Origin of the sequence: Streptomyces sp. STR69 (genome assembly GCF_024519455.1) — a bacterium.
Taxonomy (GTDB): domain Bacteria; phylum Actinomycetota; class Actinomycetes; order Streptomycetales; family Streptomycetaceae; genus Streptomyces.
The window spans coordinates 1-56,115 of sequence record NZ_JALJRY010000011.1 but is presented as its reverse complement, the minus strand read 5'-3'; the positions used below and the strand labels follow the sequence as shown (position 1 = coordinate 56,115).

Here is a 56,115-nt window from a genome sequence, read left to right as displayed (position 1 = left end):
GACTTGCTTGAGTTAGGCAACCATAAATGCGTTACTTAAGTCAAGCAACCGTCTCGACCTTGCTTAACTCAGGCAAGTACCTGTTACGGTGGATGCATGTCCACACCGCCACCCGCAACGGCGTCCGTCCCGGCGGACGTAGTCGAGATCGAGCGGGTCCTGACCCGGATCGCCTATCTGGCCGGGCGGGCCCGGCAGCACGAGCGTCTGATGTCGCTGGTCGGACTGCCGCTGGACCGGGCCGCCGTGGCGATCCTGCGCTACATCGCCGAGAGCGAGCCGCTGCGCCCCGGGGTCCTGGCCGTCCGGATGTCGGTGGAGGCCTCCCATGTCACGCGCCAGCTACGGCAGTTGGAACAACTCGGCCATGTCGTCCGGATCCCGGACCCCGACGACGGCCGCGCCCAGCGCATCCAGCTCACCGACAGCGGACTGGCCGCCGTCAACCGGATCCGGGACGTGAGCCGCAGGGGCATGGAGATGGCGCTGGCGGACTGGTCCTCCGAGGACCTGCGGCAACTCGCGGCGCTCTTCCACCGGTTGGTCGACGACTTCGTCACGCACGCGGAAGCAGCCGTGGACGTGTCCGTGGACGCCTCCGCCTGACCGCTCAGGGGCCCGGCCGCACCTGACCGTGCTGCCAGGCCCAGGCCGCGATCTCGACGCGGTTCCGCGCGGCCAGTTTCAGCTGGACGCTGGAGAGGTGTGTCTTCACCGTCGACAGGGAGACGTACAGTTCGGCGGCGATCTCGGCGTTCGTCCGGCCGAGGGCGACCAGGCGGACGACCTCGGCCTCACGGTCGGTGAGGGGCTCGCGCAGTGCCGGCGCGGGCGGGGCCGGCCGGGGTGTCGCCGTCGTCGTGTCGGTGAGATGCCTGAGCAGCCGCACGGTGACCGAGGGCGAGACCAGCGAGTCGCCGGCCGCCGCCGCCCGGACCGCCTCCGCGAGCAGCGTCGGCCCCGAGTCCTTCAGCAGGAACCCGCAGGCGCCGCCGCGCAGCGCGCCGTACACGTACTCGTCCAGGTCGAAGGTCGTCACCACGACCACCCGCAGCGGATCGGCCACCTCCGGCCCCGCCAGCAACCGCGTCGCCGCCAGACCGTCCAGCTTCGGCATCCGGATGTCCAGCAGACACACATCGGGCCGCTCGCGCCGGGCCAGCGCCACGGCCTCCTCGCCGTCGACGGCCTCGGCGACCACGGTGATGTCGGGCTGCGCGTCCAGGAAGAACCGGAACCCGGTACGGACCATCTCCTGGTCGTCGGCGATCAGCACACGGATGGGCGGGGTGGGGACGGTCATGGGTCGATCATGCCTCAGGGGGGAAGGGGGTGGCCGGTGTCAGTCCGTCGCCCGGGCCGGGTCCGCCGTGACCACGCGCAGCAGCGGGCGGCTCGCGCCGATCGCGGCGAGCATGGCGAGGGCGCCGAGGGTCACGCAGACGGCCAGCTGTACGGCACCGGAGCTGCTGATCGTGCTGCCCGCCGCCTTGTTGACCTGGACGGCGGCGTACAGACCGGTCGCGGTGGTGCCGCCGGCCAGAACGAGCAGCGGGAGCACCGTCTCGCGGACCCTGGCCCGGTCCAGCACCTTCAGCGGGGTACCGGACAGACGCAGCAGACCGTACGTACGGCGCCGGTCGAGAACGTTCGCGGCGGCGGTCAGGCCCGCCGAGGCCGTCGCGACGAGGAAGCTCACGGCCAGGGTGGCGGTGCCGAGTTGGGCGAGGCGGTCGTTGACGGCGGCGTCCTGCGCCTCCGCGTAGGCCCCGGTGTACGGCAGCCGGCCCGCGCCGAGCGGCTGGAGGGCGGTGACGGCCGTGTCGAGGGCGGCCGGACCGCCGGAGACATGGGCGATCACGCCGTCGCTGCCGCCGAGCAGGAAGCCGTCGTCGTTCGTGCCGACGGTCGCTTCGACGCCCGCCGCGCGCAGCAGCCGACGGGCCTCGCCGACCGCGTGCCGGGCGGCGGTGGCGTTCGCGGTCGGCACGGCGATCTGGCCGCGGTGGTCGAGGCCGACGATGCCGAACACGCCGACGGTGAAGAACCCGGCGACGAACCCGGCCAGCACCAGACCACTGACCGTCCGCCAGGCACCGCGCGGATCGTCACTGAGCCGGCGGGCCGCCAGCAGGGTCGCCGGACGGCGGGCGAACCGCCCCACGACCCGGCCCAGCCGGTCCACGACCCACGGCCCGAACATCCAGAACGCGCCGTAGAACAGCACCATCAGCGCGACCAGCGTCCCCGGCTTCAGGGTGCCGCCGTCCGTGCTCATCCGGATGTAGACCAGTACCGCCACGAACAGCACGAGCCGGATCAGCCGGGTACGGCGCGGGTTCGACTGCTGGGCGACACCGAGCGGCGAGGACGCGACCTGACGCAGCGTCGACATCGCGCTCACCGCGATCAGTCCGGTCACGCCCGCCACGACCGCCGCCACCCACGGCAGCCCCACCCACAACTGCCCGGTGTACCAGGTGCCGATGCCGTACGGCACCTCGGCGAACGCCGGCAGCAGCGCCCCGTAGGCCACCGCGCCCGCCAGGGCACCGGCCGCACCCACCGCCGCGGCCTCCACGCCGGTCATGGCGAGGATCTGCCGGGGAGTGGCCCCGGCGAGCCGCAGCGCCGCGAGGCGTTGTTCCCGGCGGGCCGCACCGAGCCGCCCGGCCGCCGCGGCCAGCACGATCACCGGGACGACCAGGAGACCCACGCCGAGGAGTACGGCGGCCTGGTCGTCGACGGTGAACACACTGCGCCGCGTCCCGGCGAACCCCGAGACGACGGAGCGCGCGGTCAGCCCCACGTCGTAAATCCCTTGCCTGTCCGCCGACTTGGCGACCGCCGGGTCCGTGGGGGCCCGACCGATCACCGCCACGAGCTCGTCGGGCGAGGCGAGCCCGGCGGCGCCGATGGTGCCGTAGGGCGTCGACTTCGGGAAACGGTCGGCGAGTTGGGTCGAGGGGAGGGTGCGGAGGAGCTCGGCGAGGGCCGGGGAGACGTACCACTCGCCCTGCTTCGGGAAGGAGTTGAGGCCGGGTGGGGCGGGTGTCGGTGCGCGGTGGGGGAGTTGGGCCAGGGAGACGACGGTGATCGGTTCGTCGCGGACGTAGGTCGTGGTGAGGGCCTGGACCGCGGTGCCGTGGCGGTCCGGGTCGGGGGTGCGCCAGGCGGTGCGGTCGGCACGGGCGCCCGCGCCCGAGTAGGCGGCGAGCAGCGTCAGCAGGACGAGCGAGCCCACGGCGGCGGCAGCGGCCGCGAGGAGGTGGCTCTGCCGGCCGCGACGGCCGGATGCCTTGGCGAGGTGCCAGGTCAGGGACAGGACGGGGGAACGCATCGGGGACTCCGGAGGCTCAACTGACGGTGAAATGGCTGTAGTTGCTGATCCGGCCGTCCCGGACCCGGAGGACCCGGTCGCAGTGCGCGGCCACCTCGGCGTCGTGCGTGACCATCACCAGCGCGGCACCCTGCTCACGGGTCACCGACGTCAGCAGCCGTACGACCTCCGTGCCGGTCGCCTGGTCCAGGGCGCCGGTCGGTTCGTCGGCGAAGACCACGTCCGGCGCCACGGCCAACGCCCGTGCGATGGCGACCCGTTGGGCCTGACCACCGGACAACTGCCCCGGGCGGCGCCGCTCCAGACCGTCCAGACCGAGCGGTGCGAACCAGCGCCGGGCGCGCTCCACCGCCTGCGCCCGGGGCAGCCCCTCCAGCATCAGCGGGAGGGCGACGTTCTCCTCGGCGGGCAGCTCCGGCAGCAACTGGCCGGACTGGAAGACGAACCCGAACCTCTTGCGGCGCAGGGCGCTGAGCCGGTTCTCGCCCAGGTCGTCGATACGGTCCCCGCGCAGCAGCACCTGCCCGCCGTCCGGGCGGACGATCCCGGCAAGCGTGTGCAGCAGCGTGGACTTGCCGGAGCCCGACGGACCCATGATCGCGACGGAGTCGCGGGCACCGACCTCCACGTCCACGCCCGCCAGGGCCGTGGTGGAGCCGTACTTCTTGATGAGGCCGACACCGGCCAGCACGGCGCTCATGAGCGGTCGAACTTCCACGTGACGGAGTCGGCCGAGGCCTTGACCACGGTGACCGGGATGTCGACGGTCGTGCCGTCGCTCTTCCTGCCGGTGCAGGTGACGGTCGCCCCGGCGACGGCCTTCAGGCCGGTGGGGCAGGTGACACCCGAGACCTTGTCGCCGACCCAGGGGAGCGGGTGGTACCTGCTCTGCGCCCGGCCGGCCACGATGTCCGCCGACAGCGCCCTGTGGCCGTCCACCGTGACCGTGCTGTGCGCGTCGAGTTCGGTGGTGGACTGCGTGCCGGACAGCAGATGGGTGCCGAGCGCACCGAGTGCGACCGCGGCCGTCGCGCCGCCGATCACCCCGATGACGAACCTGGTGGACTGCATCACGTACTCCTGAAGCCTGGGAGAGGAGGAAGCAGTCCTACTCTCGTCGCCCAGGACCCGGGCCCGCCTCGGCCGAACGGCCAGGGTTCGCGGCACCCCGCTCGACCGTTCGGCCGATCCCACCCCACCACGCCTCGCATACCGTGACCAGCATGAGATCCGTCACCGGCCGGGGCTGCGCGCGGGGGCTCGCCGTGGGCGCCCTGCTCGGACTCGCGGCCTACGACCTGAGTTTCACCGCCTCCACCGGCCGCTCGGCCTGGCCCGGGGTCGTGGTGCTCGGCACCGGCCTGGCCGCCGTCCTGTGGCCCGTCGCCCGGCGTCCGCGATGGCTCACCCCGCAGCTGCGCACCGCCGCGCCCGCCGTCCTCTCACTGCTGTACAGCGCGGGCGCGATCCTGGCCGGGCACTCGGAGCTGTTCGGCCCCGGCGAGATCGTGATCCTGCTGACCCTGTCCTTCATCGCCGTACGGCACTGTCCGCAGCCCTGGGCCGCGGTGTGCGGCGTCCTGGACGGCCTGGCGCTGCTCGCCCTGCCGGCCCGCTACTTCCACTCGCTCACCGACGACAACCTGCTGCTGGTCACGACACTCGGACTGGTCCTCGTCGGCTCCACCGCCGGGTTCGCCGGCTATCTCCGCTCGCTCGACTACCGCCGCACCGTCGCGGTCACCGAGACCCGGCGCGCCGAACGCCTCGCCATCGCCGCCGACCTGCACGACTTCGTCGCCCACCACGTCACCGGCATCCTCGTGCAGACCCAGGTGGCCCGCATGATGGCGACCAGCAGGCCCGCGGACCTCGACCCCGTGCTCTCGGGCATCGAACGCGCCGCGACCGAGGCCCTGGCGTCCATGCGGCGCACGGTCGGTGTGCTGCGCGACGCCGGACCGGACGCGGCCGACCGCCGCCCGGCCGGCGACCTGGCGGCCGTCGCCGAACTCGTCGACGGCTTCGCGAGCCCGGTCCAGAAGGTCACCCTGCGCCGCGACCCCGCCCTGCCCGACGACCTCCCGCACGAGGTGCAGGCCGCGGCCTTCCGGGTCGTACAGGAGGCACTGACGAACGTACGACGCCACGCGGCCGACGCCGCCGAGGTCACCGTGGGGCTGCGCCGGGCGGGCCGCCGGCTGGAGGTCACCGTGACCGACGACGGCCGCGGCGGCACCCAGCTCCCGGCCGCCGCGCACGGCGGCGGCTTCGGCCTCGTCGGCCTCACGGAACGGGTGACGGCGCTGGGCGGTGAACTCCGGGCCGGTCCGCGCGAAGCGGGCGGGTGGGAGGTGCGGGCGGTGTTTCCGGCGGGGCGGTTCTGAGGGAGGGGGTTGGTTCGTGGGCCCCCGGCTTCACGGCTCCTCAGGCCTTGAAGCCGATCCCTCCGTACAGCGAGATCGGTCCCTCGCCGAGCGGTGTCTCGCCCTCCGCGAGTTCCGGGTGCCAGTCGGCCACGGACACGATTCCCGGTTCGACCGGCTCAAGTCCCTTGAAGAAACTGCTCACTTCGGCGTGCGAGCGGGCCACCAGGGTCACCCCGCCCGCCGCGTAGGCGGCGATGCCGCGCTCGACCTTCTCCCGCTCGAAGTCGGCGGTCATCGCGGACAGCACCAGACAACTCCCCGGCGCCAGCGCGCCGATCAAGGTGTCGACCAGCTCGTGGGCGCCGTCCCCGTCCGCGATGAAGTGCAGCAGGGCGATGAGCGAGAGCGCGATGGGCCGGTCGAAGTCCAGGACGCGGGCGGCCTGTTCGAGGATCGTGAGCGGTTCGCGGGCGTCGGCCTGGAGGTACTCCGTCGCACCCTCGGGCGTGCCGTGCAGCAGCGCCGCCGCGTGCGCGAGGACGATCGGGTCGTTGTCGACGTACACGATCCGCGCGTCCGGCGCGGTGGACTGGGCGATCTGATGGAGGTTGGGCGCGGTCGGTATGCCGGTGCCGACGTCCAGGAACTGCCGGATGCCCGACTGCCGGACCAGCAGCCGCGTCGCGCGCTGCATGAACCAGCGGTTGGCCCGTGCGGTGCGCGGGGCGCCCGGGTCAAGTGCCGTGATGTGACGGCCCAGTTGCTCGTCGACCGGGTAGTTGTCCTTGCCGCCGAGGAACCAGTCGTACACCCGGGCCGGATGCGGCTTCGAGGTGTCGATCCGCCGGACGTCCGGCTCTGTCCCGGTCACGCGATGCTCCTCTGCTCGACTCTGTTCCACGACGACCCCGACGGGTGTGCGAGCAGTTTGGCACGGTCATGTCGACCGGGTGCCGCCGAACAGCACGACGTCCAGGAAACGGATCAGATCCGCGAAGACCTCCGCCCGGTTCGTCTCGTGGAACACCTCGTGCCGGGCACCCGGATACACGCGCTCGGCCCACTCACCGCCGCTCAGCCGCTCGACGCCCACGCGACTGCCGGGGAGCGGGACCAGCCGGTCGTCGCCCCCGTGCAGCCAGAGCAGCGGCAGCCGGCCGATGTCGCCCGCGTCGGCGACCGTCGTCAGGGTGCGGGCGAAGGCCTCCAGCGTCGGCCGCTTCATCGGACCGTGCCAGACCAGCGGATCCGCCGCGTACACCGCACCGACGTCCGGGTCACGGGAGAGTGCGGCCGGGCTGATCGGGACGTCCGGGATCTCGTCGAGGGCGAGCAGCCGGCCCGGCAGCGCCCAGTCCCCGATCACCGGCCCGGACAGCACCAGCGCGGTGAGCTCGTCGCCGTGGCGCTGTGCGAAACGGGACGCGATCAGGCCGCCCATGGAGTGGCCGATCAGGACGAGGGGGACGCCCGGATAGGTGGCGCGGGCCAGGTCGGCGACGGAGTGCAGGTCCGTGACCACGTCCTCGAAGTCGCGGATCAGCACGCGCTCACCGGCCGACTCGCCGTGACCCTGGTGGTCGGGCCCGAGGACGGCGGCGCCGTGCGTCACCAGTACGGAGGCCAACTCGGCGTACCGGCCGATGTGTTCGCCGTATCCGTGCGAGACGAGGGCGACGTACCGAGGGCGCTCGTGCGGCCACTCGCGTGCGGTGATCGTGTTCCGGGTACCGGGGAGGACATGCTCGCGGGTGTCGGCCACGGTCAGAAACTAGCACCGCCCGTCCGATGCCATGATCCACCGAGGCGCGGCAGGGGCCACCTGGCGAGACACTCCTTACGCGGGCAGATGTAAGGACATACGATCGGTCCTCGCATGAACACGATGACGCTCTGGCACATATCCGGCTGGGAATTCGCCGCGCTCGCCGCCGCGGCCCTGCTCGTCGGCTTCTCCAAGACCGCCGTGAGCGGGGCCAACACGGTCAGTCTGGCGATCTTCGCGGCCGTCCTGCCCGCCCGCGCCTCCACCGGCGTACTGCTCCCCATCCTGATCGTCGGGGACGTGCTCGCCGTCCTCACCTACCGGCGGCACGCCCACTGGCCCACGCTGTGGCGGTTGTTCCCGGCGGTCGCGGCGGGAGTCGTGATCGGGACCCTGTTCCTGGTGTGGGCCGACGACGCGGTCGTACGGACGTCGATCGGCGCGATCCTGCTGCTCATGGCCGGGGTCACCCTCTGGCGTCGCCGCAAGGCCGAGGCCGACGAGGAGCCGGACTCGGTGGCCACCAGGTCCGGGCGGGTGAAGGCCCGCTCCTACGGAGTGCTCGGCGGTTTCACCACCATGGTCGCCAACGCCGGCGGCCCGGTCATGTCCATGTACCTGCTCTCTGCGGGCTTCCGGAAGCTCGGCTTCCTCGGCACATCGGCCTTCTTCTTCCTGATCGTCAACGTGACCAAGGTGCCCTTCAGCGTCGGGCTCGGCCTGATCGACGGCCACTCGCTGCTCCTCGACGCGGCACTTGCGGCGTTCGTCGTGCCCGGTGCGCTGATCGGCAAATGGGCCGTGAACCGCATCAACCAGCGACTGTTCGAGCAACTCGTGATCGCGGCGACGATCATCGGCGGCCTGCAACTGCTCCTGCGCTGACCTCCCGGCCTCGTGACCTCGTACGCTCGCCCCATGTCCCCGCACATCCTGATCCTCGGCGGCACCACCGAGGCACGAGAGCTGGCCGCCGAGCTGGCGGCACGGCATCCCGAAGTCCGGGTGACGACCTCTCTCGCCGGTCGGGTGTCACGGCCGGGGGCACTGGCCGGGGACGTACGGATCGGCGGGTTCGGCGGCGCCGAGGGGCTGGCCGAGTGGCTGCGGGAGCAGCACGTGGACGCGGTCGTCGACGCCACGCACCCCTTCGCCGAGTCGATCACCGCGAACGCGGCGCGCGCCGCGACGGACACCGGGCTGCCCGTCGTGGTGCTGCGCAGACCCGGCTGGCGGCCGGTCCCCGGAGACCGCTGGCACCCGGTTGCGTCGCTGCCCGAGGCCGCCGACCTGCTGCCCGGACTCGGGCGCCGCATCCTCCTCACCACCGGCCGCCTCGGCCTCGCCGCCTTCGCCCACCTGCCCCAACTGCACTTCGTCGTACGGTCGGTGGAGCCCCCCGAGCCCCCGATGCCACCGGACGCCGAGGTGCTGCTCGCACGCGGACCCTTCACGGTGGCCGACGAGGCGGCACTGCTGCGCGAGCACCGGATCGACGTGCTCGTCACGAAGGACAGCGGGGGAGTGGCGACGTCGGCCAAACTCACGGCCGCGCGGGAGGCGGGCGTCCCGGTGGTGGTCGTACGACGGCCGCCGCTGCCGGACGGGGTGAGCGCGGTGCCCGATGTGGTCGCGGTGCTGGAGCGGCTGGGGCGACTGGGGTTCAGCCCGGGGTGATGACCGTGGCCCGGAGCCGGTCCACCGCGCGCAGCACCTCGTCCCGGTTCTTGGCGCTTTTCATCCAGGCCGGGAGCCGGGCGACCAGCGTCATCTTCCGGCCGTGGTCGTACCAGGGCGCGCGTTCGCGCAGGTCGGCGGCGACGAACCGCCGGATCAGGTCCAGGTGTTGGAGGTTGTACGCCCACAACTCTCCGTGTCTCGTCCCGGTGCTCAGCCACAGGGGCGGCCGGGAACACGGAGAGGGGCCCGTGTTGATCCGGCACAGGCCGCAGGACCGGCAGACCAGGCGGGTGTGCGGATGCCTCCTGCCGTCGGCGTCCGGCGGGGTGCACGGGCGCCGCTCGAAGTGGGCGATCCGGTCGCAGCGCGGGCAGCGCACCAGCATCGACGACGAGAAGTCGGCGCGGGTGGCACGCGGGTCGTGGAAGCGCACGGGAGCCGGGGACATGCCGCGAGTATGACCACCGTCCCGCTCGCCCGGCACCCGGTTTTCAGGAGGTGGAGCTCTCCGCCAACTCCGCCGGGCGCTGCGGGAGTCCGGAGCTCAGGTCCTCGACCAGCAGGCGCTTGGCGATGCTGTCGACCGCGGCGCGGAGGTCGGCGCCCGAGGGGCGGCCGATGTCCTGCTGGACCCGTGCCTCCAGCCAGTTGCCCCACGCCCTGCCGATGATCTCGGCCTCGCGTTCGCCCGCAGCGGTGTGGGACAGGAGCGAACCGGTGCGGGTCAGATAGCCCTCCTCGACCATGCGGTCGAAGACCGGAAGGAGTACCTCCGGGGGCATGTGCCGGCGGGCGGCGATGAGGCCGAGGCTGGCGTGGCCGACCATCCTGCTGAACAGTTCGACCTGCATCACGGCCCAGGCGCCCGCGATGTCCAGCCGGGTGTCGGAGTCCGTGATGATCCGCCGGGCGGTGTCCAGGTCCGTGCTGCCGATGACCTTGCCCACGGCCGCTTCGAGGAGCCGTTGCGAGTCTGCGCCGCGCGGTGACGCGAAGCCCTCGCCCATGTCGGTGGAGCCCATCCGCGCGCTGTCGCGCAGCTCGACCTGCTTGAGGAACAGGGCGACGACGAAGCCGATCACAGCGACCGGGACGGTCCACCGGAACACCGTCTGGATGGTGTCGGCGTACGCGTTGATGATCGGCGCCGCGGCGGCGTGCGGCAGCTTGTGGAGGCCCTCGGGGCTGGTCGCCGCCTTGGTGATGACGGCGGGGTTCAGCGCACTCGTCCTCGCGGCGGACGCGATCCCGTCCTTGAGGTTGGGGCCCAGGGTATTGGCGTAGATCGTGCCGAAGACGGCGGTGCCGAAGGAACTGCCCAGCGTACGGAAGAAGGTGACGCCGGAGGTCGCGGTGCCCAGGTCGGTGTACTCGACGGTGTTCTGCACGGCGATCGTCAGCACCTGCATGCACAGCCCGATGCCGGTGCCGAGCACGAACATGTACACCGATTCCAGGAACGCGCCGGTGCCCGGACCCATGAGGGACATCAGATACAGCCCGACGCCCATCACCGCGGAGCCGATGATCGGGAAGAGGCGGTACTGGCCGGTCTTGCTGACCACGTTGCCGCTGAAGACGGACGCGATCAGCAGCCCCATCACCATGGGCAGCGTCCGCACACCGGAGACCGTGGCCGAGTCGCCGTCGACGTACTGCAGATAGGTCGGCAGATACGTCAGCGCGCCGAGCATCGCGAAGCCGACGATGAAGCTGAGGATCGAGCAGACCGCGAACACCGGGTTGCTGAACAGCCGCATGGGCAGCATGGGTTGAGCGGCCCGCGTCTCGATCCAGCAGAACATGCCGAGCGCGACCGTGCCGCCCACGAACAAACCGATGATGGTCGCCGAACCCCACGCGTACTCGTTGCCGCCCCAACTCGTCGCCAGGATCAGGGAGCTCGCGCCGACCGCGACCAGCGCGATGCCGAGATAGTCGATGACCGGCCGCACCGCAGACTTGACCACCGGGATGGTGCGGGCCGCCGCGATGACGACCACGATCGCGATGGGGACGTTGACGTAGAACGCCCAGCGCCAGGTCAGATGGTCGGTGAACAGGCCGCCCAGCAGGGGTCCGATGACCGTGGCGACGCCGAACACCGCGCCGATCGCGCCCTGGTACTTGCCGCGCTCCCGCAGTGGGATGACATCGGCGATCAGCGCCATCGCCGTCACCATCAGCCCGCCGGCGCCGATGCCCTGCACCGCACGCCAGGCGATCAACAGCGTCATGTTGGTGGCGAGACCACACAGGAACGAGCCCGTGATGAACACGATCGCCGAGACCTGGAAGACCACCTTGCGGCCGAACAGATCACCGAACTTGCCGACCAGCACGGTCGCCACGGTCTCCGCCAGCAGGTAGGCGGTGACCACCCACGACATGTGCGCGGCACCGCCCAGGTCCGAGACGATCGTCGGCAGGGCGGTGCCCACGATGGTCTGGTCGAGGGCCGCCAGCAGCATGCCGAGCATGATCGTCACGAAGACGACGTTGCGACGGCGGTGGTCCAGCACGGGGGGCTGCTGCGCGGAGGGCAGCGAGGTTTCCTCGGCGACTGTCACGAGGTCACCTTCACACCGGTGGACCCTCCCTGCACAGTGGGCGGGTCCGCTCGGGTGCTCGCTCCTGGGCTATTCCACTGCCGGGTGCCGGCGCAGCAGATACGTGTCCATGATCCAGCCCTTGCGCTCACGGGCCTCCGCGCGCAGCCGCTCGATGCGCGGGGCGGCCTCGGCTATCGGACCCGAGGCGAGGATCTCGTCCGGGGTGCCGATGTAGGCGCCCCAGTAGATGTCGATGTCCTGGTCGGCGTACTGCCGGAAGGTCTGCTGCGCGTCCAGCATCACGACCACGTCGTCCACCCCCTCCGGGAACCCCTCGGACAGCCGCCGGCCCGTGGTGATCTGCACCGGTCTGGCCACCCGGTTCAGCCCCGTGCGGTGCCGGGCGACGAGCGCCGAGACACTGCTGATGCCGGGCACGACCTCGTACTCGAAGGCCACCGCACCCCGCTCCAGGATCTCCTCCAGGATCCCGAGCGTGCTGTCGTACAGCGAAGGGTCCCCCCACACCAGGAACGCGCCGCTCTCCTCCTCGCCCAGCTCCTCGGTGATCAGCCGCTCGTAGATGTCCGCGCGAGCGCTGCGCCAGTCCCCGACCGCCGGGGAGTACGCGGCGCCCCCCGCCTTCCGGTCCCGCTCCGGGTCGCGCGCCTCGACCAGGCGGTACGTCCCCTCCGGTATGTGCGCGTCGAGCATGTCCCGGCGGAGCCCGGTGAGGTCGGACTTCACCTCGCCCTTGTCGAGAATGAAGAACACGTCGACGCTCCGCAGCACCCTGACCGCCTGGAGGGTGAGCTGCTCGGGGTCGCCCGCGCCGATACCGATGACATGAATCTTTCGCACACCCCCGAGTCTGCCCCACGCCACTGACAGTCCGTACCCCGCACCGACACCGACCGGCTACGACGTCCCGCGCAGCCGGGGTGCCCGAGCTCGCGCATCCACGTTCCCGCCGCCCCGCTCCACGTCGTCGCCGAGCCCGCGCGCCCAGGCTGCGACCCCCGCGAGATCCATCCCGTACGGCCGCTCCCGCCCGGTCAGCGACGCCCACTCCTCTACGCCCCCGGCCCCGCGCCGCAGCAGCCGGGCGCCGCCGGTGACGTTCCCCCGGGCCGCATGGGTGAGCCCCACCGCGAGCTGGGCGAGCCCGCGCCACAGGGCACGCTCCTCGTCCGGCCCCGACTTCCAGGCGTCCTCGAAGACCTCGTGCGCGTGGAACGGTTTCCCCTCGTCGAGCAGCGCCTGCGCCTCGACGACGGTCTCCTCCGGCGCCCGCACGACGCCCTCGGGCTGCCGTGCCACACCGTCCGTGCCGTACGGCAGTGGCCGCCCGAGCCCGTCCCGGGGCCGGGCGTTGCGCGCCCGCCCTTCACCGTCCCGGTCCCGTACCCCGTTCGTACCGTCCGCACCGTCCGCACCGTCCGAGGATGTGTCGCTCATACGACGATTGTCCCGCGCCCGGCACCGGCTTCGGCGCACCCCCGGTCGTGGGGTAGGCTGCTGTTCGCGCGATCAAGCGGTTCACCGCAGGAAAGCGCAACGGGACGTGGCGCAGCTTGGTAGCGCACTTGACTGGGGGTCAAGGGGTCGCAGGTTCAAATCCTGTCGTCCCGACAGAGCGAAGGGTCTTCGCAGGCGAGAGCTTGCGGGGGCCTTTTTCGTATGGGTCGTTTCCGGTCTTCGAGGTTGAGCATGCCGCTCATCCGCACCTTTACTCGGAGGCCGGCGAAAATGCCGTTGCTTGACCTGGATGCGGCTGCGGCCAGAGCTCGTCGAGACCACTTACCAACTCCGTCAGGAGCACACGGGCGTCATCGACGATGACGACTTTCCCCAGGTTCTGGCAGAGGTGCGCACACGGGTCCCCGAGGGGGACCTCCCCACCGTTCTAGAGGCCGCCTTTGGGCGGAACCCTGACGGTTAGTGGTACACCGCACGTATGGCGTTGACCTGAGCGAATGCGGGGTTTGCAGAGCGTTGGCGGGAGCTGGTCCGTGTATGGTCCGGATCTTGGCGCAGAGAGGGCGAAGGTGTGCCAACGCCTGTCGGTGACGGCTGGTGGCCGTCTCGTCCGCCGGGTCGAGCCTGGATCGCGGCCTTCCCGGCGCGCAGCAAAGGGGCCTGTCTCGGACTGAACCCGGCGTATAGCCTGACCCCGGATCCACCGGCTTGATGCCCGTGGATGGTTCACCCAGAAACGAAGAAGTGCCTTGCGACCTGCGATGATGGGGTTTTTCTAGGACCACATCAGGCACGATCGACAAGGCACTTCCGAGATGCAATTTTCCCATGCCGCGGCTGGCCGAGCGGTGCGGTCTGCCCGCGCTGGTCGGGGAGACGGCCCCTGGTACGGCTGAAGGGGTTGGACTATCCGTTGTGTGCTTCGAGCTCGGTCGCCAGCGTCTGTTGGGTGGCCGCCCACGACGCCAAGAGCGCCAAATTGTCAGCGGTCGGTGTGCCCCCGGGTGCGGTGTAGATGTTGAGGTGCAGGCCGGGTTCGGCGGGCAGTTCCAGGGATTCGACGTCCAAGTCGAGCTGGCCCACGATCGGATGGTGCATTCGCTTGCGGCCGGACCGGTGCAGCCGCACGTCCTGAGACGCCCACCGCTGCCGAAACAGCTCACTGCGCGTTGACAGTTCGCCGACCAGGGCGATCAGCTCCTCGTCGTGCGGATTGCGGCCGGCTTCCATGCGCAGCTTCGCGGCCACGCCACCGGCAACCTGGTCGTAGTCGACAAAGAAATCTCTGGCCGCCTCGGGGTTCAGATAGACGAACCGCGCTGTGTTCGCGGGCCGTCGCGGGTCAGCCAGCACTGGTGAATACAGCGCGCGAGCGAGTTGATTCATGGCGAGCACGTCATAACGGCCGTTACCGATCCAGGCCGGCGCATCGGAGATCGCGTCGAGCACCTGCTGCAGCGTCGAGCGCACCGCCACGGCAGGCTTGCGCCGACGTGGGCTGCGGGGCGCCCTGGATTGGCGCGCGAGGTGGAACAGGTGGTCGCGCTCGGCTTCGTCGAGCTGCAAGGCAGAGGCCAACGCCTCGAGCACGCCGTCGGAGGCACCGGCGAGGCTGCCGCGCTCCATGCGCACGTAGTAGTCGACCGATACCCCCGCCAGTAGCGCGACCTCCTCGCGGCGCAGACCTTTGACCCGGCGGTTGCCGCCGTAAGCGGGCAGGCCCGCCTGCTCGGGTGCGATGCGGGCGCGACGTGAGCTGAGAAACTCCCGGATCTCGGTGCGTGGATCCATCGCGGTTATCTCCTCACCGTAAGCCCGTCCCGCACCTTAATGGATATTTGTTGCGGTCGTTGCGGTGCCGCCGTCCACCGGGATGATGGCGCCCGTGAGGTAGGACCCAGCCCGGCTGGCGAGAAACACGGCGACACCCGCCATGTCGTCGTCGCGGCCGACCCGGCGCAGCGGGGCCGCCGCCGCGATCGTGTCGCCGATGGCATCGAGAGTGGTCGCCATCATCTGCGACGGGAACACTCCCGGTGCTACCGCGTTCACCGTGATGTGCTGTGGGCCCAGCTCTCTGGCAAGCACCCTGGTGAGCTGATGGAGTGCCGCTTTGCTGCTGGCGTACGAGTAGTTGGGCGACGGGGCGACGTGGATGGCGGCGATGCTGCCGATGTTGATGATCCGTGCGGGATCATCGGCGGTGCCCGCCTTACGAAGTGCCGGGAGCAGTGCCTGCACCAGCCAGAACGGCGACTTGAGGTTGAGGTCGAGCACTGTATCCCAGGCCTCGTCCGGGAACGTCTCCAACGGCTCGCGCCACATCGCTCCCGCGTTGTTGACAAGGATGTCCAGGCGTTCCGAGTCGGCCTGGACAAGATCAGCGAGGCGCTGACACTCGTCGTGCCTGGACAGGTCGGCGGGGATTGCTCGCACGTCGCCGAATTCGGACAGTAGACGCTGTGCCTCCGCGCACGTGTCTGCGTTGCGTGAGCTGATGACGACGCGGGCGCCCGCCTGGAGAAGGCCGCGCGCTATCATCATCCCAATGCCTCTGGTGCCGCCAGTGACAAGGGCGTACTTTCCCCTCAGGTCGAAAAGTTCTGTGTGAGTGGTGAACTGGTTCTCCGTCATTGGTATCCGTTCCTTCTGTCGTAAAAGAATGCGCCGACACGGTCGCGTATTCGGGGCAGCTGAATTGAATGATGACGGTAAAGCTGCAGTGCGTTTCCGTGGAGTGTTGTCGGCGCTTTCGGCTCAACCAGGTTGACAGGCTTTTTGGGCGTCGGGGAGACCCTGGTGATACAGGTACTGTCAGAACCCCCCTTCCCTGGTGCGCTGAGTCCGGATCACCCCGGCTTGATACCTGTGGATGGTTTACTCAGAAACGAAGAAGTGCCTTGCGACTTGCGATGATGGGGCTTTTCCAGGACCACATCAGGCACGATCGACAAGGCACTTCCGAGATGCATTCTTCCCATGCCGCGCGGCGGTCTCATCCGCGTTCGACGACCCGAACCTGATCGCGTACGGCGGCCTTCTTCCGTCACGAGGGCAGGGGCGGGACGGGACGCCGATATACGCAGGTGGGACAGGTGGATGTACATGAGGGCATCCTTCTCGGACGGTACGGGTGGGGCAGGTGATCAGCACGCGCAGTCAGGATGCGTTCAGGTGACCGATGGCAGGGTCCTGCCTCATGACCTACGAACTGTCCGAAACACCGGAAGCCGCACGGGACGCCAACGGTCCCACCCGGCACGCACACCGCCTCCGCCTGAACAAGGTTCCCGAGATCACCCTGTACTTCTGGGTGATCAAGGTGCAGTGCACGACGGTCGGCGAGACCGCGGCCGACCTGCTCAACGAGAAGGCCGGGCTCGGCCTGACCGGAGTGTCCGTGCTGATGAGCGCCCTGCTGGCGGTGGTGCTGGTGGTCCAGTTCCGTAGCCGCGCCTACCGTGCGGGCGTGTACTGGCTCGCCGTGGCGCTGATCAGCGTGGTCGGCACCCTGATCAGCGACAACCTGACCGACAACATGGGCGTCCCGCTGGAGACGACCACCACGGTGTTCGGGATCATCCTGGCCGTCGTGTTCGTCGTCTGGTACCGGCGTGAGCGGACCCTGTCGATCCACAGCATCGACACCACCAGCCGCGAGTCCTTCTACTGGCTGGCCGTGCTGTTCACCTTCGCTCTGGGTACCGCGGCCGGTGACCTGGTCTCCGAGCGCATGAACCTCGGCTACTGGCTGTCCGCGGTCCTTTTCGCCCTGGCCATCGCCGCCGTGGGCATCGCCCACTTCGCCCTCGGTCTGGACGCCGTATGGAGCTTCTGGATCGCCTACATCCTCACCCGTCCGCTGGGTGCCTCGATCGGCGACTACCTCTCCCAGCCGACCGGCGACGGCGGCCTCGGCCTCGGCACCGTCGTCACGAGCGTCCTCTTCCTGGCGGTCATCCTCGGCCTGGTGGTGTTCCTGACAGTGACCCGCAAGGACGTCATCGACCGCGAGCCCGTCGCGGGACAGGCGGCCTGAGAAGCGGGGGAGGCGTTCAGGAAGCGTTCAGGAATTGATCGACAGAGTCGGACAACACGGCCGTCCTCCGCGGCCGGACCATGCGTCACAGGGCGCCTGTTTCCCCCACGGGAACGGGCGCCCTTCCACACCTCCACCCCCCACCGAACAGGAGTGTCCGGCACCTTGGAGATTCCGGAAGCCCTCACCGACACCGACGTCGCGGGTACGCACCGGCGGACCGTGGCCACTGCCACGTCGGTGACGAAGAAACTGCCCGAGGTCACCCTCGCCTTCTGGATCATGAAGATCGCGGCGACGACCTTGGGCGAGACGGCCGGCGACCTCTTCGCCCAGACCCTGAAGCTCGGCTACTTCCTCACCACGATCGCACTGTTCCTGATCTTCGTGGTCACCCTGGTTGTGCAGCTCCGCTCCCGGCGCTACAACCCGTTCTTCTACTGGACGGTCATCCTGTCGACCAGCATGGCCGGCACCACGATGTCCGACTTCATGAACCGCGACGCCAGCACCAAGTACCTTGCCGACGGCGCGACTTCACTGGGCTGGGGCCCGCAGGGTCTCGGCCTCGGCTACCCGACCGGAGCGGCGATCCTGATCTCGATCCTGGTCGTCATCTTCGCCGTGTGGAAACTGACCGGGATGACCTTCGTCATCCGGGACATCGTCAGTTTCCGCGGGGAGGCACTGTTCTGGTCGGCGATCCTCGTGTCCAACACACTGGGCACCTCGATGGGCGACTTCCTCTCCGACAGCTCAGGTTTCGGCTACGCCGGCGGGGCGGCGCTCGTGACCGGTGTGCTGCTGGTGCTCGTCGCCCTGATGAAGGCGCCTGCGGTGCCGAACGTGCTGCTGTTCTGGATCGCGTTCGTGCTGACCCGTCCGCTCGGCGCCACCGCCGGCGACTTCCTCACCAAGCCGACCGCCAAGGGCGGCCTCGACCTGGGTACGCCGGGTTCGTCGGCCGTGCTCCTGACTGTCCTGATCGGCCTGACGGGGTACGCCCATCTCCAGGAGCGTCGGCGCCGTGCCCTGTCTCCGTCGTAGCCTCCGGCGGCCTGGCGCGCCGCGGTTGAGGCACTCGGCGGACAGACCGACCGGCTCAGGTGTGCGGGGCCGGTGCGCCTGGCCGTCACGCGAAAGGACGTCACCCGGCCGGAGAGCGCCATCGGCCAGTCGCCGTGAGCGGTGCGGAGGGCGTCCTGCCCGGCGGGTCGACTTTGGCATCGTGCCCAGTAGTGGTGGCCGATCTTTTGGGCCCGGTCCGCCCGAGACCGGAACCCCGGTGAGCCGGTTACTCGACCACGACTGCGGCGGACGGGACGGGGCCCGGCGATCGTGCGCGCTGTCACCGCCCACGGCAGCCGGATGTGAATTGCCGCGTCCCCGGCCGGGGACGCGTTGCTCGTTCGGCTGCCCCTCACCGGCTCACGCCTACGCGATGACCTCGATGCGTGCGGTGCTGATCGTCATGGGTGTTCCGGTCACGGCGATGAGGTACATACGCCGCTGCCCGCCGCGCAGTGCGCGGTGGCCGCCGGCCGGTCGTACGACGTACACGGTTGTGCTGTGCGGGGTGAGGGTGGCGGGGCCCGAGGCGATGGTCCACCAGTCGGAGGCGCCCTGGCCGAGGCGGCTGGCGAAGTGCGGGGTGAGGGCGGTGCCGGTGGCGTTGGCCGCGCGTACCGTGACGGAGGTGACGGAGTGGTGGGACCGGCCGGTGAGGTGAGGGGTGAGTGCTATGCGCAGGGGCGGCGGGCTGGCGGCGGCGACGCAGGCGCACAGCAGGGCCGGGGTCACCAGCGCCATCGCCACGACGGCCTTCGCGGGGCAGCCGGTGAGGCGGGGGATATGGCGCTGCCACGCATGGGCCAGGGCCGAGGAGGGGACCGTCGCGGCGGCGGCCAGCCACAGCGGGTCATCATCAGGAAGTAGCCGTCCTGGGAGCGGGTGGCGAGGTAGAAGGACAGCCAGGGCAGCACGGTCAGCGCCGTTCCCAGACGGCGGGCGAACAGCAGGGTCGCGGCGAGCAGGCCGACGAGGAGCAGTTCGCTGGCGTAGGAGTAGTAGTCGAGGCGGCTGCTGCCGTCGGTGAAGTATTAGGAGATGCCCATCAGGCCCTTGCCGTGCAGGATCGCCTTCTGGGCGAGGGGCAGCAGCAGTCCGTGCAGCCAGGCGGAGAAACCCTGGGCGGCGAAGTAGGCGTTGATGCCTGCCCACGTCAGCGCCGCGACTCCGGCGAAGCGGGCCGGCACGGCAGCCGCAGGACGGGCTCCGAGTTCGCCGCGCCGTACCGCGTAGAGGCTGATCAGGAGGAACGGGGCGAAGAACCAGGCCAGTTGCTGGGCGGCGCAGGCGGCACCCAGGCACACGGCCCTCAGTACCCCGCTCCGTCCCAGGCGTCCGCCAGCTCCCGTGGTCGGCCAGTAGACCGTCACCGGGATCAGCAGGGCCAGGGCGACGATCGCCGGGTAGCCGGAGCTGGCGTAGCCGGGGAGGATGCCGAAGCCGAGGCACACGGCGGTGGCCGCCGACCACCAGGGGGCGGGCAGCAGCAGCCACAGCGTGACCGTTCCGGCGAGCAGCGCCCCCGTGGTGACCAGGGTGGTGGCTGCCGAAGTGTGCAGCAGGGCGTGGACCGATGCGGCGAGCAGGGCGGTCAGCGGCGGGTAGCCGCACGTGTAGTCCGCCGAGCCGGACATCGTCTAGGTCAGGCCGGAATGGGACGTGTCGAACAGCACGGCCAGGGCTGTCCGTAGACGGGGCGGCCGTGCGCGATCTCGGTCGCGGCCTGCGCGGTCAGTACGCCCTCGTCGGCACCGGCGTGGTTCAGCCAGTAACCGCAGACCACCAGGGCCACCGCGAGGACGAGAACTCCGGCATCCACCCGGACCAGGGCACGCCGGCCTCGTACGGCGAGTGCGAGTACCCCGCACACGAGGATCCCGGCGTAACAGACGGAGATGGCCGTGGCCGGCCGGCCGCGGGTGGGCGTGCGTAGCGCTGCCCGCCTCTGGTCTCGACGGTCTGTGCGGCCATGTCCACCTTCAGGGTCACAAGAAACTGGTCCGGTGTTCAGGGGTGCCGGCCCGCCCACGGACTTGATCTTCAGGGACCTCGGTGCGCCACCCGGTGTGCTCTCCCGGTCCGCGAGCGGTTCTCCGTCTTGGGGAAACCCATGCCTGCTTGGTGAAGACCCGACCGCTCATTCCGGGTGTGTTCACACATGTGCCGTTTCCGGTACACAAGGCGCGACTCTGATGAGCCCGGCACCCGCAGCCCGCCCCGAACACCCGGGAGAAACCAGATGTCCAGACGCCACGTCAGGCCCGCAGCCCTCCTCGCCGCGACCGGAGTTCTCACCGGGGTGACCGCCGCCCAGCCCGCCGCGTTCGCCGCCTCACATCCCCCGGCCGCCGCCCGGCACGTCCTGCTGGTCTCCGTCGACGGGCTGCACCAGTCGGATCTGGCCTGGTACGTCGCCAGGCACCCGAAGTCCGCGCTGGCCCGGTTGGTCGGCGGTGGCGTGGAGTACACCCACGCCAGCACCACCACGCCGTCGGACTCCTTCCCGGGCATGGTCGCCCAGGCGACCGGCGGCAGCCCCGGCACCACGGGCATCTACTACGACGACACCTACAACGCTGCGCTTCTCCCGGCGGGAACCACCAGCTGCAAGGGCGTCAAGCCCGGGGTCGAGGTGGACCTCACCGAGGACCTGGACACGAACCAGACCTCCATCGACGCCGGCCAGGGTCTCGGCGGCCTGCCCGACAGCATCCTGTCGATGACCGGCCACCCGCAGAGCCTGATCAACGCGTCGAAGCTGCCCGTCGACCCGAAGACCTGCAAGCCGGTCTACCCGCACTCCTACCTCAAGGTGAACACGATCTTCGAGGTGGCCCGCCAGGCAGGTCTGCGCACCGCGTGGTCGGACAAGCACGCCGCCTACGAGATCCTCAACGGCCCATCGGGCACCGGCGTCCAGGACCTGTTCACCCCGGAGATCAACAGCGACGCCCTCGGCTACGCCGCCGGCAACGACTGGACCACGGACAACAAGGCCACCGAGCAGTACGACGGCTACAAGGTGAAGGCCGTCCTCAACGAGATCGACGGCTACGACCACAGCGGAACCCACAAGGTCGGCACCCCGGCGATCTTCGGCCTCAACTTCCAGTCGGTCTCCACCGCGCAGAAGCTGCCCGCCTCCGACGGCCTCATCGGCGGCTACACCGCCAAGAACGTCCCGGGCCCGCTGCTGGTGAAGAACCTCGACTTCGTCAACACGGAGATCGGCGCCCTGACCGCCGAGATCGCCAAGCGGCACCTCTCCGGCAGTACCACGGTGATCCTCTCCGCCAAGCACGGCCAGTCGCCCACCGACCCCGCCGCGCTCACCCGCGTGGACGACGGCCCCCTCCTTGACGGCCTCAACGGCGCCTGGAAGAAGCTCCACCCCGGATCAGCCGACCTCGTGACGCACGCCGTGGACGACGACGCCATGCTGCTCTGGCTCTCCGACCGCTCCGCGACCGCCACCGCCTTCGCCAAGAAGTACCTGCTCGCACAGAACGGCACCGGCACCGACATCAACAAGGCGCCCAAGGACTACACCCACAGCGGGCTCAGCAAGGTCTACGCCGGCAAGGCCGCGGCCGACTACTTCCATGTCAAGGCCGGCGACGCCCGGGTCCCGGACCTCTTCGGTGTCGCGCAGTACGGCGTCGTCTACACCGGCGGCACCAAGAAGATCGCTGAGCACGGCGGCGGCCACTCCGACGACCTGGACGTACCCCTCGTGGTGTCCGGCGCCTCCGTCCCGGACGGCGTGCGCGACTCCGCGAGCGTGCAGACGAAGCAGATCGCACCGACGATCCTGAGCCTGCTCGGTCTCGACCCCCGCGCCCTGCAGGCCGTGCGCGAGGAACACACCACCGTGCTGCCGGTCCACTGACCCGTTCGGTCGGGAAAGCCGGATGGCCGCCCAACTGGCAATCAGCTGGGCGGCCTTGGGCATGGCACACGGGCTCAGCCGTTCGGGCCGGCCGGGGTCGTGGTCGTCTTGAAGCCTTCGGTCTTGTTGGCCTGGACGGCGAAGTCGTTGGTGAACGTCTTGCTGAGGTCCACTGCCCCCTTCACGTTGCCGACAAGCTTCTCCGTCGCCAGAGAGGTCTTCGGGCCGCCGGCCGGCATGATGCCGTCCGGGAGGAACTGGCCCTTGTCCTCGTTCAGGGCCGAGATGTAGTCGGCCTTGGTCACCAGCTGGTTGGACACGAACGACGCCGGCAGCTTGTTCGCGATGTCGGCCGCGCTGTGCGTGTTGATCCAGTGCATGGTGGCGACGAGCGCATCGACGACCTTCTGCACCGTGGCCTTGTGCGAGTTCACCCAGTCGGTGCGGGCGAGCACACTGGCGGCGGGATAGGCACCGCCCATCGCCGCCGTCGCGCCGTCCGTGGTGGCGAGATCGATCGCGGACGTACCGACGCCCTTCTTCTGGATCGCGGCCACCGTCGGCTGGGTCGTCATCACGCAGTCGACCTTGCCGTTCTGCAGCGCGGCGATGGCGGTGGAGCCCGCGCCGACCCCGATCCGGTGGAACTGGCTGGTCTTTATGCCCTTCTTGGCGGCCAGGAACTGGGTGAGGGTGTCGGTGCCCGACCCCAGGTCCGTGACGCCGAGGGTCTTTCCCTTGAAGTCGGCGGCCGAGTGGACCCCCGACTTCGTGGTGCACATCTCCCGCTCGCCCGGCGCGCCCGAGAGCTGCACGACGTCCTCGACGGCCTTGCCCTTCGCCTGGAACTCGATCGTGTGGTTGTACCAGGCGCCAGCCATGTCCACCTGCCCCGAGGCCATGGCCTCCTCGGCGCCCACGCCGCCGTCCTGCTCGGTGCTCAACTGCACGTTGACGCCGTACTTCTTGTAGAAACCGAGCTGCTGGGCGAGCTGGTACGGCAGATAGATCTGCTTGTCGAGGCCGCCGGCCATGAGCTTGACGGTCGGCGTGGAGCCCGAACCGCCGGTCGAGGCCGAGGAGTTGCCGGAACAGGCGCTGGTGGCGCCGAGGGCGAGAACGGTCAGGACGGACGCGGCGACGGCGACGGGTCGTCTGGACATGGCTGATCACATTCCTTTGCTGAGGGTGCTGGGACGAAGAGGGGGGTAAGTGCGGCGGTGTCAGAGGGAGTTCGCCTCGGACGGGGCCGGCGGGCGCCAGGACAGCAGCCGGTGTTCGAGCTTGCCGATCAGCCACTCGGCGCCGAGCACGATGACCGAGATGACGAGCATCGTGGCGAACACGCCGTTGGGGTCGAAGTTGTTCTGCGCGGTCTTGATGACCAGGCCGAGGCCGCTCTGTGCGCCGAGCACCTCGCCGACCAGCGCGCCGACGATGGCGAAGCCGAAGGCGCTGTGCAGGCTGGCGATGATCCAGGTGAGTGCGGAGGGCACGGTCACGTGCCGGATGATCTGCAGCTGCGAGGCGCCGAGGACCCTGGTGTTGGCGAGGATGTTGCGGTCGACCTCGCGGACGCCCTGGAATGCGTTGAAGAAGACGATGAAGAACACCAGGACCGCGGCGAGCAGGATCTTCGGCAGCACGCCGATGCCGAACGCGACGATGAATATCGAGCCTAGGACGATCCGCGGGATCGCGTTGACCATCTTGATGTAGGGGCCGAGCACATCGGCGAGGAAGCGGCTCTGGCCGAGCGCGACGCCGAAGACCACTCCGGTGACGGCCCCGAGGGCGAAGCCGACGAGCGCCTCCTGGATCGTTGTCCAGATGTTCGAGTAGAAGGACCCGAACTCGGTGCCGTGCCGGAAGAGGTCGACCAGCCGCTTGGCGATGCCGGACGGCTGCCCGAAGAAGAACGGGTCGACGATCCCCCAGGCGGTGAAAGCCTGCCAGCCACCGAGGACGAAGACCGCGAGCCCGACGCGTCCCGCCCACACCAGCGCGGTGCGCCGCCGGACGGCGCTCCTGGCGGCGGCCGCGGCCGAGACCCGGGAGCCGTTCGCGGCCGGGGCGGTGGAAACAGCGGACGTCGTACTCATGCCGTACCTCCTGCGGTGCGTGCGTAGGCGCGCTCCACCTCTTCACGCAGGCAGTCCCAGATCTGGTGCTGGAGTTCGATGAAGCGGGGCTGGAAGCGGATCTCCTGGACCGCGCCGCGCGGGCGCGGCAGGTCGATGTCGAAGACCGCCTTGACCGAGCCGGGGCTCGACGTCATGACGACGACCCGGTCGGCGAGCGCCACGGCCTCGTCGAGGTCGTGGGTGATGAAGATGACCGACGGACGGATCTGCTCCCACAGACCGAGCAGTTCGGTCGACATGATCGCCTTGGTCTGCACGTCCAGGGCACCGAACGGCTCGTCCATGATCAGGATCTTGGGTTCGTTGATCAGCGCCGCGGCCATCGCCACCCGCTTGCGCATGCCGCCGGAGAGCTGGTGCGGGTAGCGGTCCTCGAACCCCGTCAGGCCCACCCGGCGCAGCCAGTCGCGTGCCGAGGCGTGGGCCTGCTGCTTGGGCACCCGGCGGAAGACGGGGCCCATCAGGACGTTGCCGAGGACCGTCTTCCAGGGCAGCAGCGCATCGGTCTGGAACATGAAGCTGACGCCGTCGGTGACGCCGTCCACCTCACGGCCGCCGACCTTGACCGAGCCCTCGCTGGGCCGGTCGAGCCCGGACACCATGCTCAGCGTCGTCGACTTGCCGCAGCCGGTCGGGCCGACCACCGCGCAGAACTGGCCCGGCTCCACGGTGAACGAGACGTCCTGGAGTGCCGTGAACACCTCACCCGCGGGAGTCAGAAAGCGTTTGGTGAGCCCTGAGATCTCGACTCGCGCGCTGTCCTGGCCGGCCGTCCCGGCGACGGGGCCCGTCGCGACGTCGTTTCGCGAAGCCATCTGAGGCTGTCTCCTTCCCCTCTCGGAGGTCCTCGGAGGTCGAGGAAGGCAGACGCTAGAGGCCACGCGGTGTTACGTCGCTGTTTCAGACGTATCCCGCGTTAGTCGTGTTAACAGGGGTTCTGCGCATTCTGCTCAGCGGTTCGGGGGTGGGCAGAATGTCCGCGGTGGGACACAATCACGCCACCACGGGTACGGCGAAGGGGCCGGGCCCGGCAGCACGACAAGGGCGAAGGCACCTGTGATGCCCATCCGAATCCGGATCGGCCGCGGCGGGAAGGGGAGGCTCTCCGCGCGGATCCTGGCCAACCAGCTCGCCATCCTGGCCCTCACCGGAGCCATCGGCTTCGTCCTGTTCGCGTTCGCCCAGCGGGCCGAGATCGACCGTGCCTACGAGCAGCGGGCGCTGGACATCGCGCAGACCACGGCCGCCGACCCGCAGATCCGGCACACCATGGAGTACGGCGGTGGCGGCGACGTCGTGCAGACGGTTGCCGAACGCATACGCAAGGCGTCGGGGGCGTCGTACGTGGTCGTGATCGACCTGCGCGGCGTCCGCCACTCGCACCCCAACCCGGCGCTGATCGGCGAGCCGGTGGGCGATCCGATCGTGGTCCTCGACGGCCGTCCCCACGTCGGCTCCGACCAAGGCGCGACGGGGCGGTCCGCCAACGGCAAGGCGCCGCTGTACGGACCCACGGGCAAGCTGGTCGGCGAGGTCTCGGCCGGCATCCCGGAACGCGATGTGCTCGGCGAGCTGTGGCGAGAACTGCCCACCTTCGGCCTGTACAGCGCGCTCGCCGTCGCACTCGGCTCGGCTGCCGCGTTCCTGCTGGCCAGACGGCTGAAGCGGTCGACCTTCGGGCTGGAACTGGAGGAGATCGCCGGACTGTTCCAGGACCGCGAGGCCATGCTCCACGGCATCCGGGAGGGCGTGCTCGCCTTCGCTCCCGACGGCCGGATCACCGTGGTCAACGACGAGGCCCGCACTCTGCTCGGCCTCGGCACGGCACTCGGCAGCCGGCTCGACGAGGTGCTGCCCGACGGGCGGCTGCGCCGCGCCCTGGACGGCACCCTGACCGGCACCGACATCAACGTGCTGACCGACGACCACTGCCTGGTCGTCAACCGGATGCCGGTGACGCTGCACGGCCGCGAACTGGGCGCGGTGGTCACCGTGCGCGACCGCACCGAGCTGATCGGGCTGCTGCGCGAACTGGACTCGGTGCGCGGGTTGACCGATGCCCTGCGCGCCCAGCAGCACGAGTTCACCAACCGCATGCACACCGTGGCCGGGCTGCTGGACATCGGCGACCACGACGCCGCCTTCGAGTACGCCGTCGAGTCGGCAGGCGCCGACCAGGCGCTGACCGAGTCCGTACGCGAACGGATCGGCAACGCGCTGCTCGTCGGACTGATCGTCGCCAAGACCACGGTGGCCGCAGAACGCGGGGTACGGATGGTGCTCAGTGAGGACTCCGCGCTCGGCGAGGACCCGCCGCATCTGCGCCGGCTGCTGACCATCGTCGGCAACCTGCTGGACAACGCGATCGACGCGGCATCCGGCGGACCGCCCCCGGCGGGAGGCCGCGAGATCGAGATCTCGCTGATCGAGGCTGTCGACCTGGTGATGGTGCGGGTCGCCGACAGCGGCCCGGGGATTCCGCCGGGCGCCAGCGAGTCGATCTTCGAGGACGGATGGTCGACCCGTCCCGACCGGGGCACCGCCCGGCGCGGGCTGGGCCTGGCCCTCGTCCACCGGCTGACCCAGCGGCACGGCGGGACAATCACGGTCAGCGAGGGGCAGGGCGCGGTCTTCACCGTCGTACTGCCCCTGCCGGACGCCACTCCCGTGCCACGCGACGCACAGTTCACGACGGCCTCGACGACCGGAGGTGACCGCGGATGATCCGGACCCTGGTGGTGGACGACGACTTCAGGGTCAGTCACATCCACTGTGACTACGCGTCCCGCATCGAGGACTTCGAGGTGGTCGGCCGGGCGGCGACCGTGGTCGAGACGCTGGACGCGGTGCGCACCCTCCACCCCGACCTGCTGCTGCTCGACGTCTTCCTGCCCGACGGCAGCGGACTCGACGTGCTGCGGAGGCTCAGCTCGGACGAGGGCGGCGCCCGCCCCGACGTCATCATGATCACCGCCGACCGGGACATCACCTCGGTACGGACCGCCATGAAGCTCGGCGCCGTCGGCTACCTGGTCAAACCGTTCGGCTCCGCCGACCTGGCCGAACGGCTCACCGCCTACCGCGAACTCCACCACCGCGTAGCCGCGTTGGGCCTCGCCCCACGCACCGACCAGGCCGACGTGGACGCCCTCTTCAGCGCCGCCCGGCCACCGGCCGTCCCCCGGGTCCCTGCCAAGGGGCACTCCGCACCCACCCTCGCCCTCCTGCACCAGGTCCTGCGCACTGCCCACGACCCCCTGTCCGCGGCCCAGGCCGCCGAACTCACCGGAGTCTCCCGCGCCACGGCCCAGCGGTACCTCTCCTACCTGGTGCGGGAGGGCATGGTCCGGCTGGAACTCCGCTATGGAGCCACCGGCCGCCCCGAACACCTCTATCGGATCGCCCGATGAGCCGAGGGCCCGATGGGCCTCGTACTGGCGCCCTTTGGCTATGACGGTACTCGTTGGAGTGGCCGATTGTGATCACTGCTCGGTGGCCCTGACCAGCTTCTTTAGTCGCGATCTGGGTGTGGGTTAAGTAGATCGTCATCGGTATGGCCTAGGCGATGGCCGCGGTGATACTGCGCCGGCTGACCGGGGCCACCGCTGCGGCCTGGCGCGCATGACCGGCGGAGAGCTGACCCTCGGGGCGGTGCTGGTGCGGTTGGAGGAGCGGGAACGGGAGATCACTGCGCAAGCCGACGCGAGGCGGGAGCAGATCGCGCAGCTGACCGCACGGCTGGACGAGCTCGGCCGGGCCGCCGAGGAGGTCCGGATCACCCGCAAGACGCTGCTGGAGCTGCCCGATCCGCAGCCGCCCGCGGCGCCGGCCCCGGAACTGCGGACCATCCGGCCTACCAGCAGATCCTGGCGGTGTTCGCCGCGGCCGACGGGCCGCTACGGGCGCGGCAGGTGTGCGAGGCGATGGACATGGAGATCGCGCCCAACAACATCAACAACACCCGCCTGAAACTCAAGCGGCTCGCCGAGCGCGGAATCCTGGTCGAGACCGAGCAAGGCTTGTTCACCTAACCGCGGCCATAACCGCCCGGCGACGTCGCAGTCAGCGCACTTGCCCCTCACCGCTGACCGGCCGGCTCGGCGACCGGTACGGCCGTACGCCGATAGCCGCAGCCTCCGGCCTCACCCTCCTCGTCGCCGGAATCACCGCCGTCGCGGCGCCTGCCGCGGCTGGGCTGGAACCTGGGCCTCGTCTCCGGCACCCGCGATGATTTCTATGGGGTTCAGAGTCCGGCGACGACGCGTCGTAGTGTGCCCGGCGCGATGCGCAGCATGGCGGGCATGGCTTTCGTCTGACCGGGGAATGCCATGTTCCGCCCCCGCCGAAGAGCTTTCATCGTGACCGCCGCCACCTGTGCGGGAGTCAGTTTCTTCCCCGTGGCTTCGGCGTTCATGGGCGTGTCCGTGGACGGTGGGAGGACCTCGAGGACATGGGTGCCCTTCGGGGCGAGTTGACGGCGCAAGCCGTCCGCAAAGCCGTGCAGGCCGGCCTTCACCGCGCCGTGGGTGGGCGCGCGAGTGGGCGAGACCAGAGCGAACCCCGAGGTGATGAAGACGATCGCGTCGGGCGACGGCCAGCGCTCGAGCACTTCACCCGTCAAGTGGATGGGGGCGGTGAGGTTCAACGCCACCTCGTCATCGAGCGTCGCATTGGGGTTCTTGCCGGCGGCATAGTCTCGTCCCTCGAACGTACCGGCGTTGTTGACCAACACGTCCAGACGCCCGAAGCGATCAGCGACTGCCTGCAACAACGCTGCCCGATCAGCTGCGTTCGTCACATCGGCCTGCACGGCCAGCGCCTGCGGGTGCGCCTGCGCGAATCGGTCAAGCGCAGCCTGCGAACGCCCGCAAACGACGACGGACGCCCCGAGCTCCACGAAGGATTGCGCGAGGCTCAAGCCGATGCCTGAGGTTCCGCCGGTGATGAGTACCGTCTGTGACATGACGTCACCTCTCGTTATGCCGTACTGATTGGTACGAAACACGTTAGCACATCCGTACCGATCGGTATCGAAGGGGTAGGATGAAGAAATGTTCCCGACGACACCGGTCCGGCCTGGCAGGCCTCGCGCGTTCGACATCGACGAGGCACTCGATCGTGCAGTCCTGGTGTTTTGGTCAAAGGGTTTCGAGGGCGCCAGCCTTGACGACCTCACCGAAGCGATGGGTATCAGCCGCCCCAGCCTGTACAGGGCGTTCGGCAGCAAAGAAGACCTCTTCTACAAGGCGCTGGAGCGGTACACCGAGGGCTTGACCTCCTACTTCGCTCGAGCTCTGGCAGAGCCCACAAGTGGAGCGGTGGCTACTGCTGTGCTCCACGGGACGGTCGAGGCGGCAACCACGCCGGGACTCCCCACGGGCTGTCTTGGCGTGCACGGTGCGTTGGCTACCGGGGACGAGAGCCGCCAAGTCCGAGACGCACTCATCGCATGGCGCGAGGAGGGGATAGCCCACTTGACGCGCCGGTTTCAACAGGCGGTGGACGCCGGTGACCTTCCGCCTTCCACAGATCCTCATCTGCTTGCGCTCTACCTGAGAACAGTCGCCAATGGGATTGCCGTCCAGGCCGCGAGTGGTAGTTCCCGCCCTGAGCTGCTGCAGGTCGCGAACCTCGCGTTGGGCAGCTGGCCAAAGCCGTAGTCAGCTAGTTGGCCCGGGATCTGCGCACGTACTTCGACTCTCTGTGGTTCGCGCGAGGCCGGCGTTGACTGGCGCGACGCGTCCATGGATGACCGGGCGGCGTACGAGTGGTGGCGTCGTCGCGTCGGGTGGAGGAGCTGCGGGTGCGTCACCTGGAGCGGAGGCGTCCGGCGTGCGAAGGGACGCTGGGCGTGGCGCGCAGCCGACTACCGATGATCAACTGTTCATCGAGCCGTGCGTGCCGGCGGCATCCCGGCTCCCGCCCTTGTCGCGTCGGCGCCCCAGCTGGCCAGCAGTCGTAGTGCCTCCTCCGACGGGGAACCGGGTTCGGCGTGGTACGTCACCAGCATCCGTTCGTGGGCGTCGGCCTGGTGGAACGACTCGAGGCGGAGGTCGAGTTCGCCGACGAGCGGGTGGTGCAGGCGCTGGATGCCGTGGCATTTCTCCTTGACGTCGTGGGTGGCCCACAGCCGCCGGAACTCCTCGCTCTTCACGGAGAGTTCGCCCACCAGAGCGGACAGCCGGGGGTCGTCCGGATGGGAGCCGGCGTCCATGCGCAGCTGAGAGACGACGTCGTTCGCTTTGTGCTCCCAGTCCACGAACAGGTCGCAATACTCGGGCCTCAGGAACACCAGCCGCGCCCAGTTGCGCTCGTGCGCCGGCAACTCCTCCCAGTCGCCGAAGACCGCCGCGGCCATCCGGTTCCAGGCCAGGATGTTCGAGCGCCGCCCCACGAGGATCGCCGGGACGCCGTCCATGGTGTCCAGCAGCGTCCGCAGGGGGCCCCGCACCTGCTGGGCGCGGCCGGCCGGCTTCTTCTTGTGCTGTTTCGGCTTCGCCAGGTGCATGAGGTGAGCGCGCTCGGCGTCGCTCAGCCGCAGCGCGCGGGCGATGGCGTCGAGGACCTCCGCCGACACGTGCCGCCCGTTGCCCTGTTCCAGGCGCGTGTAATAGGCCACCGACACCCCGGCCAGCTGCGCCAGCTCCTCGCGGCGCAGCCCCGGCACCCGCCGGTACCGCCCGAAGTCCGGCAGGCCCACGTCCTCCGGCTTCAGCCGGGCCCTCCGGGTGCGCAGGAACTCACTCAGCTCGGCACGCGGGTCCAGCGCGCCGTCGGCCGGCTTGTGCACCGGTTCGGGGTATTCGTCCATGCCTCGAGTATCCCCGGCCGGACGCACATCTGCCTGACCCAACCAGTGGTAGGCATCGCCGGCATACGCAAAGCCGTGACCTGGGTGAATACCGGATCGTCCAGCACGCTGGCCACTGTGCCCGGCTGGAAGGCAGCCGGGGCATGGCTTGCATCAAGAACGGAGCACACCCCATGACCACAACACAGGCGACCGAGTCGAGGACGCACCGGACGGAAACGGCCGCGGAGGCGGTCGGCCGCCTTCGTGCGACGTTCAACACTGGCGTCACCCGCGGACGGGACTGGCGCGTCAGCCAGCTGCAGCGGCTGCGGGCGCTGCTGGTCGAGAACGAGCAGGAGCTGATCGAAGCGCTCTGGGCGGATCTGAGGAAGAACCCCGCCGAGGCGAAGACGCAGGAGATCGACTTCACCGTCGCCGACATCGACGAGACGCTGGCGAATCTGGAGAGCTGGCTTCAGCCCCGTCCGGTGGAGGTTCCCGCCCACTTCGGTCCCACGACCACGGCCTACACCACGTACGACCCGCTCGGGGTGGTCCTGGTGATCGCTCCGTGGAATTTCCCGCTGCACCTTCTCATCGACCCCATCATCGGCGCCCTGGCCGCCGGGAACACGGTGGTGGCCAAGCCGAGCGAGATGTCGGTGCACACCTCGGCGGTCGCTTCACGCCTGCTGCGAGAGTACTTCGACCCTGATGTGCTCACCGTGGTCGAGGGGGGCGCCGAGGAGACCACGGCCCTCCTGGCACAGCGCTTCGACCACATCTTCTACACGGGCAATGGCACGGTCGGCCGGATCGTCATGGCCGCGGCAGCCAAGAACCTCACCCCCGTCACGCTCGAACTCGGGGGCAAGTCGCCGGTCTTCGTGGCGCCCGACGCCGACGTGGACGAGACCGCCAAGCGGCTGGTCGGCGCCAAGTTCGGCAACGCCGGTCAGCAGTGCATAGCCCCCGACTATGTTCTGGCCGATCCTGCGACCGCCGCCGCACTGGTTCCCGCCCTGCGTGCGGCGGTCGACGCACAGTTCGGCACCAGCCCGCAGACCGCGGCCGACTTCGGCCGGATCATCAACGAGCGGCATTTCGACCGGCTCACGCGTCTGCTGGACTCCGGTCGTGCGGCGGTGGGAGGCCGGCACGACCGTGACGACCTGTTCATCGCACCGACGGTGCTGACCGATGTCGACCCCGCATCGCCGGTCATGCAGGAGGAGATCTTCGGTCCGATCCTCGCCGTCGTCGAAGTCGAAGACCTGGATGCCGCCATCGCCTTCATCAACGAACGCGACAAGCCCCTGGCGCTCTACGCCTTCACCGAGTCCGAGGCCACCAAGTCGCGCCTGGTGAACGAGACGTCCTCCGGCGGCGTCGCCTGGGGCCAGCCGGTGATGCAACTGCTCATGACCGGCCTGCCGTTCGGTGGCGTCGGCGAAAGCGGCATGGGCCGATACCACGGCCGGTATTCCCTTGAGACGTTCAGCCACCTCAAGGCCGTCGCGGACGTCCCGCTCAGCTAGCCTCGCGCTTTCGTGAAGCAGGCTGTCCGATGGGCGATCGGGCGGCGGAAGTGCCTCAGGCCGAGAATGAGGATCGCTGAGATCGCTGTTCCCGCCACCGCCGCATGCGCGTTCCAGGTGAAGCCGTGTACCGGTCCTCTTCGCGGGGGCGCGTCAAGGGAGTCGGTCGCGGCGCGCGCTGCAGACACCGATCCGTACCGACTCCGGCGGCGGCACCCATGACTTCGTCAGCTGGCCGGCCGCCGATCGTGCGCAGGGAGCGAACGCCCTTACTCCGGAGGGAAGTTGCGCTTGAAACGGCGTCGCCGTCGGCGTCGACACCGACGCCGACGGCGTGCGGCTCTCAAATATGACTGGTGCTTTTATTCATCAGTCTGCCAAGTGTTCAAATTTGGATCTTTCTCTGGGGGGATTCCTGGAGATGTTGCTGATCGGGTTCACGCGTACGGTGTGCACCCGCGCCCCTGGTCGGCCTGGTCGGCCTTACACCGAGAACTCACGTATCACCGTGTCGCGGAACACCGCGCTGCCGCCGATCGTGAACAGTGCGAGCCGGGTGTCCAGCAGATACGGGAACACCTGGCTGGTGTGCACGTAGCGGCCGTCGTCGACAAACATCTCCACCGACGTGCGGTCCACCAGGATGCGCAGCTTCACCGTGCCGGCGGACGGGTCGAACGGGGTGTGGCTCTCCTGCCACTTGCCGGACGTGTCGGCGTTCACCGTGTTGCGTCGATTGAGGAAGGCGTAGTCGGCGTAGATCCCGGCGTCGATGTGCCGACCGCCGCTGGGTGAGCGCCTCAACTGAAGGCCCGCGCCGGTGAGTTGGGACCAGGTGATCTCGGTCGTGACCTCGTAGGAGATACCGGTGTAGTCGAGCACCTTCGTACCGTCCACGGTCACGTCTCCCAGGTTCACGGTGCGAGAGACATGCGAGTCGAGGCCGGCGACGGGCCGGGAGGCGAGGTAGTAGGTGCCGTCGGACGCCTTCTTCAGGGTGATCTCGCGGACGACGGAGTCCGTGCCGTTGAAGCCGTCGCAGTCGATGGTGGGGGTGGTGTCGGCGTAGTCCCAGTTGTTCACCCAGCCGATCGCGTACCGGGCAGCCGCGTCCACCGCGCCGCTCGCGCCCCGCTTCTCGAAGGTGACGGCGCCGTACCAGTCCCAGCCGTGGTCGAGCCACTGCGGCTCACTCGCATCGGCGGTGAACGCGCTGCCGTCGAAGGAACCCGTCCAGTAGGCGTACGTGTTGGGCAGACCCGAGCCCTTTCCGTTGGCGCTCGCGCCGAGCACCCATTTCACGGTGCCGTCGCCGGCGGTGACGCGGAACAGGTCGGGGCACTCCAGGACACCGATGCCGTCGTGGACGAAACCGCCCACGTACGTCCAGGACTTGAGGTCGTCGGAGTGGTAGAAGCCGATCTTGTCGTTCTCGGCGAGGGCCATCACCCAGCGGCCCCGGTCCTCGTCGCGTATCACCTTGGGGTCGCGGAAGTCGGCGACGCCGGGGTTGGGCAGGACGGGGTCGGTCCCGTAGTTGGTGAAGGTGAGACCGCCGTCGGTCGAGTAGTACAGGAACTGCTCCTGGTGGTCGGTGCCGCCGCCGGGGGACATGGTCACGATGACGACGACCGCGCCCGCGCCGAACCCGGCCGTGTTGCCGGTGTCGACCACCGCCGAACCCGACCAGAGATCGCCGTTGACCGTGGTGTCCTTGGGCACGGCGACCCCGCGGTCGGTGAAGGAGACCAGGTCCTTGGTGGTGGCCAGGCGCCACGCGGTGCCGACGGCACCGGTGAAGTAGTCGGCGTTGTAGAGGTAGTAGTAGCGGTACTCGCCGTCGATCCAGACGGGTCGCTGCGGGTCGTTCTTCCACTGGTCGGGGACCGTGAAGTGGTACGCGGCGCGGTAACTCGCCCCGCTCGCCACGGAGTCGGTCCCGCCCTCGGCCGTGGCAGAGGGAGCGGCCGTGGCTGTTCCGGCGGGCAGCAGCGCGGCGGCAGTGCCCGCCGCCGATCCCGCGAACAGTGATCTCCTGGATATCCCCGGGGTTCCGGGCATGACGCATCGTTCCTCTCATGGCGGCTCCTGCGAACGAGGACTGTAGACCTAACTCGATAAAGGTCAAGAGGCCTAACTCGTTAAAGGTCAAGCGTTCCCGACCCTTGACAGGCCTGCTGCCCGGTTCCCATCATCTGGGCATCACCCCTGAACTAACACGAGTTAGGCCCGTTGATGACTGACTCGCACATCCCCCGCCGCACGCTGCTGCGGTACGGCGCGTACGGGGCCGGAGCAGCCGCTCTGGCCGGTACCGCCGCGAGCTGGGACCGGCTCACGGGAGCCGACATCCCCGGCCGTGACGACGGCTCCCTCGTCGTCGCCACCCTCGGCTCCGCCTTCGACCCGGCCACCGTCGACGCCCTCACCAAGGGCTTCCACCGGATCCACCCCGACATCCCGCTGCGGGTGAACGCGGTGCAGGCCGTCGACTGGTCGGACTTCTTCGCTAAGATCCTCACCCAGATCGCCGCGGGCACCGCCCCCGACCTGGTGTATGTGGCCACCGAGGGCGTGCAGTTGTTCGCCCAACGACTCGGCGTGGCCCTGGACCACTGGGTGCGGCGGGACGCGGCGGAGCTGCGTGAGTACTTCGCCGACGTCCACCCCTCGCTGGTCGAGTCGATGATGTACGAGGGGAACCTCTACCAGCTGCCGATGGAGTTCAACGCCGCCGACATCTACCTCAACAAGCAGGTGCTGAAGCGGGCGGGCACGGGTTTCCCGGCGGCCGACTGGAGCCGCGACGACTTCACCACGCTGCTGCGGGAGTTGAAACGAACCGGCGGCTCGCACTTCACGCCGTACTTCTGGACCAACCGGCTGTGGGGCGGCGTGGTGCCCTGGCTCTTCGCGAACGGCACGAACCTGCTGAAGGAGTCGAAGGCACCCGGTGGCTCCTGGCTGTGGGACACCTTCTACCCGGCCGCCGACCGGCAGGGGCGTGGCGGAGGCTTCCGCTGGAGCACGCCGCAGGCCACCGCCGACCGGGTCGAGGAGGCGTACGACTATCTCGCCTCCCTCGTCCAGGAGGACCTGTGCACCCGGCCCGAGGGCGGTAACGGCAGCAATCTGGTCGGTGTGTTCTCCACCGGCCACGTCGGCGTCACACCGGCGGGCGGCTTCTGGGCGGGCGGTCTGCAGCTGGCCGGCATGCGGGCCGCCGACTACGACGTGCAGTACTTCCCGCGCTGGCGTACCCAGCGCCACCAGTTCGGCGCGGCGGGCTACGCGCTGCTGCGCACCTCGAAGAAGCAGGAAGCCGCCTGGGAGTTCATCAAGTACGCGGCCCGCAAGGACACCATGACCCGGCTGTTCCGGAGCAACCAGACCACCCCGGCCCGCCGTTCGATGCTGAACGCCGCCCGCTACGCCGAGAGCGGTCCGGCGCACTGGCAGGTCTTCTACGACACCCTCGACCGGTTTCCCGACACCGGCCCGATCCCCGCGCCGCCGCAGGTCGCCGAGGTGACCGACGTCCTGCTCAAGTACACCGGCACCGCGCTGGCCTCGCCGCGTGCGGTGGGTCCCGCGCTGCGCCGGATGCAGGGCGACCTGGAGCAGGCCATGGAGCGTGCGATATGACGAACACTCAGGTCCCGAACTCCCAGGTCCCGAACTCCCAGGATCCGAACTCCCAGGTTCCGCCCGTACGTTCGCGGCCCGCCACGCCATCCGCCCTCCCCGTGCGTCCGTCCGTCCGCGACCGCGGCTCCCGGCTGCTGGCCGCGCTGTTCCTGGCGCCCACGGTCGTCGGCATCGTCGTCTTCACGGTCGTGCCGATCATCGGGTCCGTCGTGCTGAGCCTGTTCCACTGGAACGTGATCGACCCGCCCCGTTTCGCCGGCGCCGCCAACTACCGCACGACCTTCACGGATTCGACCGTCCTGGTCTCCTTCCGCAACACGCTCCTCTTCATGGTCCTCGCGGTCGCGCTGCAACTGCTGATCGCGCTGTCGCTGGCGCTCGCGCTGAACGGGCGGATGCCGGGGTGGCTGCGGTCGCTGTTCCGTTCGGCGTTCTTCTTCCCGCTGGTGCTGTCCGCCGCGTCCATCTCGGTGGTGATGAAGTACCTGTTCAACCAGGACTTCGGGGTGGTGAACTGGCTGATCGGCCTGGTCGGCGTCGCGCCCGTACCCTGGCTGACCTCGGAGCACGCGGCGATGGCCACGGTGATCCTGGTCTACGTCTGGCAGCAGTTCGGTTTCTCGTTCCTGCTGTTCATCGGCGGTCTGAACAACATCCCCAAGGAGATCCACGAGGCCGCCGCGCTCGACGGCGCGACCGGCCTGCGCAAGCACCTCGGCATCACGCTGCCGCTGCTGTCGCCGACGCTGCTCGTCGCGACGGTGGTCGGCATCATCAATGCCCTCCAGGTCTTCGAACAGCCCTACGTCCTCACCGACGGCGGACCCAGCGACGCCACCCGCACCGTGGTGATGGTGATCTACGAGCGGGCCTTCGAGCAGCTCGACTTCGGCGAGGCATCCGCGGTGGGCGTGCTGCTCTTCGCGCTGATCATGGCGGTCACCGCCCTCCAGTTCCGGCTCAGCCGGCGTTTCGTCCACTACCAGTGAGCCGGTGAGCCGCATGAGCGCCATGAGCCAAGCAACCCCGCCCCTGAAAGCGACCCCGACCCTGAGCCGCGTACGTCACTCACTCGCCCCCTGGGCCCGGATCGCCGCGCTGACCGTGTGCGCCCTGCTGACGCTGGGCCCGGTCATCTGGACCGTCTCCACCTCACTGCGCACTCCGGCCCAGTCCTTCGACCTGCCCCCGCAGATCATCCCGACGCACCCGACGACCGCGGCCTACCGCGGGGTCTTCCAGCAGATCGACGTGTGGCTGCTCGCCCTGAACTCCACGCTGGTGACGGCACTCGTCGCCGTCGGCCAGATGATCACGGCGGGCCTGGCCGGATACGCCTTCGCGCGCATGGAGTTCCGTTTCAAGAAGCCGCTCTTCGGCCTGGTCCTGGCGACCATGATGGTGCCGTTGCAGGTCACCATCGTGCCGGTGTTCCTGGTGCTGAAGTCGATGGGCCTCACCGACACGCTCCTCGGCCTGATCATCCCGGCCTTCCCGACGGCCTTCGGCACGTTCCTGATGCGCCAGTACTTCCTCGGTATGCCCAAGGACCTGGGCGAGGCGGCCATGCTGGACGGCGCGGGGCCCTGGCGGATCTTCCGCTCGGTGTACGCGCCGCTGGCCACACCCGGCCTGGCGATCGTCGGCGTACTGGCCTTCAACTACCACTGGAACGAGTTCTTCCGCCCGCTGATCCTGGAGACCTCCAGCCAGAACTACACGCTTCCGCTGGGTCTGGTCTCCCTCCAGGGCAACCTCGGCACGGGGTCGATCTCGGTGGTCCTGGCCGGGGTCGTGCTCTCGATGCTCCCCGCCCTCGCCGTGTTCGTCGTCGGCCAGCGCCCTCTCCGCGAGGGCATCACCTCGGCAGGAGTCAACCGTTGAGCAATGACCCCAACGCGCCGCGTTTCAGGGTCCGTCCGCCCGCCGGCTGGATCAACGACCCCAATGGGCCGTTCCGTTGGCGGGACCGCTACCACCTCTTCTACCAGCACAACCCCGACGCACCGGTGCACGCGAACGTCCACTGGGGCCATGCCTCCAGCACCGACCTCGCGCACTGGGAGCACCACCCGATCGCGCTCACCCCGACACCCGGCGGCCCCGACGAGGCCGGCTGCTGGTCGGGCTGCGTGACCGACGACTCCGGCACACCGACCGCCGTGTACACGGGAGTTGACCATGCCCACACCGGCCTCGGCACCATCTGCCTGGCGCGGGCGGCGGACCCCGACGACGACCTGCTGACCGAGTGGAAACCACTCCCGACGCCGGTGGTGACAGGACCGCCCCCGGGACTGGACATGGTGATGTTCCGGGACCCGTTCGTCTTCCGCCACGCGGACAGGCGCTGGGCCCTCGTCGGCGCCGGGCACGCCGACGGCACGCCGTCGGTCCTGCTCTACGACTGCGACGACCTGACCGACTGGCGGTTCGCCGGAGTGCTGCTGGACGGCAACGACCCTGTGGCGGCTGGCGTGTTCGGCGACAAGTCGGTGGGCTGGGAGTGCCCGCACCTGTACCGGACAGCGGGCGGCGACCACGTACTCCTGGTGTCCCTGTGGGACGGAGACCCCTGCTCCACCGGGTATCTGACGGGTCGTCTGCAGGCCGATGGCCAGGGCGGGTTGGGGTTCGTGCCGCGCGCCGGCGGCCGACTCGACCAGGGGCGGGACTTCTACGCCCCCGCCGTGCTCCAGGAGCCGGACCGCGCACTGCTGTGGGGCTGGTCGTGGGAGGCCCGCCCGCAGGAGGAGACGGACCGGGCCGGATGGGCAGGCGTACTCACCGCACCCCGCGCGGTCGACATCCACCCCGACGGTTCACTGCGGGTGAGCCCGGCCCCGGAACTCGAACTGCTGCGCCCGGCCGAGCCGTTCGTCACCGCGCCGGGCCGGGTTCCGCTTCCATCCGCCTACGACCTGACGGTCACCGCGCGCGAACCGACCACGGTGAGCCTGCTCCGAGACGCCGAGGGCCGGGAGTTGACCGTCCGGGCGGACCCCGCCTCGGGGACCGTCGTCCTCGACCGCGGCGCCTGGCCCCGGACCGGCAGGGAGGGCTCCGCCCCGATCACCCTGCACGTGCCGAAGGGGCCGGAACTCGCGCTCCGGTTGCTCGTCGACGGCTCGCTCCTCGAACTCTTCGTCGCGGACCGGGCCATGGTCACCGAGCGCGTCTACCGGCGCCCCGGCGACCTCGCCGAGCTGGTCGTCGACGGGGCGGGTGCCCTGGTCACCGGGTGGGCGTCGGGTCCAGGGAGGCGCGGCTGACCACATACGGGCCGGTTGCCTAGGTCACTGGGTGGGCGCCGGACCCTGGTAGGCGCGGCTGACCACGGGCCAGGGCAGACACGGGCCGGGTGTCCGGGCCACCGGTTGGGCGCCGGACCCAACGAGTCGCGGTTGACCAGTGTGCAGGCCACACGCGGACCGGGCGCCCGGGGCACCGGATGGGCACCGCACCCACGAAGGCACGACTGACCACGTACGGGCCGGGTGCCCTGGTCACCGGGTGGGCGTCGGACGCAGGGGAGGCGCGGCTGACCGCGGGCCAGGGCAGACACGGGTCGGATGCCCAGGTCACCGGGTGGGTGCCGGACCCACGGAGGCGCGGCTGACCACAGGGCAGGGCAGGCGCCGGACGGTGGCGGGCGGCGCCTGGCCGGCTTCGATGGCGTCCAGGAGCAGCCGGGCCGCGGTCTCGCCCATCGCCCGGTGCGGCAGCGCGACCGAGGTGAGCGGCGGGGTGAGGAACGCGGCCATGTGCTCCTGGTCGTCGTAACCGACCACGGACAGATCGGCGGGCACGTCGATCCCGAGCCGGGTCGCGGCGTGCAGGACACCCGCCGCGACCCGGTCGTTGTAGCACAGGACGCCAGTCGGGCGACGGCCCGGCTCGACCCCGTCGAGCAGGCGCAGCGCCCCGGCGTACCCCGCGGAGATTTCCCCGCCGCCGCGCACGATCCACTCCTTGGGCACGGTGACGCCCTCGGCGCGCAGCACGTCCCGGAAGCCGCGGGTGCGTTCCGCCGAGGCGATGTCGTCCAGACCGCCGATCACGGCGAGCCGGCGGTGGCCCGCACCGAGCAGCAGCCGGGCCGCGGTACGGCCACCTGCGCGCTCGGCCGGGACCACGGCCGGCAGGGAGTCGTCCTCGGGCAGGCAGTTGGCCAGCACGGAGTGGGTGCGGTGCAGGCCCTCGGGGACGCGGACCCGGCGCAGTGACATGGCCGCGTAGATGATGCCGTCCACGCGCCGGTCGAGCAGTTCCGCGACGGCCGCGTCCTCCTTGGCCGGGTCACCGCCGGAGTCCACCGTGAGGACGAGATGGTCCCTGTCCCAGGCGGTCTCCATGGCGCCGCGCAGCAGCCGCCCGGCGAACGGCGAGGACGCGATCTCGTCGGTGACCAGCCCGATCACGGCCGTACGGCGACGGCGCAGACCGCGGGCCACCGGGTCGGGGCGGTAGCCCAGCCGGGTCGCGGCCTGCCGGATGCGTTCCTGGGTGGCGGCCGAGAGGTTGCCCTCGGCCCGGCCGTTGAACACGAAGGACACCGCGGTGTGCGACACACCGGCGAGCCGGGCGACGTCCCGTGACGTCGGGCGCCCGGTGCCCGTGTTCCCGCTCTCCTCGGCACCGCCCACGCCGTCCGCCGTCCTCGCCCAGCCCGTCCCTGTCGATCACCGTCCACCCTATCGGCGGGGAGCGCCACGGCATACGGGAGATCCTCAAGGCCCACCGGTACGTAAGTGGGAACGCGCCCGGCCGGGGTGTGCGGGGGGCGGTCTACGGTTCCGGTTCCGGTTCCGGTCGAGTTCCTTTCGGCGGTCATATCGGCAATGAGGTGAGGAGCACCATGCCCGAAGCCGTGCCCAAGGCTCCCGAATCGACGGCGAAAGGCGGCGAGACCTGGATCGCCCGGCTGGCGTTGCGTTTCACCGTCTTCACCGAGAAATGGCTGCCCGACGCGCTGGGTTTCGTCCTGGTCGGCACTTTTCTGATCCTCGCACTCGGACTGGTCTCCGGCGAGAAACTCCTCGGCGCCCCGGCCGACCCCACGGCGACGAGCGGCTTCGGTCTGGTCGACGCGTGGGGGCAGGGATTCTGGTCGCTCATCACCTTCACCCTGCAGATGGCGATGATCATCATCGGTGGGTACGCGGTCGCGGTCTCCCCGCCCGTGGAACGCCTCATCGCGCGACTCGCGGCCCGGCCCCGGACCCCGCGCGGGGCCATCACGTTCACCGCCGCCGTCGCCATGCTCACCGCCTACGCGAACTGGGCCTTCAGCCTCGTCTTCACCGCCATCCTCGCCAAGGAGATCGCCCGCCGGGTGCCCGGTATGGACTACCGCGCACTCGGCGCGATGGCCTTTCTGGGGCTCGGCACGGTGTGGGCGCAAGGGCTGTCGGGGTCGGCCGCGTTGCAGGTGGCGAGCGCGGGGTTGAGTCCGGAGTCCGTGCAGAAGGTCATCGCCGAAGGGCGCGGCAGCGGGCTGATACCGCTCACCGACACCATCTTCCTGTGGCAGGGCGTGCTGGCCACGGCCGTCGTCTTCGTGCTCGCCGTCGGCATGGCCTGGCTCCTCTCGCCCGCACCGGAACACGCGAGAACCGCGGAACGACTCGGCATCGACCTGGGCCCCGCCCTCGACCGGCAGCAGCGGCCTGAGAACCGGCTCGCCAGGCCGGGCGAGTGGATCGAGCACAGCCCGGTCTTCACGATCCTGCTGTTCCTCCTCGGCGCCTGGTACCTCGCCCGGCACTCGCGAACGCCGCCGGCAATCCGCTCAACGCCCTGGACCTGAACACCATCAACCTGATCCTCATCCTGCTCGCACTCGTCCTGCACTGGCGGCCGGTGAACCTCGCCCGCGCCGTCCGGGACGGGGTGCCCGCGACCTCCGGCGTGCCGCTCCAATTCCCGCTGTACGGCGGCATCTTCGGGATGATCGCGTACACCGGTCTGCACCGGACGATCGCCGACTGGCTGGTGTCGGTGTCGAACGAATTCCTCTACCCGGCCTTCATCGCGATCTACAGCTGTGTCCTCGGGGTGTTCGTGCCCAGCGGCGGCAGCAAGTGGGTGATCGAGGCGTCCTACGTCCTCGACGCCGCCAAGCAACTCCAGGTGAACCAGGGCTGGATGGTCGTCGTCTACGACCTCGGCGAGGCGGGCGCCAACCTGCTGCAGCCGTTCTGGATGCTGCCCACGCCGGCGATCCTGGGGCTCAAGGCCCGCGACATCATGGGCTACACGTTCGCGATGTTCCTCGCCCTCTTCCCCGCCACGCTGGTGCTCGTCACCGTGTTCGCCCGGACGCTCCCGTTCCCCTGACGGTCCGCACCGGGGGTGTCGGTAGGAACACCCCCGATCCGGTCCTCAGGCCCAGGGACTGTGTGTGCCGTCGGCGGCAGGATTCAAGGCGTACAGAATCCACCACACGGACATTCCGGGGGACCTCATGAACGAAATGTCGGCCAGGCGTCTCGCGGGCGGTGCGGGAATCGCCGCCGCGCTCGCTTTCATCGTCGAAGTTCCGCTCTACTTCATCTATTCGGGGCCGCCACCGGACGCGAATGTCCTGGCCCGGCTGCTGATCGGAATCGTCGCGCTGGCGTTTCTGCTGGTGTTCGTGACGGCCTTCCGTGAACTGGTGAAGCGCGTGAATCCCGCGTACGAATGGGCCGGTTCCATGGCCTTCACCGCCGGGCTGGTCTACACGACGATCACCCTGGTCTCCAGCGGTCTGGAAGCCGGTGCCGTCATCGCCGCCGACCATCCGATCGACCCGACGATCGACGTCAGCGGTACCTACATTCTCTACGGGTCGATCTCCCGGCTCATGCTCGCGTTCTTTCTGACCGCGCTGGGATTCGCCGTCTCCCGCACGGAACTCCTGCCGCGCTGGACCAGCAGGTCGGCCTATGTCCTGGCCGGGATCAATCTGGCCTTCGTGCCGTCCCTGTTCTTCGGGAACACGCCCGCGAATTTCTACGCGGCGAACGGCTGGGGCACCACCGCTCTCATGGGCGCGATTCTCAGCTATTGGCTGCTGGCGCTCGGTATTTCCACCTACCGCAGTGCGAAAGCACCGGCGGTCCGGCACTGACCGGGGTACCCGGCGCGGGTTCGATACCCAGGGTGGGTATGGTTGCGTCATGACCCGGCCCGAGCAGCCCGTAGGACCGCACCGTCAGGTGCGGTCCTACGGGCTGCTCGTGGCAGCTCTGCTGCTCGGCCTGCTGGGCATGCACGGACTCGGGCCCGTTCCCCTGGCCCACCCCGCGCCGGGGCACGCCGTGACGGCCACGACCGCGGCCATGGGCGAGCAGGCGTCGATGCCGGACGCCTGCGACCACGACGGGGGCGGCCACCACATGACCCACGCGGACGCGACCTGTGCCTCCGCCTCCGTTGCCGGTACTCCGGCGGTGGTTCCGCTACTGCTGCCCGATGTGGCCGCCTGGGCCCAACTGCCGGACGCACGCGGGTCGTTGACGGACGGTGGCCCCGACGGCGGCCGGGCCCCACCCTCCCTCTCCGAACTCCAACTCCTGCGGCTCTAGAGCGGCCCGCGCGCCCACCCGCGCGCTTCGGCATGCCCTGTACAGACGACCGTTCCAGTTCCAGGAGTAACACCATGACCGCACAACGCGGGTTCGCCCGTCGTACCGTCGCTCTCGCCGTCACCGCCTCGGTGGCCGCCCTCACGCTCGCGGCCTGTGGCGACAACAGCGACAACAAGGGAAGCGACGAGACCAGGACGGGCGGGCACAACGCCGCCGACATCTCCTTCTCGAAGGAGATGATCCAGCACCACCGGCAGGCCGTGGAGATGGCCTCGCTCGCCGCCGACCACGCCTCCTCGGCCCAGGTCAAGAGCCTCGCCACGAAGATCAAGGGCGCACAGGACCCCGAGTTCAAGACCATGTCCGGCTGGCTCACGGCGTGGGGCGAGAAGGTGCCCCAGGACATGACCGGCATGGGCCACGACATGTCGTCCTCGACGCCCGGCATGATGACCGACGCCGACATGGGCAAGCTGGAGAAGGCCTCCGGCGCCATGTTCGACAGCATGTTCCTCAACATGATGGTCGAACACCACGAGGGCGCCGTGGCGATGGCCAAGACAGAGAAGGCGGACGGCAGTTACCGCCCCGCCACCGCGCTCGCGGCCGATGTGATCACGGCGCAGAGTGCCGAGATTTCGCAGATGAGCAAGATGCTCGGCAAGGGCTGACACCACCGGCGGAAAGGGTGGGGTCGGCCGCGTGGTCGGCCCCACCCCCGCGCTCAGGACCCCTCCGCCGCCTCTCGCTTTCGGCGCTGCTCCTCGAACAGCCGCAGGAACTCCTTCGCCTGTTCCTCCGCCACCCGCTGCTGCTCGGCCTCCTCCTCGCTCACCACCCGGTTCTCGTCGAACAGCCCCTCCGCGCGCAGCTGTTCCTCCTGGACGGCGGTCGGCAGTTCCGGGTCGTGGTCGGAGGGGCGCGGGCCCTCGGGACCGTCGGGGCCGATCCGGACGAGCCGTTCGACCCGCACGATCCGCGTCCGGCACCCGTCGATCACGATCTCGTCGCAGCGCTCGGCGTCGATCCGGTCGGCCGCCCGCGCGTACTCGGCCCGCGTCTCCTCGTCGAGCTCCTCCATGGCCGGCGCCATCACCCGCAGATAGGTGGTGAGCGTGTCCCGCGCCCCCTGCGGGCTCGGGTTCGTCGTCTGCGTCGGCTGCCAGCCGCCGTCCACGTGCTCCGCCGCGGTGAACTCGGCGGGCAGCAGCACACCCCCGGGATGCGTCTTCAGGGCGCGCACCGAGTCCTTGCGCACGGGGGCGGGAGCCGTGCCGGGGGCGCGGACCAGCGACAGCAGTTCCATCCGCAGGATGCCCTCGGACATGCCCGTCGCGGTGAACGGGTCGATCACGAACCCCGTGGTGCGGCTGGGGAGTTCATGGCCGTGCCCGACCTTCGCCGGGTCGGGGTCGGACGGCCGGGGCGGCTCCGGTCCGGTCGGTCCCATCCGGATGAACTGGTCGGCCCGCACGACCCGGAACCGGCGGTCGAGCACCGTCAGCTCGTCCGCCTTCTCCCAGTCCAGCCGCTCCGCCCCTCGCAGCCACTCCTGCCGAGTCGCCGTGTCGCCCGCGTCGCCGGCTTCCCGCGCGCGTTGGCGGAAGGTCATCGCCAGGGCGTCTCGGGAGCCCTGCGGGGCCATGTTGCCGAACCGGGAGAGGACCTGCCAGCCGCCCGAATCCAGTTCCTCGGCCACTCCGAACACCGGACCGCCGCCGGCCAGGACGTTCGGGTAGGCCTCGCGGGCCTGCCACGCCTCCACGTCCGCGAGGGCGGCTGCCGGGGCGTCCTGCAGCGCTTCCATCCTGATCACCCGGTACCCGGGAACCTGATCACCGTGCTCAGACATGCTCCCAGCATGCCCAGCAGAGGGGACGGCAGGCGACGAATCAACGCAACCGGCACATCGGTTGGGCTTACGGCTCACCGGTTTCGGCCACGCGTTCCACACCCCGGGGTGATAGACGTCGGGCATGAACAACTCGATCGCCTCCTCCTCTCCGGCCGGCACCCGATGACCGCGGGCGCCGACACCCCCGACCGCCGGGGCCGCACCGGCCTGGACCGCACCGGCCTCGACCTGACCGGCAACCCCCGGGTCAGAGTCCGCGACGTGACACTGCTCTCCAGCCACTGGTACGTCGAGCGCACCACCACCTTCGACTTCCGGCACGCCGACGGCACCTGGACCACCCAGGAACGCGAGACCCACGACCGCGGCAACGGCGCGACCCTGCTCCTGTACGACGCCGAGCGCGAAATGGTCCTGCTCACCCGCCAGTTCCGCTTCCCCGTGTACGTCAACGGCCACCCCGACGGCATGCTCGTCGAGACCCCGGGCGGCCTCCTCGACGACGAGGACGAACACCCCGAGGAGGCCGTACGGCGCGAGGTGGTGGAGGAGACCGGACACACCGTCGGCGAGGTGGAGCACGTCTTCGACGTCTACATGAGCCCCGGCTCGGTCACCGAACGCATCGGCTTCTACGCCGCCTCCTACGGCCCCTCGACCCGCACCCACGAGGGCGGCGGCCTCCAGGAGGAGGGCGAGGACATCGAGATCCTCGAACTCCCCTTCCGCAGCGCCCTGGAGATGATCCGCACCGGCGAGATCGCCGACGCCAAGACCATCATGCTGCTCCAATGGGCGGCGCTGGACGGGCCGTTCGCCAAGTAGGCGTCCGGAAGCTTGACTTGAAGTGCGCTTCAAGCGCGAGACTCCCGTTCGTGCCCGGACAACCGGGTGCGAACGGGAGGGATCATCATGAAGTACCGCACCATCGGCACCGATCCGGCCCACCGCCGCGAGGTGAGCGTCCTCGCGCTCGGCGCCATGCTCTTCGGCTCCCGCACCGACGAGGCGACCTCCTTCGCCGTGCTCGACCGCTATGTCGAGGCCGGCGGGAACTTCATCGACACGTCCGACAACTACGCCTTCTGGGAGGACGGCAGCCAGGGCGGCCAGAGCGAGAAACTGCTCGGACGGTGGCGGCGCAGCCGCGGCATCGGCGACGAGATCGTCATCGCCACCAAGCTCGGAGCCCGCCCCCTCGCCCCCGGCACGAGCTACATCGACAACCCGGAGGGACTGTCGGCGAAGGTCGTCCGCGAGTCCGCCGAACGCAGCCGCGAACGCCTCGGCGTCGACAAACTCGACCTGCTGTACGCCCACATCGAGGACCAGGAGGTTCCGCTGCAGGAGACCGTCGAGGGCTTCGCCGAACTGGTCGCCGAGGGCACCGTCGGTCTCCTCGGCGTCAGCAACCACGCCGCCTGGCGGGTGGAACGGGCCCGTGCGCTCGCCGCCGCGGCCGGCCTGCCCGGCTACGAGGTCCTCCAGTACCAGCACAGCTATCTGCGCCCCCGGACGGACATACCGTCCGACCTCTTCCCCGACGGCAGCCTCGGCAGCGCCGGACCGGACCTGCTCGGCTATCTGCGCGCCGAGCCCGCCCTCACCCTGGTCGCCTACTCACCCCTCCTGGCCGGGGCCTACACGCGCCAGGACAAACCCCTGGGTGCCGACTACGACCACCCGGGCACGCCCGCCCGCCTCGCCGCGCTGCGGGAGGTGGCGAAGGAGACCGGGGCGAGCGTCAACCAGGTAGTACTCGCCTGGCAGTTGGGCGGACCGCTGCCGATCGTCCCGCTCGCGGGAGCCTCGTCAGTGGCCCAGCTGGAGGAGAACCTCGCGGCCGTGGACCTGGAGTTGACGGCGGAGCAGCGCGAACGCCTGGACTCCGCCGTCCCGGTCAGGGCCTGACCAGCAACTGGAAGTCGAACGCGTACCGGGACGCCCGGTAGATGTGCGTCCCGTACTCGACCGGCCGCCCCGTGTCGTCGTACGCCGTGCGCTGCATCGTGAGCAGTGCCGCGTTCTCCTTCTCGTCGAGCCGGGCGGCCTCCTCGGGGGTCGCCGAGCGGGCGCCTATCGTCTGGCGGGCGCTGTGCAGGGTGATGCCGGCGGTGCGCAGCATCCGGTACAGACCCGTCGACTCCAGCCGGGCGGTGTCGAGTTCGAGCAGATCGGCCGGAAGGTAGTTGCACAGGAACGCCACCGGCTGACCGTGCGTGGAGCGCAGCCGTTCCAGGAGCGTGACCTCGCTGCCCTCCGCGACCCCGAGGGCCGCCGCGACATCCGCGGTCGCGGGCACGCCCTCGTTGCGCAGCACCTCCGTGGTCGGTCCCTGCCCGGCCGACTCCAGGTCGTCGTAGAGGCTGCTGAGTTCCAGCGGTCTCTTGACCTGGCTGTGCACCACCTGCGTGCCGACCCCCCGCCGCCGGACCAACAATCCCTTGTCGACAAGGGATTGGATGGCCTGGCGGACGGTGGGGCGGGACAGGCCGAGGCGGACCGACAGGTCGATCTCGTTGCCCAGGAGGTTGCCCGGCGCGAGGGTCCCGTGCTCGATCGCCGCCTCCAGCTGCTGCGCGAGCTGGTAGTACAGCGGCACCGGACTGTTGCGGTCCAGGGCGAAATGCAGGCCGTCGAGCGGGGAGCCGGTCACGGCACGCGAGTAGCCACCGGTCTTCGCCACAGAGGGCACCTCCTCACGAATCGTGACGGGTTGTCAGGAGTTGCTGGGGAAACCGAGGTTGATGCCACCGTCGGCCGGGTCCGGCCAGCGGGTGGTGATCACCTTGCCCTGCGTGTAGAAGGCGATGCCGTCGTTGCCGTAGATGTGGAGGTCTCCGAAGAGGGAGTCCTTCCAGCCGCCGAAGGAGTGGTAGCCGACGGGCACCGGGATCGGCACGTTCACGCCGACCATGCCCGCCTTGACCTCCATCTGGAAGCGGCGGGCGGCGCCGCCGTCCCGGGTGAAGATCGCGGTGCCGTTGCCCCAACGGGAGCTGTTGATAAGGGTGATGGCCTCGTCGTACGACTCGGCGCGCACGACGACGAGCACCGGGCCGAAGATCTCGTCCTTGTACGCGTCCGCCGTCAGCGGGACCTTGTCGAGGAGGGAGACGCCGAGGAAGAAGCCGTCCTCGTGGCCCTCGACCGAGAGGCCGGTGCCGTCGACGACGACCTCGGCGCCCTGCGCGGCGGCCGACGCGACGTACGACGCGACCTTGTCGCGGTGCTCGCGGGTGATGAGGGGGCCCATCTCGCTGGCCGGGTCGTTGCCGGGACCGATGCGCAGCTTGCCGGCGCGCTCGGCGATCTTGCCCACCAGCTCGTCGCCGGTGTCGCCGACGGCGACCACGACGGAGACGGCCATGCAGCGCTCGCCGGCCGAGCCGTAGGCCGCGTTGATCGCCTGGTCGGCCGCGAAGTCCAGGTCCGCGTCCGGGAGGACGAGCATGTGGTTCTTGGCGCCGCCGAGGGCCTGGACGCGCTTGCCGTGCTCAACTGCCTTGAGCTGGATGTACTTTGCGATCGGCGTCGAGCCGACGAAGGACACGGCCTCGATGTCCGGGTGCTCCAGGAGTCGGTCGACGGCGACCTTGTCGCCCTGCACGACGTTCAGCACACCCTGCGGCAGACCCGCCTCGGAGGCGAGTTCGGCCAGTCGGAAGGACGCCGACGGGTCCTTCTCGCTCGGCTTCAGGATGAAGGTGTTGCCGGTCGCGACGGCGAGGGGGAACATCCACATCGGCACCATGGCCGGGAAGTTGAAGGGCGTGATGCCCGCGACCACGCCCAGGGGCTGGCGAATCGAGGCCACGTCCACGCGGGTCGAGACCTGCGTCGACAGCTCGCCCTTCAGCTGCACGCTGATGCCGCAGGCGAGTTCGACGATCTCCATGCCGCGCGCGACCTCGCCGAGCGCGTCCGAGTGCACCTTGCCGTGCTCGGCGGTGATCAGTTCGGCGATCTCGTCGCGGTGCGCGTCAAGCAGCTCGCGGTACTTGAACAGGATCGCGGTGCGCTTGGCGAGCGAGGAGGTGCCCCAGCTCTCGAACGCGGCCTTCGCGGAGGCGACGGCGGCGTCCACCTCGTCGACGGTCGCGAAGCCGACCTGCTTCTCCTGCGCGCCGGTCGCCGGGTTGTATACGGGACCGAAGCGGCCGGACGTGCTCTCGACGGGCTTGCCGTCGATCCAGTGGGTGATCGTCTTCATGGTGCAAGTGCCTTTCGGGGGAGGGGCGTTCAGAGGTGGCGGCGACGGTCGACGACCTGGCGGTCGTACTCCTGGCGGGCCTGTACGGCCGATGCGCGCGAGGCGGTCTCGGCGACCGGTACGTCCCACCAGGCCTCGGCCGGGGGAGCGGTCGGGGTGGCGATGTCGGTCTCGACGTAGACGCAGGTCGGCCGGTCGGAGGCGCGGGCCGTGGCCAGTGCCTCGCGCAGTTCGCGCACGGTCTTGGGGCGCAGGACGTCCATGCCGAGGCTGGCCGCGTTGGCGGCGAGGTCGACCGGGAGCGGGGCGCCGGAGAAGGTGCCGTCGGCCGCCCGGTAGCGGTAGGCGGTGCCGAAGCGCTCGCCGCCGACCGACTCCGAGAGGCCGCCGATGGAGGCGTAGCCGTGGTTCTGGATCAGCACCAGGTTGACCGGCAGGCCCTCCTGGACGGCCGTGACGATCTCGGTCGGCATCATCAGGTACGTGCCGTCGCCGACCAGCGACCACACGGGGGTGTCGGGGGCCGCCTGCTGGACACCGATGCCGGCCGGGATCTCGTAGCCCATGCAGGAGTAGCCGTATTCGAGGTGGTACTGACGGGGGCTGCGGGCCCGCCACAGCTTGTGCAGGTCGCCGGGGAGCGAGCCGGCCGCGTTGATCACCACGTCGTCGTCGCCGACAACTGAGTCGAGGGCGCCGAGGAGTTGGGTCTGCGTCGGTACGGCGTTCTCGTCCGGGGCGGTGAACGCGGTGTCGACCACCCGCTCCCAACTGTCCTTGCCCGCGCGGTACTCGGCCTCGTAGGCGGGGTCAACGCGGTGGCCTTCGAGGCTCGAAGTCAGCGCTTCCAGACCGGACTTCGCGTCGGCCACCAGCGTGCGCGCGGCCAGCTTGTGGGCGTCGAACGCGGTGATGTTGAGGTTGACGAAGCGGACGGCCGGGTTCTGGAAGAGCGTGTTCGAGGCCGTCGTGAAGTCGGTGTAGCGGGTGCCGACGCCGATGATCAGGTCGGCGGCGCGCGCGATGTCGTCGCTGACCGCGGTGCCGGTGTGGCCGATGCCGCCGAGGTCGGCCGGGTGGTCGTAGCGCAGCGAGCCCTTGCCCGCCTGGGTGGAGGCGACCGGGATGCCGGTGGCGTCGACCAGGGCCTTCAGCGCCTCCTCGGCGCGGCTGTGGTGGATGCCGCCGCCCGCGACGATCAGCGGGCGCCCGGCGGACCGGATCACCTCGACGGCCTCCGCCAGCTCGGCGAGGTCCGGCGCGGGACGCCGTACATGCCACACGCGGTCGGCGAAGAACTCCTCCGGCCAGTCGTGGGCCTCGGCCTGAACGTCCTGTGGGAGAGCCAGAGTTACGGCTCCTGTCTCGACCGGGTCGGCCAGTACGCGCATCGCGTTCAGTGCGGCCGGGATCAGGGCCTCGGGGCGCATGACGCGGTCGAAGTAGCGGGAGACCGGGCGCAGCGTGTCGTTGACCGAGAGGTCCGCCTCGACCGGGTGCTCCAGCTGCTGGAGCAGCGGGTCGGCGGCCCGGGTCGCGAAGTAGTCGCCGGGGAGGAGCAGGACCGGCAGGCGGTTGATGGTGGCGAGCGCGGCGCCCGTGACCAGGTTGGTGGCGCCCGGTCCGATCGACGTCGTGACCGCCTGCGCGGAGAGGCGGTCGAGCTGGCGGGCGTAGCCGACTGCCGCGTGCACCATGGCCTGTTCGTTGCGGCCCTGGTGGAACGGCATCGTGTCCTCGCCCGCTTCAAGCAGCGCCTGGCCGAGTCCGGCAACGTTGCCATGGCCGAAGATGCCCCAGGTGCCGGCGATCAACCGGTGCCGTACGCCGTCGCGTTCGGTGTACTGGACCGACAGGAACTGCACCAGGGCCTGGGCAACGGTCAGGCGGCGGGTGGGGGTGCTCATCAGGACTTCTCCGGTGCCGTGTAGAGGGGGAGGCGGGGGTCGACGGGCTGCTCGGGCCAGGTGCCGCGGACCCAGGCGTGATCGGGGTGGTCGCAGATCAGCCACGAGCGGTCGTCCTCGGGACCCGCCATGACGTTGAGGTAGTACATGTGGTGACCGGGCACCGCCATCGAGGGCCCGTGCCAGCCGTCCGGGATCAACACGACGTCTCCGCCCCGGACTTCGGCCAGCACGTCCGTGTTACGGCCCTGCCCGGACGGGGACACGCGCTGGTAGCCGAGACCGGGTGTGCCCTCGTGGTCGGCGAACTCGAAGTAGTAGACCTCTTCGAGGACGGACTCCTCACCGGGCCGGTGCTCGTCGTGCTTGTGCGGCGGGAAGGAGGACCAGTTCCCGCCGGGCGTGATCACCTCTACGGCGATGAGCTTGTCGCACTCGAAGACGCCGGCCGCGCCGAAGTTGTTGACCTGGCGGCTGCTGTTGCCGGTGCCGCGCAGCTCCACCGGCACCGAGGAGGCCGGGCCGTAGCGGGCGGGCAGCCGGCGGGTGCAGCGGGCGCCGGTCAGCGCGAAGCGACCGCCGCCGGGCGAGGAGACCGTCGTACGGGAGTCCCTGGGGACGTACGCGAAGTCGCTCACGGCGGTGAACACGCTCTCGCGGCCGTCGAGTTCGAAGGTGTCATGGCCGAAGTCGTCGGCGGCCGAGACCGTGCAGGCGCCGCTGAGCGGGAGGACGATCCACTCGCTGTCCTCGGTGTCGAAGGTGTGGGTGCCGCCCGGCGGCAGCTCCAGGACCCGCAGGCTGGAGTAGCCCCAGGCCGCCGACTCGGGGGTGACGTCCACGACGTAGGGGCCGCCCAGGGCCTTGCCTGCGGGAAGGTGATACGCGCTCGTCATCGTGTGCCTCCGGTTCACAACAGACCTACGGCGGTGTCCACCGCCGCTTCCACGCCGCCGTCGGCGGGGTACAGCAGGGAGCGGCCTACGACCAGGCCCTGGACGGTCGGCAGCCGCAGCGCCTTGCGCCACTTCTCGTACGCGCCCTCCTGGTCGTCGCCGACCTCACCGCCGAGCAGCACGGCGGGCAGCGTCGAGGTCTCCATGACCTCGGCCATGTCGTCCGGGTCGGCCGTGACGGGCAGCTTCAGCCAGGTGTAGGCCGACGTGCCGCCCAGGCCCGAGGAGATCGCGATCGAGCGGGTCACGGCCTCGGCGGACAGGTCGTTGCGGACCTTGCCGTCGATCCGGCGGGAGATGAACGGCTCGACGAACAGCGGGAGTTGGTGGGCAGCCATGTCGTCTATCGCGCGTGCCGTCGACTCCAGGGTGGTGAGCGAGCCCGGGTCGTCGTAGTCGATGCGGAGCAGCAGCTTGCCCGCGTCGAAGCGGAGCCGTGCGATGTCCTCGGCGCGGTGGCCGGTGAACCGGTCGTCCATCTCGAACGCGGCGCCGGACAGACCGCCGCGGTTCATCGAGCCCATCACGACCTTGCCGTCCAGGACCCCGAGGAGCAGCAGGTCCTCCAGTATGTCGGCGGTGGCGAGCACCCCGTCGACACCCGGCCGGGACAGTGCGACACAGAGGCGTTCCAGCAGGTCGGCGCGGTTCGCCATGGCCGTACGGCGGTCGCCGACGCCGAGCGCGCCGCGCGCCGGGTGGTCGGCGGCCACGATCATCAGACGGCCGCTCGCACCCAGCAGCGGCCGACGCACCCGGCGGGCCGCCGCCTCGGCGATGGCCTCGGGATGCCGGGCTCTGACCGTGACCAGGTCGGGGATGCTGATGCTCAAGAGAAACTCCGTTCAGGGGTGGCTCGGGCGGTCACGGGGGTCAGCCGCCCACGCGCGCGCCGGCGAGCAGGTCCTCGACCTCGGACTCGGTGGGCATCGCGGTGGAGCAGGCGAGACGGGAGGCGACGAGGGCGCCGGCCGCGTTGGCGTACCGCATGGTTCGCGCCAAGTCCCAGCCGGACAGCAGTCCGTGGCACAGCGAGCCGCCGAACGCGTCGCCCGCGCCGAGACCGTTCAGCACCTCGACCGGGACCGGTGGCACCTCGGCGGTCGTGCCGTCGCGGTGCACGGCCAGGACGCCCTTCGGGCCCTGCTTGACGACGGCCAGCTCCACGCCCGCGTCCAGCAGGGCCTGGGCGCAGGCATGCGGCTCGCGGACGCCGGTGGCGATCTCGCACTCGTCGAGGTTGCCCACCGCGACCGTCGTGTGCCGCAGGGCCTCCGCGTAGTACGGGCGGGCCTCCTCCGGGTCCTTCCAGAACATGGGACGCCAGTCGAGGTCGAAGACCGTGGTGCCCGCCTTGTCGCGCGCCTTGAGGGCGGCCAGCGTGGCGGAGCGGCTCGGCTCCTCGCTCAGCCCGGTGCCGGTGATCCAGAAGACCCGGGCCTCGCGGATCGCGAAGTAGTCCAGCTCGTCGGTGTGGATCTCCAGGTCAGGGGCCTTGGGCCGGCGGTAGAAGTACAGCGGGAAGTCGTCCGGCGGGAAGATCTCGCAGAAGGTGACGGGGGTCGGGTAGTCCGCGACCGGGGTCACCCAGCGGTCGTCCACTCCGAAGCCCTTGAGGGCCTCGTGCAGGTAGGTCCCGAAGGGGTCGTCGCCGGTGCGGGTGATCACCGCGGTGCTGCGGCCGAGCCGGGCGGCGGCCACGGCCACGTTGCTCGCCGAACCTCCGAGGAACTTCCCGAAGGTCTCCACCTGCGCCAGCGGTACGCCGGACTGCAACGGGTAGAGATCGACCCCGATACGGCCCATGGTGATGAGATCGAAGGGCTGGGCTGACTCGGCCATGCGCGGCACTCCTCTGAGCTACTGGGGGGTGGGCGGGTCCCGAGGGCCTGCCGACTCCCAGGTGTAGGACTCCGAGGGGCGCTCTGTCAATAGTTTGTACTTACATTCGGACCTGCTTGTGAAATGATGTCTTAACAAAGTATTGACAGCGGGCGCGACCGGGGATTGGATTCCGTCCCAGCGCAACAGCCGTGTTTCACGGCGTACGACCCGAGGCCGACAGGCCCCGAGCCCGGATCTCTGCGATCATTGCTCCCTTTCCCCTGAAGCACAGTGAGGTGCAGGAAAGATGGACCGTTCTTCCCACTCCCGTTCGCGCAGAATGGCCCCCTTCGTGGCGGTTGCCGCGGCAGCGGCACTGACCCTCGCCGGCTGCTCCAGCAGCTCGGGCGGCAAGAAGTCCTCGGAGGACACCTCCGGCGCCTCCGCGGGCAAGGCCAGCACTCCCCGTATGACGGTCGCCCTGGTCACGCACCAGGCGCCCGGGGACACGTTCTGGGACATCGTCCGCAAGGGCGCCCAGGCCGCCGCCGACAAGGACAACATCAAGCTCATCTACTCGGCCGACCCGAACGCGGGCAACCAGTCGAACCTGGTGCAGAACGCGATCGACCAGAAGGTCGACGGCATCGCGGTCACCCTCGCCAAGCCCGACGCCCTCAAGGACGTCATCAGCAAGGCGAAGACCGCGAACATACCCGTGGTCGGCCTCAACTCCGGTCTCAGCGACTGGAAGAAGCTCGGACTGCTGGAGTTCTTCGGCCAGGACGAGACGGTCGCCGGTGAGGCGCTCGGCAACAGGCTGAACACGGAAGGCGCCAAGAAGGTCGTCTGTGTCATCCAGGAGCAGGGCAACATCGGCCTGACCCAGCGCTGCGACGGCGTGAAGAAGACGTTCAGCGGCACTACCGAGGTCCTCAACGTCAACGGCACGGACATGCCGTCGGTGAAGTCGACGATCACCGCCAAGCTCACGCAGGACAAGGCCATCGACTACGTGGTCACGCTGGGCGCCCCGTTCGCCCTGACCGCCGTGCAGTCGCTGACCGACGCGGGCAGCAAGGCGAAGGTCGCCACCTTCGACCTCAACAAGGACCTCACGACCGCCATCAGCAAGGGCACCATCCAGTTCGCGGTCGACCAGCAGCCTTATCTCCAGGGCTACTTGGCCGTCGACTCGCTGTGGCTCTACAAGAACAACGGCAACTACAGCGGCGGCGGTGAGCAGCCCGTACTGACCGGCCCGGCCTTCGTCGACAAGACCAACGTCGACGCCGTCGCCAAGTACGCCGCCAACGGAACCCGGTGATGAGCATGACCCAGCACGCCGAGCCGGCGGTGACCTCACCGCCGGCCCCCGGCCCCAAGCCCACCGACGGCCGAACCACCGAACGGCCCCTGGCCCTCCGGTTGTTGGCGCGTCCCGAGGTGGGTGTGTTCCTCGGTGCGGCTGCGGTGTACGTG

The 56,115-nt window shown here is 69.8% G+C and carries 53 protein-coding genes, 1 tRNA gene and 1 pseudogene; 26 read left to right on the top strand and 29 right to left on the bottom strand.

All coding sequences use genetic code 11. The features are described from left to right. The first annotated feature begins 96 nt into the window (after positions 1–96). The gene (locus OC490_RS21395) at positions 97–606 is read left to right on the top strand and encodes a MarR family winged helix-turn-helix transcriptional regulator (RefSeq protein WP_262059582.1); all 510 of its coding nucleotides are present in this window, start codon (positions 97–99) and stop codon (positions 604–606) included. 4 nt (positions 607–610) lie between these two features. Here the strand turns inward: OC490_RS21395 and OC490_RS21390 are convergent, their stop codons facing one another. Genes OC490_RS21390 through OC490_RS21375 form a run of 4 tightly spaced genes read right to left on the bottom strand, consistent with a single transcriptional unit; the run spans position 611 to position 4,411 of the window. Continuing rightward, on the bottom strand, positions 611–1,303 hold the full coding sequence (locus OC490_RS21390; RefSeq protein ID WP_262059581.1) for a response regulator transcription factor: 693 nt from the start codon (positions 1,301–1,303) through the stop codon (positions 611–613). 39 nt (positions 1,304–1,342) lie between these two features. After that, positions 1,343–3,340 (bottom strand): FtsX-like permease family protein, encoded by a 1,998-nt coding sequence (locus tag OC490_RS21385; RefSeq protein WP_262059580.1) that lies wholly within the window; start codon positions 3,338–3,340, stop codon positions 1,343–1,345. Between the two features lie 16 nt (positions 3,341–3,356). Further along, positions 3,357–4,040 carry an ABC transporter ATP-binding protein gene (locus OC490_RS21380; protein ID WP_262059579.1) on the bottom strand — a complete coding sequence of 228 codons (684 nt, stop codon included), beginning with the start codon at positions 4,038–4,040 and terminating at the stop codon, positions 3,357–3,359. Then, positions 4,037–4,411: a DUF4333 domain-containing protein gene (locus OC490_RS21375; protein ID WP_262059578.1), complete on the bottom strand. Its 375-nt coding sequence runs from the start codon at positions 4,409–4,411 to the stop codon at positions 4,037–4,039. Before OC490_RS21375 ends, OC490_RS21380 begins: the two co-directional genes overlap by 4 nt. A 152-nt stretch (positions 4,412–4,563) precedes the next feature. Here OC490_RS21375 and OC490_RS21370 point away from each other — a divergent pair, with 152 nt between their 5' ends. Further along, positions 4,564–5,727 (top strand): sensor histidine kinase, encoded by a 1,164-nt coding sequence (locus OC490_RS21370; RefSeq protein ID WP_262059577.1) that lies wholly within the window; start codon positions 4,564–4,566, stop codon positions 5,725–5,727. Positions 5,728–5,767: 40 nt separating this feature from the next. On the opposite strand, the gene OC490_RS21365 is transcribed toward OC490_RS21370, so the two are convergent. Both OC490_RS21365 and OC490_RS21360 read right to left on the bottom strand, forming a co-directional pair. Further along, a complete protein-coding gene (locus OC490_RS21365; protein ID WP_262059576.1) occupies positions 5,768–6,580 on the bottom strand; it encodes an SAM-dependent methyltransferase in 813 nt (270 codons plus the stop codon). A 66-nt stretch (positions 6,581–6,646) separates the two neighbouring features. Next, the gene (locus tag OC490_RS21360; protein ID WP_262059575.1) at positions 6,647–7,471 is read right to left on the bottom strand and encodes an alpha/beta hydrolase; all 825 of its coding nucleotides are present in this window, start codon (positions 7,469–7,471) and stop codon (positions 6,647–6,649) included. Positions 7,472–7,585: 114 nt separating this feature from the next. On the opposite strand from OC490_RS21360, the gene OC490_RS21355 reads away from it, so the two are divergent. Both OC490_RS21355 and OC490_RS21350 read left to right on the top strand, forming a co-directional pair. After that, entirely contained in the window at positions 7,586–8,359 is a 774-nt protein-coding gene (locus OC490_RS21355; RefSeq protein WP_093623874.1) for a sulfite exporter TauE/SafE family protein, read from the top strand. Positions 8,360–8,392: 33 nt separating this feature from the next. Beyond that, entirely contained in the window at positions 8,393–9,151 is a 759-nt protein-coding gene (locus OC490_RS21350; protein ID WP_262059574.1) for a cobalt-precorrin-6A reductase, read from the top strand. Here OC490_RS21350 and OC490_RS21345 read toward each other — a convergent pair. From OC490_RS21345 to OC490_RS21330, 4 genes are all read right to left on the bottom strand, one after another. Next, positions 9,138–9,602, bottom strand: a complete 465-nt coding sequence (locus tag OC490_RS21345; protein WP_262059573.1) for a hypothetical protein — start codon at positions 9,600–9,602, stop codon at positions 9,138–9,140. The genes OC490_RS21350 and OC490_RS21345 overlap by 14 nt on opposite strands. 43 nt (positions 9,603–9,645) lie before the next feature. After that, complete coding sequence (locus OC490_RS21340; protein WP_262059572.1) at positions 9,646–11,724, bottom strand: MDR family MFS transporter; 2,079 nt, start codon at positions 11,722–11,724, stop codon at positions 9,646–9,648. Positions 11,725–11,793: 69 nt separating this feature from the next. Next, positions 11,794–12,567, bottom strand: a complete 774-nt coding sequence (gene cobF, locus OC490_RS21335) for a precorrin-6A synthase (deacetylating) (RefSeq protein ID WP_262059571.1) — start codon at positions 12,565–12,567, stop codon at positions 11,794–11,796. A 57-nt stretch (positions 12,568–12,624) separates the two neighbouring features. Further along, positions 12,625–13,164, bottom strand: coding sequence for a DUF309 domain-containing protein (locus OC490_RS21330; protein WP_262059570.1), 540 nt, complete (start codon positions 13,162–13,164; stop codon positions 12,625–12,627). A gap of 100 nt (positions 13,165–13,264) precedes the next feature. Here OC490_RS21330 and OC490_RS21325 point away from each other — a divergent pair. Beyond that, positions 13,265–13,338 (top strand) — tRNA-Pro (locus OC490_RS21325). A gap of 753 nt (positions 13,339–14,091) precedes the next feature. Here the strand turns inward: OC490_RS21325 and OC490_RS21320 are convergent. After that, entirely contained in the window at positions 14,092–14,976 is an 885-nt protein-coding gene (locus OC490_RS21320; RefSeq protein ID WP_262059569.1) for a helix-turn-helix transcriptional regulator, read from the bottom strand. Between the two features lie 36 nt (positions 14,977–15,012). Next, complete coding sequence (locus tag OC490_RS21315; protein WP_262059568.1) at positions 15,013–15,819, bottom strand: SDR family oxidoreductase; 807 nt, start codon at positions 15,817–15,819, stop codon at positions 15,013–15,015. Between the two features lie 565 nt (positions 15,820–16,384). Here OC490_RS21315 and OC490_RS21310 point away from each other — a divergent pair. Continuing rightward, positions 16,385–17,224, top strand: coding sequence for a hypothetical protein (locus OC490_RS21310; protein WP_262059567.1), 840 nt, complete (start codon positions 16,385–16,387; stop codon positions 17,222–17,224). Between the two features lie 165 nt (positions 17,225–17,389). After that, positions 17,390–18,271 (top strand): hypothetical protein, encoded by an 882-nt coding sequence (locus OC490_RS21305; RefSeq protein ID WP_262059566.1) that lies wholly within the window; start codon positions 17,390–17,392, stop codon positions 18,269–18,271. Between the two features lie 387 nt (positions 18,272–18,658). Here the strand turns inward: OC490_RS21305 and OC490_RS21300 are convergent, their stop codons facing one another. From OC490_RS21300 to OC490_RS21290, 3 genes are all read right to left on the bottom strand, one after another. Continuing rightward, positions 18,659–19,033: a hypothetical protein gene (locus tag OC490_RS21300; RefSeq protein ID WP_262059565.1), complete on the bottom strand. Its 375-nt coding sequence runs from the start codon at positions 19,031–19,033 to the stop codon at positions 18,659–18,661. 290 nt (positions 19,034–19,323) lie between these two features. Beyond that, a complete protein-coding gene (locus tag OC490_RS21295) occupies positions 19,324–19,926 on the bottom strand; it encodes a hypothetical protein (protein ID WP_262059564.1) in 603 nt (200 codons plus the stop codon). 8 nt (positions 19,927–19,934) lie between these two features. Next, positions 19,935–20,162: a hypothetical protein gene (locus OC490_RS21290; RefSeq protein WP_262059563.1), complete on the bottom strand. Its 228-nt coding sequence runs from the start codon at positions 20,160–20,162 to the stop codon at positions 19,935–19,937. Positions 20,163–20,531: 369 nt separating this feature from the next. Here OC490_RS21290 and OC490_RS21285 point away from each other — a divergent pair, with 369 nt between their 5' ends. After that, positions 20,532–22,181 (top strand): alkaline phosphatase family protein, encoded by a 1,650-nt coding sequence (locus OC490_RS21285; RefSeq protein ID WP_262059562.1) that lies wholly within the window; start codon positions 20,532–20,534, stop codon positions 22,179–22,181. 74 nt (positions 22,182–22,255) lie between these two features. Here the strand turns inward: OC490_RS21285 and OC490_RS21280 are convergent, their stop codons facing one another. From OC490_RS21280 to OC490_RS21270, 3 genes are read right to left on the bottom strand one after another with little or no spacing between them, the layout of a single operon-like run. After that, a complete protein-coding gene (locus tag OC490_RS21280; RefSeq protein WP_262059561.1) occupies positions 22,256–23,344 on the bottom strand; it encodes an ABC transporter substrate-binding protein in 1,089 nt (362 codons plus the stop codon). 60 nt (positions 23,345–23,404) lie between these two features. Continuing rightward, entirely contained in the window at positions 23,405–24,283 is an 879-nt protein-coding gene (locus tag OC490_RS21275; RefSeq protein ID WP_262059560.1) for an ABC transporter permease, read from the bottom strand. Next, positions 24,280–25,140, bottom strand: a complete 861-nt coding sequence (locus tag OC490_RS21270) for an ABC transporter ATP-binding protein (protein WP_262059559.1) — start codon at positions 25,138–25,140, stop codon at positions 24,280–24,282. The genes OC490_RS21275 and OC490_RS21270 overlap by 4 nt, the downstream gene beginning before the upstream one ends. Before the next feature lie 244 nt (positions 25,141–25,384). On the opposite strand from OC490_RS21270, the gene OC490_RS21265 reads away from it, so the two are divergent. The 3 genes from OC490_RS21265 to OC490_RS21255 all read left to right on the top strand — a co-directional run bounded on the left by OC490_RS21265 (position 25,385) and on the right by OC490_RS21255 (position 28,356). Then, entirely contained in the window at positions 25,385–27,049 is a 1,665-nt protein-coding gene (locus OC490_RS21265; RefSeq protein WP_262059558.1) for a sensor histidine kinase, read from the top strand. Continuing rightward, positions 27,046–27,735, top strand: coding sequence for a response regulator (locus tag OC490_RS21260; RefSeq protein WP_262059557.1), 690 nt, complete (start codon positions 27,046–27,048; stop codon positions 27,733–27,735). Before OC490_RS21265 ends, OC490_RS21260 begins: the two co-directional genes overlap by 4 nt. Positions 27,736–28,197: 462 nt before the next feature. Then, the gene (locus OC490_RS21255) at positions 28,198–28,356 is read left to right on the top strand and encodes a hypothetical protein (RefSeq protein WP_262059556.1); all 159 of its coding nucleotides are present in this window, start codon (positions 28,198–28,200) and stop codon (positions 28,354–28,356) included. A 212-nt stretch (positions 28,357–28,568) separates the two neighbouring features. Here OC490_RS21255 and OC490_RS21250 read toward each other — a convergent pair whose 3' ends face one another. Continuing rightward, positions 28,569–29,288, bottom strand: coding sequence for an SDR family NAD(P)-dependent oxidoreductase (locus OC490_RS21250; RefSeq protein WP_262059555.1), 720 nt, complete (start codon positions 29,286–29,288; stop codon positions 28,569–28,571). An 88-nt stretch (positions 29,289–29,376) separates the two neighbouring features. Here OC490_RS21250 and OC490_RS21245 point away from each other — a divergent pair, with 88 nt between their 5' ends. Then, positions 29,377–29,985 (top strand): TetR/AcrR family transcriptional regulator, encoded by a 609-nt coding sequence (locus OC490_RS21245; RefSeq protein WP_262059554.1) that lies wholly within the window; start codon positions 29,377–29,379, stop codon positions 29,983–29,985. 224 nt (positions 29,986–30,209) lie between these two features. On the opposite strand, the gene OC490_RS21240 is transcribed toward OC490_RS21245, so the two are convergent. Beyond that, positions 30,210–31,136, bottom strand: a complete 927-nt coding sequence (locus tag OC490_RS21240; RefSeq protein WP_262059553.1) for a helix-turn-helix transcriptional regulator — start codon at positions 31,134–31,136, stop codon at positions 30,210–30,212. A gap of 173 nt (positions 31,137–31,309) precedes the next feature. On the opposite strand from OC490_RS21240, the gene OC490_RS21235 reads away from it, so the two are divergent. Then, a complete protein-coding gene (locus OC490_RS21235; protein WP_262059552.1) occupies positions 31,310–32,656 on the top strand; it encodes an aldehyde dehydrogenase family protein in 1,347 nt (448 codons plus the stop codon). Positions 32,657–33,139: 483 nt separating this feature from the next. Here the strand turns inward: OC490_RS21235 and OC490_RS21230 are convergent, their stop codons facing one another. Next, positions 33,140–34,717 carry a glycoside hydrolase family 32 protein gene (locus OC490_RS21230; RefSeq protein WP_262059551.1) on the bottom strand — a complete coding sequence of 526 codons (1,578 nt, stop codon included), beginning with the start codon at positions 34,715–34,717 and terminating at the stop codon, positions 33,140–33,142. Between the two features lie 174 nt (positions 34,718–34,891). On the opposite strand from OC490_RS21230, the gene OC490_RS21225 reads away from it, so the two are divergent. From OC490_RS21225 to OC490_RS21210, 4 genes are read left to right on the top strand one after another with little or no spacing between them, the layout of a single operon-like run. Further along, positions 34,892–36,301 carry an extracellular solute-binding protein gene (locus tag OC490_RS21225; protein WP_262059550.1) on the top strand — a complete coding sequence of 470 codons (1,410 nt, stop codon included), beginning with the start codon at positions 34,892–34,894 and terminating at the stop codon, positions 36,299–36,301. After that, entirely contained in the window at positions 36,298–37,293 is a 996-nt protein-coding gene (locus OC490_RS21220; RefSeq protein ID WP_262059549.1) for a carbohydrate ABC transporter permease, read from the top strand. Before OC490_RS21225 ends, OC490_RS21220 begins: the two co-directional genes overlap by 4 nt. 22 nt (positions 37,294–37,315) lie before the next feature. Next, positions 37,316–38,188, top strand: coding sequence for a carbohydrate ABC transporter permease (locus OC490_RS21215; RefSeq protein WP_262059548.1), 873 nt, complete (start codon positions 37,316–37,318; stop codon positions 38,186–38,188). After that, complete coding sequence (locus OC490_RS21210; RefSeq protein ID WP_262059547.1) at positions 38,185–39,576, top strand: glycoside hydrolase family 32 protein; 1,392 nt, start codon at positions 38,185–38,187, stop codon at positions 39,574–39,576. Before OC490_RS21215 ends, OC490_RS21210 begins: the two co-directional genes overlap by 4 nt. A gap of 309 nt (positions 39,577–39,885) precedes the next feature. On the opposite strand, the gene OC490_RS21205 is transcribed toward OC490_RS21210, so the two are convergent. Beyond that, complete coding sequence (locus OC490_RS21205) at positions 39,886–40,950, bottom strand: LacI family DNA-binding transcriptional regulator (protein ID WP_262059546.1); 1,065 nt, start codon at positions 40,948–40,950, stop codon at positions 39,886–39,888. Between the two features lie 212 nt (positions 40,951–41,162). On the opposite strand from OC490_RS21205, the gene OC490_RS21200 reads away from it, so the two are divergent. The 5 genes from OC490_RS21200 (at position 41,163) to OC490_RS21180 (ending at position 44,549) form a co-directional block, all read left to right on the top strand. Continuing rightward, positions 41,163–42,113 carry a TIGR00366 family protein gene (locus OC490_RS21200; protein WP_262059545.1) on the top strand — a complete coding sequence of 317 codons (951 nt, stop codon included), beginning with the start codon at positions 41,163–41,165 and terminating at the stop codon, positions 42,111–42,113. After that, on the top strand, positions 42,002–42,643 hold the full coding sequence (locus OC490_RS21195; RefSeq protein WP_262059544.1) for a TIGR00366 family protein: 642 nt from the start codon (positions 42,002–42,004) through the stop codon (positions 42,641–42,643). Before OC490_RS21200 ends, OC490_RS21195 begins: the two co-directional genes overlap by 112 nt. A 127-nt stretch (positions 42,644–42,770) precedes the next feature. Then, a complete protein-coding gene (locus tag OC490_RS21190; protein ID WP_262059543.1) occupies positions 42,771–43,418 on the top strand; it encodes a hypothetical protein in 648 nt (215 codons plus the stop codon). Between the two features lie 49 nt (positions 43,419–43,467). Then, complete coding sequence (locus tag OC490_RS21185) at positions 43,468–43,875, top strand: DUF6153 family protein (RefSeq protein ID WP_262059542.1); 408 nt, start codon at positions 43,468–43,470, stop codon at positions 43,873–43,875. Positions 43,876–43,949: 74 nt separating this feature from the next. Further along, complete coding sequence (locus tag OC490_RS21180; protein WP_262059541.1) at positions 43,950–44,549, top strand: DUF305 domain-containing protein; 600 nt, start codon at positions 43,950–43,952, stop codon at positions 44,547–44,549. A 53-nt stretch (positions 44,550–44,602) separates the two neighbouring features. On the opposite strand, the gene OC490_RS21175 is transcribed toward OC490_RS21180, so the two are convergent. Further along, the gene (locus OC490_RS21175; RefSeq protein ID WP_262059540.1) at positions 44,603–45,730 is read right to left on the bottom strand and encodes a DUF5954 family protein; all 1,128 of its coding nucleotides are present in this window, start codon (positions 45,728–45,730) and stop codon (positions 44,603–44,605) included. Positions 45,731–45,895: 165 nt separating this feature from the next. On the opposite strand from OC490_RS21175, the gene OC490_RS21170 reads away from it, so the two are divergent. After that, positions 45,896–46,558, top strand: a complete 663-nt coding sequence (locus OC490_RS21170; RefSeq protein ID WP_201055273.1) for an NUDIX domain-containing protein — start codon at positions 45,896–45,898, stop codon at positions 46,556–46,558. Positions 46,559–46,645: 87 nt separating this feature from the next. Continuing rightward, a complete protein-coding gene (locus tag OC490_RS21165; RefSeq protein ID WP_262059539.1) occupies positions 46,646–47,644 on the top strand; it encodes an aldo/keto reductase in 999 nt (332 codons plus the stop codon). On the opposite strand, the gene OC490_RS21160 is transcribed toward OC490_RS21165, so the two are convergent. Genes OC490_RS21160 through iolC form a run of 6 tightly spaced genes read right to left on the bottom strand, consistent with a single transcriptional unit; the run spans position 47,634 to position 54,651 of the window. Then, the gene (locus OC490_RS21160) at positions 47,634–48,419 is read right to left on the bottom strand and encodes a GntR family transcriptional regulator (RefSeq protein ID WP_315986690.1); all 786 of its coding nucleotides are present in this window, start codon (positions 48,417–48,419) and stop codon (positions 47,634–47,636) included. The genes OC490_RS21165 and OC490_RS21160 overlap by 11 nt on opposite strands. 33 nt (positions 48,420–48,452) lie before the next feature. Beyond that, a complete protein-coding gene (locus OC490_RS21155; protein WP_262059538.1) occupies positions 48,453–49,946 on the bottom strand; it encodes a CoA-acylating methylmalonate-semialdehyde dehydrogenase in 1,494 nt (497 codons plus the stop codon). Positions 49,947–49,975: 29 nt separating this feature from the next. Continuing rightward, positions 49,976–51,853 carry a 3D-(3,5/4)-trihydroxycyclohexane-1,2-dione acylhydrolase (decyclizing) gene (gene iolD, locus OC490_RS21150; protein WP_262059537.1) on the bottom strand — a complete coding sequence of 626 codons (1,878 nt, stop codon included), beginning with the start codon at positions 51,851–51,853 and terminating at the stop codon, positions 49,976–49,978. Further along, the gene (gene iolB / locus OC490_RS21145; protein ID WP_262059536.1) at positions 51,853–52,749 is read right to left on the bottom strand and encodes a 5-deoxy-glucuronate isomerase; all 897 of its coding nucleotides are present in this window, start codon (positions 52,747–52,749) and stop codon (positions 51,853–51,855) included. The genes iolD and iolB overlap by 1 nt, the downstream gene beginning before the upstream one ends. Positions 52,750–52,763: 14 nt before the next feature. Next, entirely contained in the window at positions 52,764–53,642 is an 879-nt protein-coding gene (locus OC490_RS21140; RefSeq protein WP_262059535.1) for a deoxyribose-phosphate aldolase, read from the bottom strand. Positions 53,643–53,682: 40 nt separating this feature from the next. Beyond that, complete coding sequence (gene iolC / locus OC490_RS21135; RefSeq protein ID WP_262059534.1) at positions 53,683–54,651, bottom strand: 5-dehydro-2-deoxygluconokinase; 969 nt, start codon at positions 54,649–54,651, stop codon at positions 53,683–53,685. Between the two features lie 289 nt (positions 54,652–54,940). Here iolC and OC490_RS21130 point away from each other — a divergent pair, with 289 nt between their 5' ends. Next, the gene (locus OC490_RS21130) at positions 54,941–55,960 is read left to right on the top strand and encodes a sugar ABC transporter substrate-binding protein (RefSeq protein ID WP_262059533.1); all 1,020 of its coding nucleotides are present in this window, start codon (positions 54,941–54,943) and stop codon (positions 55,958–55,960) included. Beyond that, positions 55,960–56,115, top strand: a pseudogene (locus tag OC490_RS21125) (ABC transporter permease); the annotation flags it as partial. The gene OC490_RS21130 and the pseudogene OC490_RS21125, both read left to right, overlap by 1 nt.

Bases quoted from the DNA above. Each gene is read 5' to 3' on its own strand.
- OC490_RS21395 (WP_262059582.1), top strand. From the start codon at position 97: ATGTCCACACCGCCACCCGCAACGGCGTCCGTCCCGGCGGACGTAGTC.
- OC490_RS21390 (WP_262059581.1), bottom strand. From the start codon at position 1,303: ATGACCGTCCCCACCCCGCCCATCCGTGTGCTGATCGCCGACGACCAG.
- OC490_RS21385 (WP_262059580.1), bottom strand. From the start codon at position 3,340: ATGCGTTCCCCCGTCCTGTCCCTGACCTGGCACCTCGCCAAGGCATCC.
- OC490_RS21380 (WP_262059579.1), bottom strand. From the start codon at position 4,040: ATGAGCGCCGTGCTGGCCGGTGTCGGCCTCATCAAGAAGTACGGCTCC.
- OC490_RS21375 (WP_262059578.1), bottom strand. From the start codon at position 4,411: ATGCAGTCCACCAGGTTCGTCATCGGGGTGATCGGCGGCGCGACGGCC.
- OC490_RS21370 (WP_262059577.1), top strand. From the start codon at position 4,564: ATGAGATCCGTCACCGGCCGGGGCTGCGCGCGGGGGCTCGCCGTGGGC.
- OC490_RS21355 (WP_093623874.1), top strand. From the start codon at position 7,586: ATGAACACGATGACGCTCTGGCACATATCCGGCTGGGAATTCGCCGCG.
- OC490_RS21350 (WP_262059574.1), top strand. From the start codon at position 8,393: ATGTCCCCGCACATCCTGATCCTCGGCGGCACCACCGAGGCACGAGAG.
- OC490_RS21345 (WP_262059573.1), bottom strand. From the start codon at position 9,602: ATGTCCCCGGCTCCCGTGCGCTTCCACGACCCGCGTGCCACCCGCGCC.
- OC490_RS21330 (WP_262059570.1), bottom strand. From the start codon at position 13,164: ATGAGCGACACATCCTCGGACGGTGCGGACGGTGCGGACGGTACGAAC.
- OC490_RS21320 (WP_262059569.1), bottom strand. From the start codon at position 14,976: ATGGATCCACGCACCGAGATCCGGGAGTTTCTCAGCTCACGTCGCGCC.
- OC490_RS21315 (WP_262059568.1), bottom strand. From the start codon at position 15,819: ATGACGGAGAACCAGTTCACCACTCACACAGAACTTTTCGACCTGAGG.
- OC490_RS21310 (WP_262059567.1), top strand. From the start codon at position 16,385: ATGACCTACGAACTGTCCGAAACACCGGAAGCCGCACGGGACGCCAAC.
- OC490_RS21300 (WP_262059565.1), bottom strand. From the start codon at position 19,033: ATGGCGCTGGTGACCCCGGCCCTGCTGTGCGCCTGCGTCGCCGCCGCC.
- OC490_RS21295 (WP_262059564.1), bottom strand. From the start codon at position 19,926: ATGTCCGGCTCGGCGGACTACACGTGCGGCTACCCGCCGCTGACCGCC.
- OC490_RS21285 (WP_262059562.1), top strand. From the start codon at position 20,532: ATGTCCAGACGCCACGTCAGGCCCGCAGCCCTCCTCGCCGCGACCGGA.
- OC490_RS21280 (WP_262059561.1), bottom strand. From the start codon at position 23,344: ATGTCCAGACGACCCGTCGCCGTCGCCGCGTCCGTCCTGACCGTTCTC.
- OC490_RS21275 (WP_262059560.1), bottom strand. From the start codon at position 24,283: ATGAGTACGACGTCCGCTGTTTCCACCGCCCCGGCCGCGAACGGCTCC.
- OC490_RS21270 (WP_262059559.1), bottom strand. From the start codon at position 25,140: ATGGCTTCGCGAAACGACGTCGCGACGGGCCCCGTCGCCGGGACGGCC.
- OC490_RS21265 (WP_262059558.1), top strand. From the start codon at position 25,385: ATGCCCATCCGAATCCGGATCGGCCGCGGCGGGAAGGGGAGGCTCTCC.
- OC490_RS21260 (WP_262059557.1), top strand. From the start codon at position 27,046: ATGATCCGGACCCTGGTGGTGGACGACGACTTCAGGGTCAGTCACATC.
- OC490_RS21250 (WP_262059555.1), bottom strand. From the start codon at position 29,288: ATGTCACAGACGGTACTCATCACCGGCGGAACCTCAGGCATCGGCTTG.
- OC490_RS21245 (WP_262059554.1), top strand. From the start codon at position 29,377: ATGTTCCCGACGACACCGGTCCGGCCTGGCAGGCCTCGCGCGTTCGAC.
- OC490_RS21240 (WP_262059553.1), bottom strand. From the start codon at position 31,136: ATGGACGAATACCCCGAACCGGTGCACAAGCCGGCCGACGGCGCGCTG.
- OC490_RS21235 (WP_262059552.1), top strand. From the start codon at position 31,310: ATGACCACAACACAGGCGACCGAGTCGAGGACGCACCGGACGGAAACG.
- OC490_RS21230 (WP_262059551.1), bottom strand. From the start codon at position 34,717: ATGCCCGGAACCCCGGGGATATCCAGGAGATCACTGTTCGCGGGATCG.
- OC490_RS21225 (WP_262059550.1), top strand. From the start codon at position 34,892: ATGACTGACTCGCACATCCCCCGCCGCACGCTGCTGCGGTACGGCGCG.
- OC490_RS21220 (WP_262059549.1), top strand. From the start codon at position 36,298: ATGACGAACACTCAGGTCCCGAACTCCCAGGTCCCGAACTCCCAGGAT.
- OC490_RS21215 (WP_262059548.1), top strand. From the start codon at position 37,316: ATGAGCCAAGCAACCCCGCCCCTGAAAGCGACCCCGACCCTGAGCCGC.
- OC490_RS21200 (WP_262059545.1), top strand. From the start codon at position 41,163: ATGCCCGAAGCCGTGCCCAAGGCTCCCGAATCGACGGCGAAAGGCGGC.
- OC490_RS21190 (WP_262059543.1), top strand. From the start codon at position 42,771: ATGAACGAAATGTCGGCCAGGCGTCTCGCGGGCGGTGCGGGAATCGCC.
- OC490_RS21185 (WP_262059542.1), top strand. From the start codon at position 43,468: ATGACCCGGCCCGAGCAGCCCGTAGGACCGCACCGTCAGGTGCGGTCC.
- OC490_RS21180 (WP_262059541.1), top strand. From the start codon at position 43,950: ATGACCGCACAACGCGGGTTCGCCCGTCGTACCGTCGCTCTCGCCGTC.
- OC490_RS21175 (WP_262059540.1), bottom strand. From the start codon at position 45,730: ATGTCTGAGCACGGTGATCAGGTTCCCGGGTACCGGGTGATCAGGATG.
- OC490_RS21170 (WP_201055273.1), top strand. From the start codon at position 45,896: ATGACCGCGGGCGCCGACACCCCCGACCGCCGGGGCCGCACCGGCCTG.
- OC490_RS21165 (WP_262059539.1), top strand. From the start codon at position 46,646: ATGAAGTACCGCACCATCGGCACCGATCCGGCCCACCGCCGCGAGGTG.
- OC490_RS21155 (WP_262059538.1), bottom strand. From the start codon at position 49,946: ATGAAGACGATCACCCACTGGATCGACGGCAAGCCCGTCGAGAGCACG.
- iolD (WP_262059537.1), bottom strand. From the start codon at position 51,853: ATGAGCACCCCCACCCGCCGCCTGACCGTTGCCCAGGCCCTGGTGCAG.
- iolB (WP_262059536.1), bottom strand. From the start codon at position 52,749: ATGACGAGCGCGTATCACCTTCCCGCAGGCAAGGCCCTGGGCGGCCCC.
- iolC (WP_262059534.1), bottom strand. From the start codon at position 54,651: ATGGCCGAGTCAGCCCAGCCCTTCGATCTCATCACCATGGGCCGTATC.
- OC490_RS21130 (WP_262059533.1), top strand. From the start codon at position 54,941: ATGGACCGTTCTTCCCACTCCCGTTCGCGCAGAATGGCCCCCTTCGTG.